34 protein-coding genes and 1 pseudogene are annotated in these 43,682 nt (G+C 68.7%); 18 read left to right on the plus strand and 17 right to left on the minus strand.

The window, feature by feature from the left end; genetic code table 11:
- Window positions 1–1,069: sensor histidine kinase (locus tag B1400_RS05610; protein WP_235607345.1), on the minus strand; the 1,069-nt coding region annotated here is incomplete at its 3' end.
- A gap of 234 nt (window positions 1,070–1,303) precedes the next feature.
- Here B1400_RS05610 and B1400_RS05615 point away from each other — a divergent pair.
- From B1400_RS05615 to ychF, 3 genes are all read left to right on the plus strand, one after another.
- Entirely contained in the window at window positions 1,304–2,641 is a 1,338-nt protein-coding gene (locus B1400_RS05615; RefSeq protein ID WP_095613453.1) for an alpha/beta fold hydrolase, read from the plus strand.
- Between the two features lie 118 nt (window positions 2,642–2,759).
- On the plus strand, window positions 2,760–3,566 hold the full coding sequence (proC, locus tag B1400_RS05620; RefSeq protein ID WP_095613454.1) for a pyrroline-5-carboxylate reductase: 807 nt from the start codon (window positions 2,760–2,762) through the stop codon (window positions 3,564–3,566).
- Window positions 3,567–3,621: 55 nt separating this feature from the next.
- Window positions 3,622–4,710, plus strand: coding sequence for a redox-regulated ATPase YchF (gene ychF, locus B1400_RS05625; protein WP_095613455.1), 1,089 nt, complete (start codon window positions 3,622–3,624; stop codon window positions 4,708–4,710).
- A gap of 92 nt (window positions 4,711–4,802) precedes the next feature.
- Here the strand turns inward: ychF and B1400_RS05630 are convergent, their stop codons facing one another.
- From B1400_RS05630 to B1400_RS05640, 3 genes are all read right to left on the minus strand, one after another.
- A complete protein-coding gene (locus tag B1400_RS05630) occupies window positions 4,803–5,159 on the minus strand; it encodes a cupin domain-containing protein (protein WP_095613475.1) in 357 nt (118 codons plus the stop codon).
- Between the two features lie 217 nt (window positions 5,160–5,376).
- The gene (locus B1400_RS05635; protein WP_235607346.1) at window positions 5,377–5,691 is read right to left on the minus strand and encodes a hypothetical protein; all 315 of its coding nucleotides are present in this window, start codon (window positions 5,689–5,691) and stop codon (window positions 5,377–5,379) included.
- Between the two features lie 171 nt (window positions 5,692–5,862).
- Window positions 5,863–6,939, minus strand: coding sequence for an alpha/beta hydrolase (locus B1400_RS05640; RefSeq protein ID WP_407641073.1), 1,077 nt, complete (start codon window positions 6,937–6,939; stop codon window positions 5,863–5,865).
- 169 nt (window positions 6,940–7,108) lie between these two features.
- On the opposite strand from B1400_RS05640, the gene B1400_RS05645 reads away from it, so the two are divergent.
- The 3 genes from B1400_RS05645 to B1400_RS05655 all read left to right on the plus strand — a co-directional run bounded on the left by B1400_RS05645 (window position 7,109) and on the right by B1400_RS05655 (window position 11,869).
- Entirely contained in the window at window positions 7,109–8,233 is a 1,125-nt protein-coding gene (locus B1400_RS05645) for a YeiH family protein (RefSeq protein WP_162288188.1), read from the plus strand.
- Window positions 8,234–8,478: 245 nt separating this feature from the next.
- Window positions 8,479–9,861, plus strand: a complete 1,383-nt coding sequence (locus tag B1400_RS05650; protein WP_095613478.1) for a uracil-xanthine permease family protein — start codon at window positions 8,479–8,481, stop codon at window positions 9,859–9,861.
- Window positions 9,862–10,147: 286 nt separating this feature from the next.
- Window positions 10,148–11,869, plus strand: coding sequence for a DEAD/DEAH box helicase (locus B1400_RS05655; protein WP_095613457.1), 1,722 nt, complete (start codon window positions 10,148–10,150; stop codon window positions 11,867–11,869).
- Between the two features lie 67 nt (window positions 11,870–11,936).
- On the opposite strand, the gene B1400_RS05660 is transcribed toward B1400_RS05655, so the two are convergent.
- Window positions 11,937–12,749 (minus strand): SDR family NAD(P)-dependent oxidoreductase, encoded by an 813-nt coding sequence (locus B1400_RS05660; RefSeq protein WP_095613458.1) that lies wholly within the window; start codon window positions 12,747–12,749, stop codon window positions 11,937–11,939.
- 284 nt (window positions 12,750–13,033) lie between these two features.
- On the opposite strand from B1400_RS05660, the gene B1400_RS05665 reads away from it, so the two are divergent.
- The gene (locus tag B1400_RS05665) at window positions 13,034–15,886 is read left to right on the plus strand and encodes a heavy metal translocating P-type ATPase (protein WP_095613459.1); all 2,853 of its coding nucleotides are present in this window, start codon (window positions 13,034–13,036) and stop codon (window positions 15,884–15,886) included.
- Between the two features lie 18 nt (window positions 15,887–15,904).
- Here B1400_RS05665 and brnQ read toward each other — a convergent pair whose 3' ends face one another.
- Window positions 15,905–17,362 carry a branched-chain amino acid transport system II carrier protein gene (gene brnQ, locus B1400_RS05670; protein WP_095613460.1) on the minus strand — a complete coding sequence of 486 codons (1,458 nt, stop codon included), beginning with the start codon at window positions 17,360–17,362 and terminating at the stop codon, window positions 15,905–15,907.
- A gap of 292 nt (window positions 17,363–17,654) precedes the next feature.
- Between brnQ and B1400_RS09945 the strand changes: the two genes are divergently transcribed.
- The 3 genes from B1400_RS09945 (at window position 17,655) to gndA (ending at window position 20,036) form a co-directional block, all read left to right on the plus strand.
- Window positions 17,655–17,930, plus strand: a complete 276-nt coding sequence (locus B1400_RS09945) for a hypothetical protein (protein WP_235607350.1) — start codon at window positions 17,655–17,657, stop codon at window positions 17,928–17,930.
- Window positions 17,873–18,448, plus strand: a complete 576-nt coding sequence (locus B1400_RS05675) for a Type 1 glutamine amidotransferase-like domain-containing protein (RefSeq protein WP_235607349.1) — start codon at window positions 17,873–17,875, stop codon at window positions 18,446–18,448. Before B1400_RS09945 ends, B1400_RS05675 begins: the two co-directional genes overlap by 58 nt.
- A 130-nt stretch (window positions 18,449–18,578) precedes the next feature.
- Window positions 18,579–20,036, plus strand: coding sequence for an NADP-dependent phosphogluconate dehydrogenase (gene gndA / locus B1400_RS05680; protein WP_095613462.1), 1,458 nt, complete (start codon window positions 18,579–18,581; stop codon window positions 20,034–20,036).
- Window positions 20,037–20,102: 66 nt separating this feature from the next.
- Here the strand turns inward: gndA and pgl are convergent, their stop codons facing one another.
- From pgl to B1400_RS05715, 7 genes are all read right to left on the minus strand, one after another.
- A complete protein-coding gene (gene pgl, locus B1400_RS05685; protein ID WP_095613463.1) occupies window positions 20,103–20,903 on the minus strand; it encodes a 6-phosphogluconolactonase in 801 nt (266 codons plus the stop codon).
- Between the two features lie 13 nt (window positions 20,904–20,916).
- Window positions 20,917–21,882: a glucose-6-phosphate dehydrogenase assembly protein OpcA gene (locus B1400_RS05690; protein WP_095613464.1), complete on the minus strand. Its 966-nt coding sequence runs from the start codon at window positions 21,880–21,882 to the stop codon at window positions 20,917–20,919.
- Window positions 21,879–23,438 (minus strand): glucose-6-phosphate dehydrogenase, encoded by a 1,560-nt coding sequence (gene zwf, locus B1400_RS05695; RefSeq protein ID WP_095613465.1) that lies wholly within the window; start codon window positions 23,436–23,438, stop codon window positions 21,879–21,881. The genes B1400_RS05690 and zwf overlap by 4 nt, the downstream gene beginning before the upstream one ends.
- A 76-nt stretch (window positions 23,439–23,514) precedes the next feature.
- Window positions 23,515–23,850: a hypothetical protein gene (locus B1400_RS05700; protein ID WP_095613466.1), complete on the minus strand. Its 336-nt coding sequence runs from the start codon at window positions 23,848–23,850 to the stop codon at window positions 23,515–23,517.
- Complete coding sequence (gene feoB, locus B1400_RS05705) at window positions 23,847–25,928, minus strand: ferrous iron transport protein B (RefSeq protein WP_407641074.1); 2,082 nt, start codon at window positions 25,926–25,928, stop codon at window positions 23,847–23,849. The genes B1400_RS05700 and feoB overlap by 4 nt, the downstream gene beginning before the upstream one ends.
- Before the next feature lie 70 nt (window positions 25,929–25,998).
- The gene (locus tag B1400_RS05710) at window positions 25,999–26,244 is read right to left on the minus strand and encodes a FeoA family protein (RefSeq protein ID WP_095613467.1); all 246 of its coding nucleotides are present in this window, start codon (window positions 26,242–26,244) and stop codon (window positions 25,999–26,001) included.
- Window positions 26,245–26,339: 95 nt separating this feature from the next.
- Entirely contained in the window at window positions 26,340–27,785 is a 1,446-nt protein-coding gene (locus B1400_RS05715) for an aspartate ammonia-lyase (RefSeq protein WP_095613480.1), read from the minus strand.
- Window positions 27,786–27,960: 175 nt separating this feature from the next.
- Between B1400_RS05715 and B1400_RS05720 the strand changes: the two genes are divergently transcribed.
- The 4 genes and pseudogenes from B1400_RS05720 to B1400_RS05735 all read left to right on the plus strand — a co-directional run bounded on the left by B1400_RS05720 (window position 27,961) and on the right by B1400_RS05735 (window position 31,531).
- Window positions 27,961–28,425: a nucleoside 2-deoxyribosyltransferase gene (locus B1400_RS05720; protein WP_095613468.1), complete on the plus strand. Its 465-nt coding sequence runs from the start codon at window positions 27,961–27,963 to the stop codon at window positions 28,423–28,425.
- 94 nt (window positions 28,426–28,519) lie between these two features.
- Window positions 28,520–28,723 (plus strand): annotated as a pseudogene (locus B1400_RS05725) (ABC transporter ATP-binding protein); the annotation flags it as partial.
- A 169-nt stretch (window positions 28,724–28,892) separates the two neighbouring features.
- A complete protein-coding gene (locus B1400_RS05730) occupies window positions 28,893–31,325 on the plus strand; it encodes a carbon starvation CstA family protein (RefSeq protein ID WP_095613469.1) in 2,433 nt (810 codons plus the stop codon).
- On the plus strand, window positions 31,322–31,531 hold the full coding sequence (locus B1400_RS05735) for a CstA-like transporter-associated (seleno)protein (RefSeq protein ID WP_026645027.1): 210 nt from the start codon (window positions 31,322–31,324) through the stop codon (window positions 31,529–31,531). Before B1400_RS05730 ends, B1400_RS05735 begins: the two co-directional genes overlap by 4 nt.
- 136 nt (window positions 31,532–31,667) lie before the next feature.
- Here B1400_RS05735 and B1400_RS05740 read toward each other — a convergent pair whose 3' ends face one another.
- On the minus strand, window positions 31,668–33,029 hold the full coding sequence (locus B1400_RS05740; RefSeq protein ID WP_095613481.1) for a glycoside hydrolase family 3 N-terminal domain-containing protein: 1,362 nt from the start codon (window positions 33,027–33,029) through the stop codon (window positions 31,668–31,670).
- A 262-nt stretch (window positions 33,030–33,291) separates the two neighbouring features.
- Here B1400_RS05740 and B1400_RS05745 point away from each other — a divergent pair, with 262 nt between their 5' ends.
- The 4 genes from B1400_RS05745 (at window position 33,292) to mfd (ending at window position 41,317) form a co-directional block, all read left to right on the plus strand.
- Window positions 33,292–36,459, plus strand: coding sequence for a UPF0182 family membrane protein (locus B1400_RS05745; protein ID WP_095613470.1), 3,168 nt, complete (start codon window positions 33,292–33,294; stop codon window positions 36,457–36,459).
- A gap of 121 nt (window positions 36,460–36,580) precedes the next feature.
- On the plus strand, window positions 36,581–37,096 hold the full coding sequence (locus tag B1400_RS05750) for a GNAT family N-acetyltransferase (RefSeq protein WP_095613471.1): 516 nt from the start codon (window positions 36,581–36,583) through the stop codon (window positions 37,094–37,096).
- A 62-nt stretch (window positions 37,097–37,158) separates the two neighbouring features.
- Window positions 37,159–37,758 (plus strand): aminoacyl-tRNA hydrolase, encoded by a 600-nt coding sequence (gene pth / locus B1400_RS05755; protein ID WP_095613472.1) that lies wholly within the window; start codon window positions 37,159–37,161, stop codon window positions 37,756–37,758.
- Window positions 37,748–41,317, plus strand: a complete 3,570-nt coding sequence (gene mfd, locus B1400_RS05760) for a transcription-repair coupling factor (RefSeq protein ID WP_095613473.1) — start codon at window positions 37,748–37,750, stop codon at window positions 41,315–41,317. The genes pth and mfd overlap by 11 nt, the downstream gene beginning before the upstream one ends.
- 128 nt (window positions 41,318–41,445) lie before the next feature.
- Here the strand turns inward: mfd and B1400_RS05765 are convergent, their stop codons facing one another.
- The 3 genes from B1400_RS05765 to B1400_RS05775 form a co-directional block, all read right to left on the minus strand.
- On the minus strand, window positions 41,446–42,171 hold the full coding sequence (locus B1400_RS05765; RefSeq protein WP_235607347.1) for an ABC transporter ATP-binding protein: 726 nt from the start codon (window positions 42,169–42,171) through the stop codon (window positions 41,446–41,448).
- Entirely contained in the window at window positions 42,168–43,148 is a 981-nt protein-coding gene (locus B1400_RS05770; protein WP_095613474.1) for an ABC transporter substrate-binding protein, read from the minus strand. The genes B1400_RS05765 and B1400_RS05770 overlap by 4 nt, the downstream gene beginning before the upstream one ends.
- A 125-nt stretch (window positions 43,149–43,273) precedes the next feature.
- On the minus strand, window positions 43,274–43,682 hold a 409-nt coding region (locus B1400_RS05775; RefSeq protein WP_133064629.1), incomplete at its 5' end, for an ABC transporter permease.

Below are 43,682 nucleotides of genomic sequence, written 5' to 3' on the forward strand. Positions count from 1 at the left end.
CATGCGTCTTCGCGCCCGCGTATTTGCGGATGTTCGTCAACGCCTCCTGCACGACGTGGTACATCGCGACGCTCGACCGTTCGTCGAGATCGTCCATATGCGGCCGACCGAGCGTGCGCATCGTGATCGTCATGTCCGTGCAGACGGCGCGCGCCTGCTCGACGAGCGCGTCGACGTCGGCCAGGCGTGCGTGTTCGGAGCCGCCGAAGACGCCGAGCAGTCGTTTCATGTCGTGCAGCGCGTGCTCGGATTCGCGCCGGATCGTCTCCATCGTCTCGCGCGCCAGCTTCGGGTCGTCGCGCGCCGCGTAGCGGCCGCCGTCCGACTGGATGATGATGATCGACAACGTGTGCGCGACGATGTCGTGCATGTCCCTGGCGATGCGCGCGCGCTCCGCCGATGCGGCGATCTGCCGCTCCTCGCGTTCGCGCGCGACGATCGCCTCGTTGCATTCGTTGAGCAGACGGACCGTCTGATGGCGCGCCCGCTGCCAGAACGCGACGACGACCGCCATGGCGAGCGGCAGCGACACCGTGAACAGCACGATCACGAAGGCCTGCGTGAACTGCGCTCCGCAATGGTCTCCCCCCGCGCCGATCCGGCACGGGAACACGATGGCGCCGAAGCGCTCGTCGCGCGGCCGTCGCAGCAGCGGGCCGAAGAGCTGCACCGCCGCGTTGACGAGCGCGGTGAGCACGTCGAAGACGGCCGCCGTCGCCAGATAGCGGCGCAGATGGCCCCGTTCGCCGTAGACGATCGCCGCGCACAGCATCGGCACGGCCATGAAGTCGGCGAGGATGAGCGAAGGGCCGCACACGAGCTGCGCGGCGACGACGGCGACGAACAGGCGCACGGCCAGCTCCGGGCGCGTGCGGTGCAGCATGTACGGGGCGGTCAGCAGCGCGCTCCACACCGTGCACGCCGCGACGGCGCCCGCGGACGAGGGCGGATAGTCGAAGACCAGACCGGCGCCGTCGTTCCATGCGAAGCCGCCCGTCTGCAGTATCCACAGCAGCATCAGGCACATCGTCTCGAGCGCGTCGACGACGATGACGCGATGGGCATGCATCCACCCGCGCGCACGGATGCGCGGGGACGCGCGCCGCGGGCCGGGACGTGGGGCATCGAAAGGCATGACGCCCAGCGTAGCGTGCGCGCGCGCCACGGGCAATCATCCGCGGGGACGAAGCGGCGCCGCCTTGCCCGCACGCATGTCCGCACAGGGGATTGTGATGGAGACGACGTCGCCGGGCGCGCACGCCGCGGCCGCGACGACGGGACGGCGCAACGAAAGGGACATCATATGGGACTGCTCGCCGAATACTACCTGCCGGGACTGCACGTTTCGGAGCACGCGATCGACGTGCCGCTCGACTGGGACGGCCACGAGCCCGGCCGCGGCTTCGACGGCCCGCACATCAAGCTCTTCTACCGCGTGCTCACCGCGCCCGACCACATCCACGACGACCTGCCGCTGCTGCTGTTCCTGCAGGGGGGACCCGGCGGCGCGGGCCCGCGGCCGCTCGACCCGGAGTCGGACGGATGGATCGGCGAGGCCGTCCGGCACTTCCGCGTCGTGCTGCCCGACCAGCGCGGCACCGGACGCTCCTCGCACATCGACTCCAACGTCATCGGCGCGATGGACGGCGAGGCGGGCGCCGACCACCTCATGCACTTCCTCGCCGACTCGATCGTGCGCGACTTCGAGCATCTGCGCCGCACCGAGTTCGCCGGCAGCCTGTGGACGACGCTCGGCCAGAGCTACGGCGGCTTCCTGACGCTCACCTACCTGTCGCTGTTCCCGACGGCGCTCGCGGCCGCGTTCACGACCGGCGGCATCCCGCATGTGCCGGCCGACGCGACCGAGGTCTATCTGCACACCTTCCCGCGCATGCGGCGCAAGACCGAACAGTTCACCGACCGCTACCCGCTCGACCGCGCGCGTCTCGACGCGCTCGCCGACATCCTCGCCTCGCGCCGCGTCGAGCTGCCCAACGGCGACCCCTTCACCGTCGAGCGGTTGCAGACGCTCGGCTCGTCCTTCGGCATGAAGCCGAGCTTCGAACGCGTGCATTGGCTGCTCGACGAGGCCTTCGCCGCCGGCGACGGCAGCGCGTCGGAGACGTCGCCGCTGACCGACGAGTTCCTCGCCGACGTCGTGACGGCCACGTCGTCGAACGCGCTCTATTGGCCGCTGCAGGAGTTCATCTACGCGAACGGCGAACTCGAGGCCCCGATCGACTGGGCGGCGCAGCGCGTGCGCGACACGATGCCCGGGTTCTCGGCCGACGCGCGCCCGCTGCTGCTGACCGGCGAGGCCGTCTTCCCGTGGATGTTCGAGCAGGAGCGCGCGCTCAGGCCGTTCCGCGCGGCCGTCGAGACGCTGATGCGGCGCACGCGTTTCGGCACGATCTACGACGAGGGGCAGCTGGCGCGCAACACGGTGCCTTTGCAGGCTGCTGTCTACTTCGACGACATGTACGTCGACTCGTCGTTGAGCCTCGACACGCTCTCGCGCATCGGCAACGCGCACTGGTGGGTGACGAACGAGTTCGAGCACGACGGGGTGCACGGCGCGAAGGTCTTCCGCCACCTGTTCCAGGAGGCGCTCGACCGCGGCGACTTGCGCAAGCTGTTCTGAGCGCGCACGCGCATGTCCGCGCCGCGGCTCGCGCGCACGGCCGCAACACGGATGCGCTACCGTTGAGGGCGAACGACAACGACGGCGCGCCAGACGCGCACGGCAAGGAAGGAAGCACATGACGGACGCGTGCACGGTCGGATTCATCGGATTCGGCAACATGGGACAGGCGATCGCGCGGGGGCTCGTCGAGGCGGGCACCCTCGACGGCTCGCAGATCGTGGCCTGCGCGGCCCACTGGGACAAGCTCGTGGAGTCCACCGGCGCGATCGGCGCGACGGCGCTGCGCGACGCGAAGGAGGTCGTGGACGCCGCCGACATCGTCGTCGTGGCGATCAAGCCGCACCAGATCGAGACGGTCATCAAGCCGGTCGTCGCCGATCTCGCGGGCGCCGACAAGTTCGTCGTGTCGATCGCCGCCGGATGGACGCTCGACCGCTTCGACACGATGATGGGGGAGATGAGCGAGCTCATCCATCTGCAGTGCACGATCCCGAACACGCCGATGGCCGTCGGCAAGGGCGTGCTCGTCACCGAGACCGACAACACGCTCACCGACGCGCAGCGCGCCGAGTTCGAGCGGATCTTCGGGTCGATCGCACTCGTCGAACGCGTCGACGGCGCGCATATGGACATCGCGATGTGCATCGCCGGCTGCGCGCCGGCCTTCACCGACATGTACCTCGAGGCGCTCGGCGACGCCGGCGTCAAGTACGGGCTGCAGCGCGCGACCGCCTATCGGCTCGCCGCGAAGATGATCGAGGGCGTCGGCGCGCTGTATCTGGCCACCGGCACGCATCCGGGCGCGATGAAGGACGCCGTGTGCTCGCCCGGCGGCACGACGATCAGGGGCGTCGCCTCGCTCGAGGAGAGCGCGTTCCGCGGCTCGGTCATCCGCGCCGTCGACGCGATCCAACGGGGCTGATCGCGGGGTGCGGCCCGCTGCGGCGTTGACGAGCCGCAACGCTACAGTGGGCGGTATGTCTCTTACCATCGGAATCGTCGGACTGCCGAACGTCGGCAAGTCCACCATGTTCAATGCCCTCACCCGCAACAACGTGCTCGCCGAGAACTACCCCTTCGCGACGATCGAGCCGAACACCGGCATCGTGCCGCTGCCCGACGATCGGCTGCCGGTGCTCGCCGGGCTCGTGCACACCGAGAAGATCGTGCCGGCGACCGTCACCTTCGTCGACATCGCCGGCATCGTCAAGGGCGCCTCGGAAGGCGAGGGCCTCGGCAACAAGTTCCTCGCCAACATCCGCGAGGCCGACGCGATCTGTGAGGTCGTGCGCGCCTTCGAGGACGACGACATCGTCCACGTCAACGGCCATGTGGACCCGGCGGACGACATCGACACGATCAATACCGAGCTCATCCTCGCCGACCTGCAGACGATCGACAACGCGCTGCCGAAGCTCGAGAAGGACCTGCGCGGCAGGAAGATCGAGCCGTCGTACATGGAGGCCGTCAAGCGGGCGAAGACGATCCTCGAGTCGGGACGCACGATCGACGCCGCCGCGCAGGCCGGCGAGATCGACAAGGACGACCTCTACGACCTCCACCTGCTCACCGCGAAGCCGTTCATCTACGTGTTCAACGTCGACGACGCCGAACTGACTAACGACGAGTTCAAGAGGAAGCTCGCCGACTCGGTCGCTCCGGCGCCGGCGATCTTCCTCAACGCGCAGTTCGAGGCCGAGCTCACCGAGCTCGACGAGGCGGACGCCCGCGAGATGCTCGAGGACGCCGGGCTCAAGGAATCGGGCCTCGACCAGCTCGCGCGCGTCGGCTTCGACATCCTCGGCCTGCAGACCTTCCTGACGGCGGGCGAGAAGGAGGTGCGCGCCTGGCAGATCCACAAGGGCTGGACCGCGCCGCAGGCCGCAGGCGTCATCCACACCGACTTCGAGAAGGGCTTCATCAAGGCCGAGGTCGTTTCCTACGACGACTTCGTGGCCGCCGACGGCTCGATGCCGAAGATCAAGGAGGAGGGCAAGCTGCGCCTCGAGGGCAAGGACTATGTGATGCAGGACGGCGACATCGTCGAATTCAAGTTCAACGTCTGAGCGACCGTAGCGTCACGATACGAAAACGGCGGAATCCCAACGGTTCACGGGTTGCGAACCATACGGAATCCGCCGTTTTCGCGTCTTTCGGCTCAGCCGTCGATGGCGTCGTGGGCGCGCGCGGCCGTGATCATCGTCAGCATCATGACCGACGGTTCGAGCGCCCTGATCGCATGCGGCAGGCGCGTCGGGAAGTAGATGAGGTCGCCGGGTACGGCCTCGCGCTCCTCGTCGCCGCCCCTGACGAGCAGGCGGCCGCTGAGCGTCTGCACGAAGACCGGCATCGCCGCCGTGTGCTCGCTGAGCTCCTGGCCGGCGTCGAAGGAGAACAGCACGACGTTGCCGCCTTCGGTGCGCATGACGGTGCGCGACACCGTCGCCTCCGGCTGGACGCTCACCATCTGCGCGACGTCGTCGAGCGCCCGCATCCGTGTCTCATCGTCGGTCATCATCCACGCTCCTTTTTGTTTATTGATTTGATTCATCCGAACATCCGCGTCATCCTCCGGCGTGCATGCCGGCTTGCGGTACGCACGCCCACAGTGTAGCGTCGCGGCCGTGGCATCGGAAGACCCCGCGCATCGCTCAATGCGAAACCGCGGGGTCGTGATGTGCGATTGTGGCGTCGGTGGCGCAGCGGGTGCAGCGCCTCCGACGCGCGGGCCGTCATTCGGCCTGTTCGCCGCCGGCCTTGACGCCGGTGCCGTCGCCGCTGGGCGCCTGCTGCGGCGGGAAGGGATTGACCGGCTCCGCGGGCTGCGGCGTCTCGTTCGACTTCGTCCCCTCGCGCCTGTCGGCCTGCTTGGCCGCGTCGTCCTTCGTGCATCCGCATCCGCAGCGCGAGCCCTCGCCGGCCGCGTTCGCCGTGCCCTGGAAGTCGAGGTCGCCATCCGAGGAAGCGCCCTTGGTCGCTCCGCCGTTCGTGGCGCCGGTGTTCATGTTGTCCGAATCGATGTTGGTGTTGGTTGTTGCAGTAGTCATGTCGGCTGCCTTTCTGTTCGTTGTCTCCCACTGTACGGGGCGTACATGTGAGGGATATGTGCGAATGCTGCCAACACTATAGGGATATGTTCAGGTAATCATCAGTTTTCGCAATATGTAATAATTCGAACAATGGCAGGGAAAACGTAATATCATCGTCGTTCGTCGCCCTCAGCGGGCGAGCCTGTAGACGAACCGCCGCATGCGCGCAAGCACCTGCTCGCTGTCCTCGAGCCACGTCATGCATACCGGGAACACATGGCCGAGCGTGCGCGTGGAGGGCACCTTCTCGTCATGCAGTTCGAAATCGCCGCGGCATGCGGACAGCGACGTCGCCAATGCGAGCGTCTCGGCCTCGATGAAATCGTCGCTGCTCGTCTGCAGGTAGAGCGGGGGCAGCGGGCAGCGGGGGACGAGGGTGGCGGGGGACAGGAAGGGTTGCGCCGCCTCCAGGCCGGCGAAGAAGCGGGGGCCCAGCGTATCGGTGAGGCGTTCGCGCGTCGGAGAGGACTCCGTGATGTCGTAGACGCCGCTGATGAGTGCGCCGCCTGTGATCGGCAGTCCCGACGGCCGGGGGACGCCGAAGGCCGCCGCGGCCCCGGCGTCGAGTTCGATCGCCATCGTCAGCAGCGCGAGGCATGCACCTGCCGAATCGCCCGTGAGGAACACGGCGTCGGGGTTGACCGGGAACCGGCCGAGATTCGCCCGGATCCAGCGCAGCGCGTCCTGGATGTCCGTCAGCTGGCCGCGCAGGTCGGTCTGCGGGGCCGGACGGTAGTTGAGGGAGAAGACGGCGAAACCGAGCGCGGCCAGATGCGTGCAGAAGTTGCGGTTGAGCTCCTTGTACCCGTAGCAGAAGCCGCCGCCGTGGACGTCGATGTACACCGGCAGCGTCGCGCCGCCGCTAACGATTGCAGCGTGGGGGAGGTAGAGGTCGAGCAGATGGCCCCGGACCTGTCCGTGGGCGCGGTCGTAGCCGCCGTCGGCGCGGTAGGGCGCGTCGGCGATCACGTCGACCGATTCGGGGTCGTGCCAATAGGCCGCGCGCGGATAGTCGAACTCGGCCGTGTCGAGTCGCATGCGGCGGATTTTCGCGGCCTGCTCACCCCCCAGCGCGCGCAGGTCGTCGTCGATCTCGGTCCAGTAGCGCGCGATCGGCGCGATCGCGCAGTCGAGGTCGTCGCGTTCCATCGTCAGGGTGTCCAGGTCGGGGCATGTGAGCGAATAGGGCGTTGACATCGTATTCATCCTGTTTGTCCTTTCCCTGCGTTCGGGCATACGTCTTTCATTATCGCACAGTTTCGGCGATTTTCCAACGTTTTGCGGATGAAGAGCCCATCCGCGCCGACATGGGGCGCCATTCGCTGATGACGCAATCGGCGGATGCGGTTGCGGGTACGGAGTACTACTGGAGAACATGAAAGAATTCTGTGAGAAATGGGGCAAGCGCATTGCCACCAAGGAGATGTTGCTCATAGTCGTCATCACGCTCGCGGCCACGGTCGTCGGCATGTGGGCGGCGCAGTTCCCGGGGCTGAAGATCCTCGGCGCGCTCATCATCGCGCTGCTGATCGGCATGGTCGTCCAGTTCCCGATCCGCGCATGGTATACGAAGGACGATCCGCAGCGCCAGGCTGGCGTCAAGGACGCCGCCGGGCTCATCGCGAACAAGTTCCTGCGTCTGGGCATCATCCTGCTCGGCTTCAAGCTCAACCTGCAGCTGCTGTTCACGACGGGCGCGAAGTGCCTGCCGCTCGCAGTCGTCATCGTCGCCGTCACCGTGCTGATCACCTACGGCATCTGCCGCTGGATGGGCGTCGATCCGCTGATGGCCATCCTCGTGGCCTGCGGCACCGGCATCTGCGGCGCGGCAGCCGTCATGGGCGTCTCCGGTTCGATCAAGGTCTCGCCCAAGCGCGAGGAGGAAAAGGAGAACGACGAGGTCACCGCGATCGCGATCGTCGCGATCATGGGCACGATCTTCGCGCTGCTCGAGATCGCCGTCCTGCCGCTGTTCGGCCTCACGCAGGCGCAGGAGGGCTTCGTCGCCGGCGGCTCGCTGCATGAGATCGCGCACGCCGTCGCCGCGGGCGACGGCCTCAACAACGAGCAGCTCGCCGCGCAGCAGGGCGTCGTCGACGCCGCGACGATGGCGAACATCATGAAGCTCTCGCGCGTCCTCATGCTCGTCTTCGTCGCGATCATCGTCGCGATCTGGTGGGACAAGCGCCACAGCGAGGTCCCGTCGGACGGCGGCAAGCGCAAGGTCGCCTTCCCGTGGTTCATGCTCGGCTTCATCGCGACGGCCGCGATCGGCACGCTCATGCTCAAGGCATGGCCCGCCACGACCGGGTTCGTGAACGCGCTCGGCAACGACGTCGCGAAGATCTTCCTCGGCATGGCGATGGCCGCGCTCGGCATCAACGTCAACTTCAAGGCGCTCAAGAAGGGCGTCAAGCCCTTCGTCGCCTCGCTCATCGCTTCGGTCATCCTCGTCGCGCTGTGCATCGGCCTGGCGCTGCTGTTCTTCCCCGCGAAGTGACGGCCCCCTGACCGGCAGTCGCCGCCACCCGTCGCCCGCGCCCCGCATCCCCGGGGCGCGGGCGACGCCGTTTTCCGCCCGCCGCGAAGGTGCGTCGCATGGACCGGACGATTATGACGCCATATCGCCCGTTCGTGACATGGGCGCATTACAATGACGATGGCGTCCGCGCGGGCCCTGCGCCGTCCGCGCGCCGCCGAGAGCAGTCCAGAGAAGTCAAGGAGACCTTTATGACCAACCTTTCGATGGCGGGCATGTTCCATTGGAAACTGCACGGCGACGGCAAGACGCTCGGCCCCGGCGAGGTCGTCGAGCCGAACGAGCGCCTCACCTGGCCGCGTACGATCGAGATCGGCGCGCAGCACGTCGTGGCGATGTTCGGCGCCACGTTCCTCGTGCCGATCCTGACCCATTTCGACCCCTCCACGACGCTGTTCTTCACGGCGTTCTCGACGGCCCTGTTCCTGCTCATCAACAAGAACATCCTGCCGTCCTACCTCGGTTCCTCCTTCGGCTTCATCGCCCCGATCACGGCCGTCTACAGCGCCGGCAAGGGCATCGCCGTCGCCAGCTTCGGCATCCTGTGCACGGGCCTGCTGCTCGCGCTCATCGGCGTCGCCGTGCAGGTGGCCGGCGCCGCGTGGATCGACCGCATCATGCCGCCGGTCGTCAACGGCGCGATCGTCGCGATCATCGGCTTCAACCTCGCGCCGACCGTGTGGACGAACTTCCAGACCGCGCCGGACACGGCCCTCGTCACATTGTTCGCCGTCGTCCTCGTCGCCGTGCTGTTCAAGGGGCTGCTCGGCCGTCTCAACATCCTCATCGGAGTGCTCATCGGCTACGCGTACGCGTGCGTGCGCGGCCAGGTCGACTTCGCGGCGATCGGCGACGCCGCATGGATCGGCTTCCCGCGCTTCCACCTGCCGCATGTCGACTTCTCGGTGCTGCCGATGTTCCTGCCGGTCGTCCTCGTGCTCATCGCCGAGAACGTCGGCCACGTCAAGTCGGTCGCCGCGATGACCGGTCACGACTACGACGACCAGATCGGCACCGCGCTCATCGCCGACGGTCTGGGCACGACGGTCGCCGGCTTCGGCGGCGGTTCCGGCACGACGACCTACGGCGAGAACATCGGCGTCATGGCCGCGACGAAGGTGTATTCGACGGCTGCCTACTGGTGCGCCGCGGGCTTCGCGTTCATCCTGTCGCTGTGCCCGAAGTTCGGCGAGGTCATCAACTCGATCCCGGCCGGCGTCCTCGGCGGCGTCACGACGCTGCTGTACGGCATGATCGGCATGATCGGCGTGCAGATCTGGGTCGACAACAAGGTCGATTTCAGCAAGCCGCTCAACATCATGACCGCCTCGATCGTCATGATCATCGGCATCGCCAACTTCCAGTTCGCGATCTCCGACGTGCAGTTCAACGGCATCGCGATCGGCTCGATCGCCGTGCTCGTGCTCTACCACGGCCTCAAGGCGATCGGCCGGGCGACCGGCGCGATCCCGAAGTCGCCGTCCGCCGACGACGCCGCGCCGTCCGCGGCGCCGGCGGGCGACGACGAGGCGGCGCAGTGGACGTCCCCGCAGCCCGCGCAGCCGAACTCCGTGAAGATCGTCAAGTAATGACGGCTCGCGCGATCGTTCATGGACTTCGCGCGAGCCGGAAACAGACATGGGGCGCACGCCGTCGATCAGGACGGTGCGCGGCCCCATGTCTGTCTTGCGCATGTTTCGCGGATGCGCCGTCGCGCCTCGGCGCCGACGCGGGACGTGTAGCGGGGTGCCGCTAGAATGTTCGAGTTTGCGCACCCTGCGCCGACATCTGACTAGGAAGGCCACCGTGCCCGCTTCACCTGTTACATCCGCTCCATCCGACATCACCCCCGCATCCGCCGCCGACGATTCCGCGATGCAGGACGCCATGACCTTCGCCGAGCTCGGCGTCGACGGCCCGATCGTGCATCTGCTGGCCGACGAAGGCAAACGCGCCGCGTTCCCGATCCAGCAGGACACGCTGCCCGATTCGCTCGCCGGCCGCGACGTGCTCGGCCGCGGACGCACCGGCTCCGGCAAGACGCTCGCGTTCGCGATCCCGCTCGTGACCCGCGTCGCGGCCTCCTTCGACGACGACCGCGAGCACGGCCGTCGTGAGCCCCGCGGCGCGAAGCCGCATCCGCGCGGCCTCGTCCTCGCGCCGACGCGCGAGCTCGCCAACCAGATCAACGACGTCGTCGCGCCGCTCGCCGCGCTGTACGGGATGACGACGACGACCGTCTACGGCGGCGTGCGCTACGCGCGGCAGTTCAGGGACCTCAACGACGGCGCGCAGATCGTCGTCGCATGCCCGGGACGTCTCGAGGACCTCATCGAGCAGGGCGCGCTCACGCTCGACGACGTGCGTGTCGTCGTGCTCGACGAGGCCGACGAAATGGCCGACATGGGCTTCCTGCCGCCGATCAAGCGGCTGCTCGCGCAGATCCCGCGCGGCGCGCAGCACATGCTGTTCTCGGCCACGCTCGACCACGGCGTCGACGCCGTCGTCGACGAGTTCCTCGACGATCCGAAGGTGCACAGCGTCGACGAGGCGACCGACCGCGCCGATCTGATGACGCACCATGTGTTCCTGACGACGAAGGCCGACAAGAACGAACTCGTGCGCGCGCTCGCGAGCGGCAAGGGCAGGCGCATCCTGTTCACGCGCACGAAGTTCCAGGCGAAGAAGCTCGCGAAGGCGCTCACGCAGCGGGGAATCCCGGCGGCCGAGCTGCACGGCAACCTCAGCCAGAACCAGCGCGACCGCAACCTGCAGGCCTTCGAATCGGGCGCGACGAACGTGCTCGTGGCGACCGACGTCGCTGCGCGCGGCATCGACGTCAGCGGCGTCGAGCTCGTCATCCAGGTCGATCCGCCGGACGACCCCAAATCGTTCCTGCACCGTTCCGGACGCACGGCGCGCGCCGGCAGGGCCGGCGACGTCGTCACGATCGTCACGCCGGACCAGAAACGCTACGCGCGCGGTCTGCTGCGGCGTGCGGGACTGGCGGTCAAGCCGCTCGAGGTCCGTCCCGACTCGCCGCAGGTCGCCGAACTCGTCGGCGAGGCGGCCCCCCTCGTCGAAGGATGGGAGCTGCCCGAACTCGAACGTCGGCGCGCGGCGCGTCCGCGCGGCAGAAGGCCGGAGCGCCGTGAGGCGCGCCAGTCACGCAGTGCGAAGGCGCGGCGCAACCAGACGCGCACCCGCGAACGCAACCGCGAGCTGCAGCGGCAGATCGACGACGAACGCCGTGAATTCGCGCAGCGCTTCCTCGGCGACGTCCACAGCGTGCGCGGCGAGGAGACGGACGCCGCCGCCCCCGCGAAGCGCGACGCCCAGACGCGCGGCGATCGCCGCCATGACGAGGGGCGTCGCGGCGGCAAGCGCATCCACCGGCGCGAACAGCGCATCGTGCGCGACGAGCGCGGCGAGGACGCCAAGCGTCAGGAACGCCGGGAGGAGGCGCGGCGCAGGCATCGTCAGGAGAACGCCGACCACGCCAAATCAGCCAGGCGCGGCGGCTCGAAGCGGCGCAACGGCGGCATGAGGAAGCGCGCCAACGGCAAGCGTCGTTCGACGCCGTTCCGCATGCGCTGAGCGCCGCCCGTATCGACGGGGCGCCCGTCCGGAACCATCGGCCCCGGACGGGCGCCCCGTCATGGTCTCAGCGGCCTTCGCCGTCGTCGGCCCGGGCGCCCGGGTCCCCGCCATTGAGCTTCGCGGCGACCCTCGCGGCGAGCGCGCGCGGGGCGAGTCGCACGCCGAAGGACGCCATCTTCGCGAGCGCGCCCTGATAGGCGAGCGCGCTGCCGGCCTGCATCCTCGCATAGGCGAAGGCGGCCGTGGCCTCGGGCGTCGACGGCTTGAACAGCGGCAGCGTGTAGAAGTTCTTCCCGTGCATATGCGCGGCGTGTTCGAAGCCGGTGGACACGGGTCCGGGACACACCGTCGTCACCATCACGCCGCTGCCGCGCAGCTCGTAGGCGACCGCCTCGCCGAGCGAGCGCACGAAGGCCTTCGTCGCGTAGTACATCGCCATGTAGGGGCCGGGCGCGACCGCCGCGACGGATGCGATATTGAGGATCCGGCCGTGTCCGCGGGCCTGCATGTCGGCGCCGAAGAGGCGCATGAGTTCGGCGAGCGTGACCATGTTCACCTGCATCATCGCTCGCATCCGCTCCTCGTCCATGTCGAGGAAGGCGCCCCAGTCGCCGAAGCCGGCGTCGTTGACGAGCGTGTCGACGACGATGCCGCGGCCGTGCGCGAAGCGGTGCAGGCGTTGGGCGGCGTCGGGATGCGCCAGATCGATCGTTACGGCGACGACGCGCGCGCCGAGGTCGTGCTCGAGCGTCGCCTTGAGCACGGCGAGCCTGCCGGCGTCGCGCCCGGTGATGATGAGGTCGGCGTCGTGCCGTGCGCAGCGCAATGCGAGCTCCCGGCCGATGCCGCCGGTGGCTCCGGTGATCAATGTCGTCATGATGGGTCCTTCCCGCGGGGCTGCCTATACCGCGCGGACCGTCCCCGACGGCCCTCGCGAATCGTCGCCGCCCACTGTAGTCCGCCGCCGCATCGTCCGAAGCGCGTTCAGCTCGCCGCCGACGGCCACTGCGACGCGCCCGCGGCGACGTCCGCATGGAATAGCCGGCGCGCCGGGGACGTTGACCTTGGTGGCGCCGGCGTCCCGCCGCGGGCATCGTCCATGATCGGGGCGCCGGCTTCCCCCCCCATGCATTGTCGGTGTCCAGGGCAAGGAGTGAAACGATGGCGACTGCAGGCATCATCGTCGCGGCGGCGCTGCTCAGCGCGCTGCTGCTGTGGTATTTCCTCGCGCCGCGCCGCGCCGCGCGCGCGGACGCGGTCGACGGCGTGCAGCGGGTGCGCATCGCCGTCAAGGGCGGCTACGACCCGGGTGACGTCGTCGTGCGCGCCGGCGTGCCGACGCTCATCGACTTCGACCGTCGCGAGGGCGGCGAATGCTCGTCGCATGTCGTCTTCGCCGACCTCGGCGTCGACGTCGCGCTGCCGGCCTTCGCGCACACCGAGCTCAGGCTGCCGGCGCTTCCCGCAGGCGAGTACCCATTCGCCTGCGGCATGAACATGCTCCACGGCATGCTGCGCGTCGAAGGCGACGGCGTTGCCGGCGCCACGACCGTGGCGGCCGCGCCGGCCGCCGTGGCGGAGAGCGACGACGTGCTGCGCGCGCGCCAACGCGCCGAGGACCTCGACCGGGTCCATGAGATCCATGCGCTGACCCGTCGCCTCGTCGTCGCCGTCGTGTTCACGGTGCCGCTGCTGCTCGTCGCGATGCTGCCGATGATCCCGTCCGTCGGCGCCTGGATGCGCGACGCGCTGCCGGCGTGGGCGCTGGGCCCGTGGCTGCAGCTCGCGCTGACGATACCGGTCATGGCCTACTGCGGATGGCCGGTGCACCGCACCGGCTGGCTCGCGATCGCGCACCGCGCGCCGGAGATGAACTCGCTCGTCACGCTCGGCACGATCGCCGCCTTCGGCTACAGCCTCGTCGTCACCGTATGGCCGGACCTGCTGCCGGCCGCGGCGCGCGCCCCGTACTACGAGGCCGTCGGCACGATCATCACGCTGATGATCCTCGGCCAGCTGCTCGAGGCGAAGGCGCGCGCCGGCACCGGCGACGCGATCCGCGAACTCATCGGGCTGCGCCCCGACACGGCGCTCGTCATCCGCGACGGACGGCCGACGAGCGTGCCGACCGCGGACATCGTCGTCGGCGACGTCGTCGAGGTGCGCCTTGGCGAGCGCCTGCCGGTCGACGGCGTCGTCGTGTCCGGATCGAGCGCCGTCGACGAGTCGATGATCACCGGCGAGTCGTTGCCGGTCGCCAAGACGGTCGGCGACCCGGTCACCGGCGCGACGACGAACACGACCGGCGCGTTGCGCTACCGCGCGACGCGTGTCGGCGCCGACACGACGCTCTCCGGCATCATCCGCCTTGTGCGCGCCGCGCAGACCTCGAAGGCGCCGATCCAGCGCATGGCGGACAAGGTCGCCGGCGTGTTCGTGCCGGCCGTCGTCCTCGTCGCGATCTGGACCTTCGTCGTCTGGTGGTGCGTCGGAGTGCCGCCGCGCGGCCTGTACGGCCTGATCTGCGCGATCTGCGTGCTCGTCATCGCCTGCCCGTGCGCCCTCGGCCTCGCCACGCCGCTGTCGATCACGACGGCCACCGGACGCGGAGCGCGCCACGGCGTGCTCTACCGCAACGCCGAGGCGCTCGAGACGGCCGCGAAGATCGACGTCGTCGTCTTCGACAAGACCGGCACGATCACACGCGGCGAGCCGCATGTCGTGCGCATCGCCGCGCTCGGCGCCGACGGGGCCTTCGACGCGGCGATCGACGACATGACGCTCGCCGCGATCGCCGCCGCCGAGGCGAAGTCGGAGCATCCGCTCGCGCGCGCCGTCGTCGAGGCCGCACGCGCACGTCATCTCGACATCCCCGAATGCCTGACCTTCGTCGCCGTGCCCGGCGGCGGCGTGCGTGCCGACGTCGACGGGCACGAGGTCGTCGTCGGCTCCGACCGTTTCGTCGAGGACGGCGTGACGGACGGCGGTCTGCGTCAGGCGCGCGAGACGATGCGCCTCGCCGCGCAGGACGGCGCGACGCCGGTCATCGCTGCCGTCGACGGCCGGGTCGTCGCCGTGTTCGCGATCCGCGACACGATCAAGGACGACGCGCGGGCGGCCGTCGACGCGTTGCGCTCGCGCGGCATCGGCGTCGTCATGCTCACCGGCGACAACCATGTGACGGCCGACGCGATCGCCCGCGAGGCTGGCATCGGGCATGTCGTCGCCGACGTGCGCCCCGAGGACAAGGAGTCGGTCATCCTCGCGCTGCAGCGGCAGGGACGGCATGTGGCGATGGTCGGCGACGGCATCAACGACGCGCCCGCGCTCGCCCGCGCCGATCTCGGCATGGCGATGGGCACCGGTACCGACGTCGCGATCGAATCGGCCGACGTCACGCTGATGAACGGCTCGCTCACGTCGGTCGTCACCGCGCTCGACCTCGCGCATGCGACGATGCGCAACATCCGCCAGAACCTCGGGTTCGCGCTCGGCTACAACGGCTTGGGCATCCCGGTGGCCGCGGGCGTGCTCTACCCGCTTTGGCACGTGCTGCTCAACCCGATGATCGCCGGCGCGGCGATGGCGTTCTCGTCGCTGTCGGTCGTGCTCAACGCGAACAGGCTGCGCCGTTTCGTCCCGGGCGGCGCGCACCGCTACGCGATGCACGCTGCGCCCATCGAGGAATCGACGCTCGAGGCGTCGCTCGGCGGCGCCTGCCGTGTGCACAATGGTGACGGCACCCGCAATGGTGACGGCATCAGGGACACTGCAACGAAAGGACATGCGATGGCAGACGACACCGCCGAGGAGATCCTCGAGGACGCGATCAACGAACAGCTCAGGCAGGAGGAGGCCGACGCCGAGGACGTCATCGACCCGGTATGCGGCATGACGGTCGACCCGAAGACGGCGGCCGCCAAGCGCGTGTGGCGCGGACGCACGATCTACTTCTGCAACCCGCACTGCGCCGAGGTCTTCGACTCGAACCCGTCGAACTACGTGGACGACTGAGCCGCCCGTCTCGGCGGCTCAGGCGCGGCGACGTCGGCGCGCCAGCGAGACGACGACGCCGATGACGACGCCGAGGCCGGCCGGCACGAGCCAGCCGAACGCCAGATCGTTGAGCGGCATCCACCCGCACACCGTCTCGAGCCATGTCCAACGGCCGCCGAAGGCGGCGACGAGGCCGACGACGCCGTTGGCGACGCTGTCGATCGCCGTGAGCAGCACCGTCCAGAAGTAGACGGCCGGGAAACGGCTCGTGAAGACGGCGTCGAAAAGCGACAGGACGACGAGGACGATCGCGATCGGATAGAGCGCCTCGAGCACCGGCACCGACAGGTTGATGATCGCGCTCAGCCCGATGTTCGCGATGAGCAGCGCGACGAGCGCGAACACGAGCGTCCAGGCACGGTAGGAGAGCGTGCGGGGGAACTGCTTGTGGAAGTACGACGAGCAGGTGGAGATGAGTCCCGCGCACACATTGAAGCAGGCGACGACGAAGATGACGCCGACGAACACGGTGCCGCCGTGGCCGAAGACCTGCTCGGTGAGGTTCGTGAGCACCGTCGCGCCGGTGTCCCTCGCGCCGTCGATGCCTCGCCAGGAGCCGGAGACGGCGCCGACGAAGCCGAGCATCGCGTAGATGACGACGAGCATGACGCCGGTGAACAGGCCGCCGAGTCCGGTCTCGCGTCGGTTGCCGCGCTCGTCGCGCACGCCCATCGCCCCGATGTTCGCCGAGATGACGATGCCGAAGTACAGGCCGGCGAGCAGGTCCATCGTCTGGTAGCCGTCGAGGAGGCCGCGCATGAACTGGTCGTGCGCATAGGTTCCGTTCGGCGCGGCGAAGGGCGGATGGCGCACGCACAGGCATGTGATGAACAGGACGGCGATCATGGCGAGCAGCAGCGGCCCCATGATCCTGCCGAGTACCTGCGACAGCCGTTCGGGGCGCTGCGCGACGAGCCACGCGAGCGCGAAGAACACGATCGAATAGATCAGCTGCGCGGCTCCGAGCCGGTCGCCGGCGAAGGGCGCGACCGCCATCTCGAAGGACGTCGACGCGGTGCGCGGGATCGCGAACAGCGGGCCGATCGTGAGCATGATCGCCACGCCGAGCACGAGCGCGAAGCGTCTGGACACGCGCGCGCTGAGATCGGAGAATCCGCCGGCGCGCGCGACGACGATGACGCCGAGGATCGGCAGCCCGACGGCGGAGACGACGAAGCCGAGCATGCCGAGCGCCGTGCGGTCGCCGGCGAGCGCGCCCAGATACGGCGGGAAGATGAGGTTGCCCGCGCCGAAGAACATCGAGAAGAACGTGACGCCGACGATGACGCGCTGGCGCGGCGTCAGCCGTGTCTCGCCCGCGCCGGGCAGCCGTGCGCCGTCGGCCCGTTCGACGTGTTCGGCGATGCCCTGCGCGACCTCGACCGCGTCCTCGGCCGATGGATCGTCGCCGACGGCCGCATCGGCGTCGGACATCGTGGGTTGGGAATGGGGGTCGGGTGCGCGCATGACGTCGGATCGCCTCCGGAACAATAGGGAAGGATGGATGGTGGCCGTCCGCCGCCTCCGGCCGTTCGTCCGGATCGCCGGCGGCTGACGTTCACTGACAGTATAGGGGGTGCCGATGCAACCCGTCGGGCGTGCGCCGCCATGACGCGCTCACGGCGAACAGACCCGCCGCCGCGCGCCGCGCCTACACTAGGTGCGCAGGAGCGGATCCGGCTTGGCGAAGGCCTGACGGAGGCGGATGCGCCGGAAAGGCGGATGCATGGGACGGATGGCGCACGAGGGGCCAAGCGGTTTCGGCGGCGGCGACGCCGCGGCGCCCCATGCACGGCGCCGGCTGCTGCTCGCATCGTCGTCGATGGGGCTTCTGCCGCTCATGCGCCGTTTCCTCGGCGTGCGCCGCGGCGCCGTCATCGGCTTCGTCCCGAACGCGAGCCTCGTCGAGCCATACGGCTTCGCGAACCGGATGACGGCGCCGTCATCGGCTTCGTCCCGAACGCGAGCCTCGTCGAGCCATACGGCTTCGCGAACCGGATGACGGCGCCGTGGTGGCGTGCGCACGGCCTCGACGTGCGCATCATCGATCTGACCGGTCCGCGGGCGCGGGTGGCGCGTCTGCTGCGCGGTTGCGACCTGGTCTACGTGTGCGGCGGCAACAGCTTCCATCTGATGCGCTGCCTGCGCGACGCCGGCGCGGTGCCGCTCATCCGCGGGCTCGTCTCCTCGGGCGTGCCGTATGTGGGCGAATCGGCCGGCGCGGTCGTCGCGGCGCCGGACATCGACTACATCGCGCCGATGGACGTCCGGCACGAGCCGGCGACGACGCTGCGCGCACCGCTCATGCGCGAGACGCCGACGCCGGGGCTCGCCCTGACCCGGCTGCATGTCGTCCCGCACGTCGGCGGCCGTCTGCTCGGCGCGGCCGCCGACGACATCCTGCGCATGCACGCCGGCGAGTCCGGGTATGCGCCGCTGCGCAACGACGAGGCGCTCCTGATCGAGGACGGCCGCATGCGGCGCCTCACGACCGGTTCGTTGGCCGCGCGGCTGCTGTAGCGCGTTGCGGCGTCGCGGCTGCGCCGGTGGCGAGACATGGACGGCGATGAGGGTGCGCGGCGGCGCGGTGCGTTAGACTTGAGGGCGGCATCGTCACACCACTATCGTCACCAGCAATGGAGGAACGCATATGAGCGCAGAAGCAAACGTCGGCGTCGTCGGACTCGCCGCGATGGGCGCGAGCCTGGCGCGCAACCTCGCGCGCCACGGCAACCGGGTCGCCGTCTACAACCGGCATTATTCGCGCACCGAGCATCTGATCGACGCCTACGGCGACGAGGGCGAGTTCTATCCGGCGAAGACCGTCGAGGAGTTCGTCGGGCTGCTCGAGAAGCCCCGTACCGCGATCATCATGGTCAAGGCGGGCGCCGCGACCGACGCCGTCATTGACGAGCTCGCCGAATACATGGAGCCGGGCGACATCATCGTCGACGGCGGCAACTCGTACTTCAAGGACACGATCCGCCGCGAGAAGGAGCTGCGCGCCAAGGGGCTGCACTTCGTCGGCATGGGCGTCTCCGGCGGCGAGGAGGGCGCGCTGCTCGGCCCGTCGATGATGCCCGGCGGCTCCGACGCGTCGTGGGAGCGCCTCAAGCCGATCCTCGAATCGATCGCCGCGAAGGCGGACGACGGCGAGCCCTGCGTCATGCACGTCGGCGAGAACGGCGCCGGCCACTTCGTCAAGATGGTGCACAACGGCATCGAATACGCGGACATGCAGCTCATCGCCGAAAGCTACGACATCATGCGCCGCGGGCTGGGGATGACCCCCGATGAGATCGGCGACGTCTTCGAGCGGTGGAACGGCACCGACCTCGACTCCTACCTCATCGAGATCACGGCCGAGGTGCTGCACAAGAAGGACCCGCAGACCGGCAAGCCGCTCGTCGACGTCATCCTCGACCACGCCGGCATGAAGGGCACCGGCACATGGACCGTGCAGACGGCGCTCGAGCTCGGCGTGCCGGTCACCGGCATCGCCGAGGCCGTGTTCGCCCGCGGCCTGTCCGACCAGACGGTGCTGCGCGACAAGGCGCAGGCCGACCCGTTCGAGGGCCCCGACGGCCACATCGAGCTCGGCGCCGAGACGCGCGAGGCCTTCATCGAGCGCATCCGCCGGGCGCTGTACGCATCGAAGATCGTCGCGTACGCGCAGGGCTTCAACGAGATCTCGCGCGCCGCCGAGACCTACGGCTGGGACATCGACATGGCGCATCTGGCGCGCATCTGGCGCGCCGGCTGCATCATCCGCGCGAAGTTCCTCGACCGCATCTCCGAGGCCTTCAAGGACGGCGCCGCCGACGTCTCGCTGCTGTTCGCCCCTTACTTCAAGCAGGGCATCGAGGCCAGCGAGCCCGACTGGCGCCACGTCGTGGCCACGGCGGCCGAGGTCGGCCTGCCGGCGCCGGTCTTCTCCTCGTCGCTCGCATACTTCGACGGCCTGCGCGCCAAGCGCCTGCCGGCCGCGCTCATCCAGGGCCAGCGCGACCTGTTCGGCGCCCACACCTACCGTCGCGTGGACCAGCCGGGCGCGTGGCACATCCTGTGGGCCGAGCCCGACCAGCGGGAAGTGAGGATGGCCGACTGACGGTGCCATGCATATGCGAAGGCCGCCGACCCCATCGTGGGGTCGGCGGCCTTCGTCTTCCGTGTGTCAGGCGCGCAGACGCGACGTCGACGCCTCGTCGCCGATCCACAGCAGCTGGCGCCTCGCATCGGCGAAGGACGCCGGCCAGTGCGGGTCGCGTTCGTGCGTGAAGGTCCCGAGCATCGCGTCGGCCTTTGCCGCACGCGAGCCGCAGATCCACAGATACTCCGTTCTGGTGATCATCGGCACGGTGAAGGTCAGGCGCGTCGGCGGCGGCTTGGGGGAGTCGTCGAGACCGGCGACGAGGATGTCCGGGTCGTCGATGAGCAACTCCTTGTGGTCGGGGAACAGCGAGGCGAAATGGCCGTCGGGGCCGACGCCGAACATCATGACGTCCATCGCCGCGGCCTGGCCGAGCTCGCCGACCAGTTCCGACTGGTAGACGGCGGCCGCGTGCCGCAGCGCGTCGCGCGTCTCCTCCTTCGTCGCATGGGCGCGTTCCTGTTCGGTGCGCGTGTCGGCCGGCATCGCGTGGATCTGGGCGTCGTCCATGCGGCCCCCGGCGACGAGGCGGTCGAACAATGCGTCGCGCGCCTGCCTCTCGTTGCGTTCGTCGCTGTCGGCCGGCACGAAGCGTTCGTCGCCCCACCAGATGTGCACGCGCCGCCAGTCGACGACGTCGAGCAGCGGCGAGGCGCCGATCGCCTCGAGGATCGCCGTTCCGTCGGAGCCGCCGGTCACGGCGACGTCGACGCGTTCGCGGTCGGGGCTCCCGAGCACCTCGTTCATCGTCAGCAGCGTGCGCGCGGCGACCGCCTCGGCGAACAGCCTCTGGTCGGGGTAGGTGATGAGTTCGCGTCCGATCATCGTCGGCTCCTTCCTACGCCTGCGCCCGTGCGGCGTCCGGATGGATGCGCCGCCAGCCGTCGGTGATGACCTTCGCGTAGATCTCGTCGGGGTAGAGGCGGCCGAGCTCCTCGCTCAGGCAGTCGCCGAGCGATCGCATCGGCAGCGGGATCGTCTGCGGCGACTGCCCGGGCACGCTGATCGTGACGATGTCGTCATGGTCGTGGCAGCGCACGAGACTGAGCACGCCGCCGTCCTCGCGCGTCAGGCTCACCGCGCAGATCGCCGTCGCGTCCGCGTCGGTCTCGATCGAGACCGGGATGTCGAGGCTGACGGCGAGCCATGCGGCGAGCAGGTCCTTGGGCAGGTAGTCGGCCTCGCCGACGACGTTCGCGGCCATGATGCGCATGTGCGGCGGCTGGTCGAGCATCGCCGCGAGCAGCGCGCGCCAGCGTGTGAGCCTCGTCCATGACATGTCGACGTTCTTCGGCGACCGGTTGCGTCGCAGGTCCTCGATCGTGCGCATCGGATTGGCCGAACGCATCGCGTCGGTGATGCGCGACTGCGCCATCGCGCCCACGAGGTCCTTCGACGGGTTGGCCGGCGCCTCGGTCGGCCACCAGGCCACGATCGGCGCGTCCGGCACGAGCAGCGGGGTGACGAGCGTGTCGAGATGGTGGATGAGGCCGCCGCGCGGCCGCAGCACGATGATCTCGCCCGCGCCGGCGTCGGCGCCGATGCGCACCTCGGCGTCGAGGTAGGTGCGGTCCTCCTCGGATTCGGTCATCCGCCGCGAGCTCGGCGCGATCGCGATGACGCGGCACGGATGGTCGCGGCTCGCGTCGTTCGCCAAGGCGAGCGTGTTCTCGAGATGGTCCTCGTCGGTGACGATGAGCAGCGTCAGCACGCGGCCGAGCGCGACCTCGCCGCGCTCCTCGTGCAGTTCGTCGATCTTGTTCGAGATCTCATTGGTCTCAGTGTCCCGCATCGTAATGATCATGGCATCCTCCAACGGTGTCCGTCGCGTGCAAGCATCTCCACGGCCTCCTGCGGGCCCCACGTACCGGCGCGGTACGGCTGCGGCTGCCCAAGCGTCGACCAGAAGTCCTCGATCGGATCGAGGATGCGCCAGGACAGGTCCACCTCCTTCGTCGTCGGGAACAGCGGCGGGTCGCCCAGCAGCACGTCGAGGATCAGGCGCTCGTAGGCCTCGGGGGAGGCCTCGGTGAACGAACGGCCGTAGCTGAAGTCCATCGACACGTCGCGCACCTCCATCGACGTGACACCCGGCACCTTCGAACCGAAGCGGATCGTGACGCCCTCGTAGGGCTGGACGCGGATGACGAGCGCGTTCTTGCCGAGCTCCTGCGTCGCCGTCGACTCGAACGGCAGATGCGGCGCGCGCTTGAAGACGAGCGCGATCTCGGTGACGCGTCGGCCCAGACGTTTGCCGGTGCGCAGATAGAAGGGGACGCCGGCCCATCGGCGCGTGTCGATGTCGAGACGGATCGCCGCGTAGGTCTCGGTCGTCGAATCCGGGTTGATGCCCTTCTCCTCGAGGTAGCCGCACACCGGCTCCGATCCCTGCCAGCCGGCCGAGTACTGGCCGCGCGCGGTGTGGGCGGCCAGGTCGCGCGGCAGCCGCACCGCGGAGAGCACCTTCGTCTTCTCGGCCATCAGGTCGCGGGCCGAGAACGAGACCGGCTCCTCCATCGCCGTGAGCGCCATCAGCTGCAGCAGGTGGTTCTGGATGACGTCCCTGGCCGCGCCGATGCCGTCGTAGTAGCCGGCGCGCCCCGCCACGCCGATGTCCTCGGCCATCGTGATCTGCACGTGGTCGACGTAGTTCGCGTTCCAGATCGGCTCGTACATCGTGTTCGCGAAGCGCAGCGCGAGCAGGTTCTGCACGGTCTCCTTGCCCAGATAGTGGTCGATGCGGAACACCGAGTCGGGGTCGAAGACCTCGGAGATGACCTCGTCGAGCTGCTGCGCGCTCGCCAGGTCGTGGCCGAAGGGCTTCTCGATGATGACGCGACGCCATGCGTCCTCGGTGGACTTCGCCAATCCGCAGTTCGCCAGCTGTCGCGCCACGATCGGGAAGTCGCGCGGGGGCACCGACATGTAGAACGCGTGGTTGCCGCGCGTGCCGCGGTCGCGGTCGAGCTCGGCGACGGTGTCGCTCAGGCGCGCGAAGGCGTCCGGGTCCTCGAAGGTGCCGCGCACGAAGCGGATGCCGCGGGCGAGCTGCTCCCAGGTCGCGTCGTTGAACTGCGTGCGGCAGTGCGACTGCACGTTCTCCTTGACGAAGTCCCTGAAATGGTCCTCGGTCCAGTCGCGGCGCGCGAAGCCCGTCAGGCCGAAGCTCGGCGGCAGCAGGCCGCGGTTCGCCAGGTCATAGATGGCCGGCAGCAGTTTCTTGCGCGACAGGTCTCCCGTCACGCCGAAGATCACGATGCTGCATGGTCCTGCGATGCGGGGAAGGCGCAGGTCCATGGGATCCCTCAACGGGTTGACCCATTCGAGCGGCGCCGCCCCCTGTTCTGTTGTCTGTGTCATGTTGCCATCCTAGCGCCGTCCGCGTCCGCATCGGGGACCGTCCGGGGTTTTCCACGCTCGGGGCAATGGATGCGGCTTATGCATGCGATCGCATGCGCGCCCCGATGCGCGCGGCGATCGAACGGGCCGGCTTCGCCGAGACCGGACGCAGCGGGCAGCTCGCGCACACGATCGAATCGGGGGACGGCTCGCATGCGCCGAGGGAGCATCCAGCCGTCAGCTCGACGACGTCGATCATGCCGCGTGCGCGCGCATGTTCGACGATCTGCTCGACGAAGTCGCGCGGCAGCCCGCGCTCGTCGGCGCACCGCGCGACGCTCTTGCCGGCCTCCAGATCGGCGACGACGCCGGCGACGACATGCGTGCGCGGCGTCGCGCCGGCGCCCGCGCCGGTGCGACGGAAGCCGCTCACAGCACCCACCTCAAGGTCTGGAACGCGACGACGGCGAGGATGTAGGCGACGACGAGCCCGAGGCCGACCGACTGCATCGCGATGCGCGTCGAATACTGCCGTCTGAGTTCGGCGACCGTCGCCAAGCATGGCGTGTACGCGAGCGTGAACAGCATGAACGCGATCGCGGCGGCGCGCCCGTGGTCGCCCGAGCTTTCGTCGAAGGAGGCGCGCATCGCGGCGCCGAGCGAGCCCTCGCCCTGCTGCTGCTCGTCCTCGTCGCCGGTGTCGATGCTGTAGGACTGCGCCATCGACGCGACGACGACCTCCTTGGCCACGAAGCCGGTCATCAGCGCGGCCGAGGCATGCCAGTCGTCGAAGCCGGCGGGTGCGAAAACCGGCGCGACGCGGTCGGCGACGACGCCGTAGACGGAATCGTGGACGTCGTCGACCTTCGCGAAGGAGCCGGCGGCGGCGCCCGCCGGGATCGCCTGCAGCAGCCACATGACGACGAGCATCGAGATGATGATCGTGCTCGCGCCGCGCACGAATCCCCACAGCCGCATGAGGACGGAGCGCACGAGCGCCACGATGCGCGGCACCTGATAGGGCGGCAGGCTCATCGCGAAGGGTTCGGGGCGCACGTCGGTGAAGCGCACGCGGCGCAGCAGGATGCCGACGAGCAGGATGAGCACGATCGAGCACATGTACATCATGAAGACGACGAGGCCGGCCTGCTCGCGGAAGAACGCATAGGCGAGCACGAGGTAGACGCTCAGGCGCGCCGTGCAGCTCGAGAACGGCACGAGCATGCCGACGAGGACGCGCTGGCGTGAATCGGGCAGCGTGCGCGTGGCGGCGAGCGCCGGCAGGTTGCAGCCGAAGCCGATGACGATCGGCAGGAACGCGCGGCCGTCGAGGCCCATGCAGCGCATCGCGCGGTCCATGACGAAGGCGGCGCGCGCGAGGTATCCGGAATCCTCGAGCAGGCTCAGCAGGATGAACATGATGCCCATCGGCGGGATGAAGGTGCCGATCGTCACGACGCCGTCGACAAGGCCGTCGACGACGAGCGAATGGAACCACGAATCGGCGGCGCCGGGGCCGGCGATCGCGAAGAGCCGATCGACGCCGGCGACGAGCCAGCCGCGCACGGTGCCGTCGATCCAGTCCTGGGCGGGGCCGGCGAGCGTCGTCGTCGCCTCGAACACGCCGAGCATGAGCAGCAGGAAGGCGATGACGCCGAACACCGGGTTGAGCAGCACGCGGTCGATGCGGTCGGAGACGGTGACGCGGTCGCGCGCGTGCATGTCGAGCCGTGCGAGCACGCCGGCGGCCCAGTCGAAGCGCGCGTCGGCGCCCCCCTCGACCCATGCGCGCAGGTCGACGTCGTCGACATCCACCCGCGTCAGGCCGTGCGGCAGCGGCGTGCCGGACAGATGCGCCCCGACGGCGTCCATCAGCGCGCCCGCGCCGGCGCCGGTGCGCCCGTCGACCTCGACGACCGGCACGCCGTCGAGTGCGCGAGACAGCTGGGCCGGTTCGATGCGCGCGCCCTGCCGGGCGGCGAGGTCGTTCATCGTCAGCGCGACGACGGTCGGGCGCCCCAGCTCGAGCACCGTGGCGAGGAAGTAGAGCGCGCGCGAGATGTTCGTCGCGTCGACGACGGTCACGATCAGGTCCGGGGCGCCGTCGCCGTCCATCCCCGTCACCGCCTTCGCGGCGACCTCCTCGTCCGGCGAGAGCGGCAGCAGCGAATACGTGCCCGGCGTGTCGATGAGGTCCCAGCGCACGCCGTCGTGCACGTAGACGCCTTCCTCGAGCAGCACCGTCGTGCCGGGGGCGTTCATGACGCGCGCCCTCGCGCCGAGGATCGCGTTGAACAGCGACGACTTGCCGACGTTCGGGTTGCCGATGAAGACGATGCGCGGCATGCCGCCGTCGTGCACGCGCCGGCCGCCGACGTCGCAGCAGGGGCGGGCGGCATGGTGGTTTGCCGCGCCGGCGTCGTGGCCGTCGTGGTCGTCGTGGTCGTCGTGGCGGCGGGCGGGCAGCAATGCGGCGAGGCCGCGCCGGTGGTCGTAGTGGTCTGAGGTCATGGTCGGTCCTTGGGCGTGACGGAGTGGGGGCGGGAAGACGGCGGTGGGCGGTGCGGGCGTCGTGCGCCGGTCAGCCGGCGGCCGGCGCGACGGTGATGCGCGAGGCGGTGCGCCCGTCCAACGCGATGCGCTCGGTGCCCCTGGCGACGACGCGGCCGCCGAAGTTCGCGCGCTGCACGACGCGGATGACGGTGCCGGCGCGCAGTCCGAGCTCGAGCATGCGGAAGCGGTGGCGTTCGTCGACGTCGATGGCCGTGATCGCCATGTCCTCGTCCAGCGGGCAGTTCTCGACGGTCAGTGGGTAAGAGGTGTCCATAAGCGCACATTGTTATGGTGATCGTGGGGAAAGTCAATAGTTTTGCGGTGCTTTCGCGGCAAAAGACGACGAGGCCGGCGTCGCGCCGGGCGGCGTCAGCGCTCGCCGGGCGTGCGGCAGGTCTGCCCCAGGCCGCGGCTGAGCGCGACGACGTCGAGCAGCCGGTCGATCTCGGCGTCCGGCAGATCGACGTGCCCCTTGGCGGCCTCGCGCACCGTGACGCCCTCGGCCATCGCGTCCTTCGCGAGCCCCATCGCGCGCTCGTAGCCGACCGCGTCGTTGAGCGCCGCCGCGATCGACGGCGACTGCTCGGCATGGAGACGCCCGCGTTCGACGTTGACGCGGATGCCCTCGACGCATTTCGTGCGGAACATGTCCATCGCGTTGATCGCGAGCGTCATGCCGGTGAGGATCTCATGGATGATGACCGGGTCGAAGGCGTTGAGCTGCAGCTGGCCCTCGGCGGCCGCCCAGTTGACGGTCACATCCATGCCGAAGATGACGAAGCAGCACTGGTCGACACATTCGGGGATGACCGGGTTCACCTTGCCCGGCATGATCGACGAACCCGCCTGACGCGCCGGCACCTTGAGGTCCTCGAAGCCGCAGCGCGGGCCCGAATTGAGCAGCCGCAGGTCGTCGGCGGCCTTCTTCAGATGAATCGCGAGGTTCTTCAGACAGGCGCTCGCGGCGATGTAGGCGCTCATGTCGGTGACCGAGGCGACCGGATCGGTCGCGGCGTGCACCGGCAGTCCGGTCAGCCGTGCGAGCGTGCGCGTCGCCCGTTCGCGGAAACGCAGGTCCGCGCACACGCCGGTGCCGATCGCCGTCGCGCCGAGGTTGAGGTCGCACAGCTGGTCGACGAGCGCATCCATCGCCTGCAGATCGAGCTTGAGGAACGACGCCCAGGCGTGGAACTCCTGGCCGAAGGTCATCGGGACGGCGTCCTGAAGCTGCGTGCGTCCAATCGTCACATCGTCGGCGTGGCGGTCGGCCAGCGCGTGGAACGCGTCGCGCAGGCGCCGCGCGGCGGCGGCGAGCGGCGTCAGTCCGCCGCAGATCGCGAGCTTGCAGGCGGCCGGGTAGGTGTCGTTCGTCGACTGCGAACGGTTGACGTCGTCGTTGGGATGGATGTACGCGTAGTCGCCGCGCGGATGCCCGCAGATCTCGAGCGCGCGGTTGGCGATGACCTCGTTCATGTTCATGTTCAGGCTCGTGCCGGCGCCGCCCTGCAGCACGTCGACGGGGAACTGGTCGGCGAGCGCACCGCCCTCGATCTCCTCGCAGGCCTGTTCGATCGCCTTCGCCTTGTCCGGCGCGAGCAGACCGAGCTCGGCGTTCGCGACCGCGCAGGCGCGCTTGACGACGGCGTAGGCGCGGATGAGCGCCTCGTGCGAGGAGTCGGGGATGCCGCTGACCGTGAAGTTCTCGATCGCGCGCTGCGTATGGATGCCCCAGTACACGCCCTCGGGCACCTTGAGTTCGCCGATGCAGTCGTGCTCGATGCGCATCGGCGCCTCCCGCGCGGCCGTCGCGCCCATGTCCTTGCCGGCTCCGTCGTTGGCTTCGTCCCGTCGTCCGTCCATCGTCCGCGCTCCTTACGCCGTCTTTTTACGGCCATCCATTTTAGATTCGCGCATGTGGACACGCCAAGGACGATATTGCTTACAGCCGATTGCCCGCGCGTTGCAACATGCGCGCGGTTCAATGGGGGCTATGGACAACTTCGAGACCAACCAGAACGTGCATTTCACCTCATCCAAGCCGATCTACGACTTCTATGTGGCCGGACCCTACGAGACGGCCGAGCAGGTCGAGAGCATGGAGCGCCTCGAGCGCGTGCTCAAGAGCCGCGGCAAGAACCTGTATCTGCCGCGCTTCGCGATGGATGTTAACGTCGACGGCCCGCAGGCCGTCTTCGAGGATCGCATCCGCGCGATCGGCAACTGCGCCGCGCTCATCGCGAACTTCGACGACAAGGACCCGGGCACCATCTTCGCGATGGGCTACGCCTACGCGCTCGGCAAGCCGGTGTACGCGTACTGCGAGGGTATCCTGCCGAACGCCCGCATCAGCCTGATGATCGACCAGGCGGCCACCGCCGTGCTCGACGGCCCCGCCGATCTCGAGAGCCTGCTCGATTCGGGCCGCATCAAGCCGCTCAAGCTCGACCAGTGCTGAGAGGCCGCTGAGATATCCCGGGCCGGTCCGCGCCGTCCCGGGGTATCATCGTGTGCGATGACGAACAAGGACGACATTCCGCGCTACGAGCCGCCGCACGCTGCCCGACGGCTATGAGGCCGTGCTCGACAACGAGGCGACGAGCTCGGTCGGCACACGCACCGAGCAGACGATCGCCCGGGCGATGGACACGCTGATGGGGGGACGCACGAGCTTCGTCATCGAGCACGGCACGCACGACGAGCTGCTCGCCAAGGGCGGCGCCTACGCGCGCCTTTACGAGTCGCAGTTCGCGTAAGTGCGGCGACGTCGATATGGTCGGTGAGTTCATCCATGAGCGAAATTTGACCATATACTGAAACGCCGAAGATGCCGTAATCCACGGTCCCTACTGTGTTGCCCGCGCCGGCCGTCCCACGGACGCGCCGGCGCACATCACGAGAGAGGCATCCCAAGAAGGAGACACGATGGACACCGCGGCTTCGGCGGCATCGCAACCCGCGCCACAGACGGCGTACACACCCGAGGAGGAGCGGCGCGTCATCCGCAATACGCGCGGGCTCCCGATCGGCATCAAGCCGAAGATGGTCTGGACATGGCCCAAGGCGATCATCTGGGCGCTCGTCGCGATCACCTGCGCGATCGGCTGGTCGGTGCTCGCGCTCGCGCGCGGCGAGAGGATCAGCGCCGTCTGGTTCCTCGTCGTCGCGCTGTGCTCGTACGCGATCGCCTACCGCTTCTACGCGTACTACATCCAGATCAAGATCATGCGCACAAACGACGCGAACGCGACGCCGGCCGAACGCGTCCACGACGGCGCGAACTTCGAACGCGCCGACCGCCGCGTCCTGTTCGGCCAGCATTTCGCCGCGATCTCCGGCGCCGGCCCGCTCGTCGGCCCGATCCTTGCCGCGCAGATGGGCTACCTGCCGAGCGTGCTGTGGATCATCCTCGGCGTCATCTTCGCCGGCGCCGTCCAGGACATGCTGATGCTGTGGATCTCGGCGAAACGCCGCGGCCGCTCGTTCGGACAGATGGCGACCGACGAGATGGGCAAGATCGGCGGCGTCATCATCTCCGTCTTCCTCGTCGTCGTCACCGCGATCGCGATGGCATTCCTCGCGCTCGTCGCGATCAAGGCGATGGCGAGCTCGCCGTGGGCCGTGTTCTCCCTCGGCATGACGATCCCGATCGCGTTGGTCATGGGCTGCTACGAGCGCTTCCTGCGCCCGGGCCGCGTCATCGAGACGACGGCGCTCGGCTTCGTGCTGCTCGTCGCCGCGATCGTCGGCGGCGGCATGATCGCCTCCAACCCGACGCTCGCGCCGATCTTCACGCTCGACGCCAAGCAGCTCGTCGTCGCGCTCGTCGTCTACTCCTTCGCCGCCGCCGCGCTGCCGCACTGGCTGCTCGTCACGCCGCGCGACTACCTGTCGACGCTGATGAAGATCGGCACGCTCGCGCTGCTCGTCGTCGGCATCGTCATCGCGAACCCGCAGGTGGACATGCCGGGCATCAGTACGCTCGCGGCCCGCTCGGACGGCCCCACGTTCTCCGGCAACCTGTTCCCGTTCCTGTTCATCACGATCGCATGCGGCGCGCTCTCCGGCTTCCACGGCGCCGTATCCTCCGGCCTGACGCCGAAGGCCGTCGAAAAGGAGAACCAGATCCGCATGATCGGCTACGGTTCGATGCTCGTCGAATCGTTCACCGCGATCATCGCGCTCATCGCCGCGATCACGATCAGCCAAGGCGTCTACTTCTCGCTCAACATGAGCGCGCCGCAGATCGAAGCCGCCGCCGGCTCCGCGTATTCGGCCTCCGCGTCGCCCGAGCAGAACGCGGTCGCCGCCGTGGGCAACATGGACGTCAAGGACATCGAAGGCAACCAGATGCAGGTGACATGGCAGTCGCACGGCACCACCTACAAAGGCGCCGAGGCGCTGACCCAGGCCGCGCATGACGTGGGCGAGGAAAGCATCGTCTCGCGCACCGGCGGCGCGACGACCTTCGCGATCGGCATGGCGAACTTCCTCAAGTCGTATCTGGGCGGCGAGGGGACGATGGCGTTCTGGTACCACTTCGCGATCATGTTCGAGGCGCTGTTCATCCTGACGACCGTCGACAACGGCACGCGCGTCGCGCGCTACCAGATCGGCGACCTGCTCGGCAACGTGCGCAGGCTGCGCCGCTTCGCCGACCCCACATGGCGCCCCGGCAACCTCGTCACGACCTTCATCGCCACCGCCGCATGGGGCACGATGCTCTACATGGGTGTCGCCGACGCCAACGGCGGCATCAACGCGATGGTGCCGATCTTCGGCATCTCCAACCAGCTGCTCGCCGCCGGCTGCCTGATGCTCGTCACCGTCTGCGTCGTCAAGGCCGGCCTGACGAAGTACGCGTGGATACCGGCCGTCCCGCTCGCTTGGGATGTCGCCGTCACCTTCACCGCCGACTTCCAGAAGATCTTCGACCCGCAGCTCGGTTACTTCGCGGCCGCCTCCGCATGGCGCGCGAAGATCGACTCCGGCGCGCTCGACCCGGCTGCGCTCGCCGCCGCGCACGCCTCGCTGTCGAACGCGTACCTCGACGGCGCACTGTCGGTGTTCTTCCTCGTCATGATGACGGCGTTCCTCGCCGTCGGCCTCAAGGTGTGCGTCGCCACCGTGCGCTCGCGCCGCTACGGCGTCGAGTTCACGAGCGAGGACCCCTTCGTCGAATCGTCGTGGTTCGCTCCCTCCGGACTGCTCGCCACGAAGCTCGAACGCAAGGCGCGCGCCGAATACGAGCTGATGACCGGCGCGGCCGCGCGCGTCGACGAACGCCGCGACGAGGATCTCGACGACGACGCCGAGGCGCGTCCGCTGGCCGGTGTGGCTGTCGGGGTACCGGCATGACGGGCGCCCCGGCCGCGTGGGCCGCACGGTTGTGGCGCGGCGTCGTCTGGTATCTGCGTGAGCTGAGCGGCGAGGCGCGCTACGACCACTATGTCGAACGGATGCGCCGCGAGCACCCCGACCGTACGCCGCTGGGCGAACGCGAGTTCCTGCGCGAGCGCGAACGCCACGAGCGCGAGCATCCGAACACGAGCTGCTGCTGCTAGCGCGGTCGCCGTACACACCGAGAATGTGCAAGGGCGCGGGAGACCTGATTGGTCTTCCGCGCCCTTGCACATATTCGTAATCTATCCATCAAGCCGGCGGCGTTCGTGGCCGTATCTTCCGCCCGTTCTGCGGCCGTCAGCGGATGAGGCCCAGACGGATCTTCATCGCGACGACGCGCGTCGCCGACGCGGCGACCTTGTCGGCGAAGGCCGCGTCCGAGGACGCCCGCGCGCGCAGGCCGGAAAGGATCGGCGCCGTGTACGACGGGTCGTTGATGCAGGCGATGTCGCCGCCGGCCTCGACGAGCCGTACGCCCAGCTGCGTCGGATCGACGTCGCCGACGGCGCTCGCCGACAGCGAATCGGAGATGACGACGCCGTCGTAGCCGCCGCGCCCGCGCAGCAGATCGGTGACGATCGGCCGCGAGAAGGCCGCCGGCACGCCCGGGTCGAGCTTCGTGTACGAGGCGAGTGACATCATGACCATCGCCGGCCGGCCACTCCTGATCGCCTGCGTGAACGCGGCCACCTCGGGGCCGTCGGCGTCGGTCGTCGTGTCGACGATGCCGTCGGCCGTGAAATCGGTGTTGCCGGTGACTGAGCCGAGGCCGGGGTAGTGCTTGACGGCCGTTGCGACGCCGGCGCCGCGCATGCCTTCGATGAACGCGGTCGCATGGCGCGCGTCACCGTCCGCGTCGAGGCCGAAGTCGCGGTCGAGCGCGCCGATCGGCGCGTTCGAGGCACGGTCGATCGTCACCGTGTCGACCGACGGGGCGAGGTCGACGTCGACGCCGGCGGCGTGCAGCTGGCCGCCCCAGCGCCGGCTGTCCTCCCTGAGCGCGTCCGTCGAGAGGCGCCCCTGCTCGAAGGCGCTCGGCATCGTCTCGAAGCCGGGACCCTGCAGATGCTGCACGAGGCCGCCCTCCTGATCAGTGGCGACGAGGATCGGCGTGCCGTCGCCGGCGTAGCCGCGCAGCGCGTCAGTCGCCTGACGCACACCGTCAACGCCGTTCGACCAGTTGCCCATGAGGATGACCGAGCCGACATGGTCGTCGCCGATGAGCGAGGCGAGCGCCGACGGGTCGGTGCCGGCTGCGAGCGGCGCCATGACGAGCTGCGCGGCGCGCTCGTCGGGGCTCATCGCGTCGACGATCCGCTGCGCACGCACGACGGCGTCGTCCTTGCCATCCTTGTTCGCGTCGCCGTCCTTCGTTGCATCGTCTTTGTTCACGGCGTTGTCCTTTGTTGCATCATCCTTGGCTGGCGTGCCGTCCTTGCCCGCGGCTGCCGTCTGATGCTGCGTGGGCGTGGTGGAGGAGGGGCTCGTCGCACTCGCCGACGCGGAGGCCTCGACGCGGGCGCGGTGACGTGCGCCGGCGACGGCGGCGACCGACAACGCGAGCGCGAGCGCGACGACCGCCGTGACGACGATTGTCACGATGCGTCCGGCGCGTCCCCGGACCTCATCCCTGCCGTGCCTGCCGTTGCGCTGTGCCATGTGCATGCCCCTTCCGCCCGCAAGTGTCGCGCGCCGTGTGCCTGTAACGAAACGATGTATGTCCTGAACGCCGTATGTCCCTTGACGATGTCGCGCGCCGGCGCCCGAAGCGTCCGGCGCGTTCCGTGAGCTCAGTCTAGCAAGCGGCCCGGCACGGCCGCGGCGCCCCGGTCGCCGCGCGGGCGGGGCATGTCGCACACCTTTCACGCATCCTTCACGCATTGGCCTGTGATTCTTCGTCCTGATTCTGTAGACTGGTCGAATGTCTTTCTTCGATTTCGGCCCCATGTTCGGACAGGGGCCGCATAAGCGCCCCCATCGTTCCGACGCCGCCAACGACGATCCGATCGTGATCAACATCGAGACCGACGGCGAGGACGCCCACGCCGCCTCCGGCACGCCGCCGACCGCGCCGCCGCGCATCACGCGCCGCGCGCCGTCAGGAGGCTCGAACCGCGGCTATAAGATCCTCATCGGCGTCGTGCTCGCGCTCGCCGTCGTCGTCGGCCTGTTCTTCGCGATCGCGTCCTTCGCGACCGACGTCATGTGGTACGACCAGCTCGGCTTCTCGAGCGTCGTCTGGACGCTGCTCGGCACGCGCGTCGGCGTGTGGATCGCCTACGCGCTGCTCATGGTGCTCGTCACTTACATCGCCGCGACGCTCGCGATCCGCGCACGTCCCGACTTCGCCGACGGATCGACGATCCGCGTCAACGGCGACACGATCGAGATCGGCCGCGGCGTCTCCTCGAAGAACGCCCGGCGCGTCGCCGTCGGCGTCTCGCTCATCGCGGGGCTGCTCTTCGGTTCGCGGTTCAACTCGAACTGGTCGCAGATCCTGCTCATGTTCCACGCCAAGCGCTTCGGCGTCGCCGATCCGCAGTTCGGCATCGACAACGGTTTCTACGTCTTCGTGCTGCCGGGCCTGTCGCTGCTGCTGTCCGCGCTGTCGGTGCTGCTGTTCGTCGCGCTCGTCTTCTCGATCGTCACGCATGTGGCGATGGGCGGCATCCGCTTCACGATGCCGAAGCGCGGACGCAGCATCTTCTCGATGACGCGTCGCGCGCGCCGCCAGATCGCGATCTGGCTGATGGCGTGGATGTGCTCGTGGGCCGTCAATCAGGCGCTGTCCGTCTTCTCGACGCTCACCGCCGAAGGCGACCGCATCACCGGCGCGACCTACACGGCGGTCAACGCGTCGATCCCGATCACCTTCATCCTCGCTGCCGTCACCGCGATCGCCGGCGTCGTGCTCGGCGTGTGGCTCATGTGTTCGCCGGCGCTCACCGACGCCGCCTCGGCGAAGACGGCGCCGCTGACGAGCGCGTGGAAGGAGTGGCGCGTCCCGGCGATCACCATCGCGTCCTGCCTCGTGCTGTCGCTGCTGCTGTCGTCGCTGTGGCCGGCGCTGCTGCAGCGCTTCCGCGTCAACCCGAACGCCCAGGAGATGGAATCGACGTACATCCAGCGCAACATCGACGCGACGCGCGCCGCCTACGGGCTCGGCAACGTCAAGACCGAGGAATACAAGGCCACGACGAAGGCCGAGGCCGGTGCGCTGCAGCAGGACACCGAGACGACGGCGCAGATCCGTCTGCTCGACCCGCAGATCGTCTCGCCGACCTTCAAGCAGCTGCAGCAGATGAAGCAGTACTACACCTTCGCGGACACGCTGGCGGTCGACAAGTACGACATCGACGGCGTCAACCAGGACACCGTCATCGCCGCGCGCGAGATGGACCTGTCCGGCAACGACAACCGCAACTGGGTCAACGACCACACCGTGTACACGCACGGCTACGGCATCGTCGCCGCCTACGGCAACCGCGTGACGCGCGACGGCCAGCCGGAGTTCTTCGAATACGGCATCCCCACGCAGGGATACCTGACCGACACGCAGCACTACGAGCCGCGCATCTACTTCTCGCCGAACGCGCCCGAATACTCGATCGTCGGCGCGCCGGAGGGCACGAAGTCGTGGGAGTTCGACTATCCGACCTCCGGCGCCGAGGGCGCGACGACGACCTTCGACGGTGACGGCGGCCCCAGGCTCGGCAACATCATGGCGCGCCTGCTGTACTCGATCCGCTTCGGTTCCGACCAGATCCTGTTCTCCGACCGCGTCAACGCCGATTCGCAGATCCTCTACGACCGTTCTCCCAAGGAGCGCGTCGCGAAGGTCGCGCCGTACCTCACGCTCGACGGACGCGTCTATCCGGCCGTCGTCGACGGGCGCGTCAAGTGGATCATCGACGGCTACACGACCTCCGACCGCTACCCGTATTCGCAGATGACCGATCTGGCCTCGGCGACCGAGGATTCGACGACGGTCTCGTCGTCGTCGGTGGCCGGGTTGAGCTCGAAGCGCGCGAACTACATCCGCAACTCCGTCAAGGCGACCGTCGACGCCTACGACGGTTCGGTGGACCTGTACACGTGGGACGAGTCCGACCCGGTGCTCAAGGCGTGGCAGTCGATCTTCTCGGCGAACTACCATCCGATGTCCGAGATCTCGGGTGACCTGATGGCGCATATGCGCTATCCGGAAGGCATCTTCAAGGTACAGCGCCAGCTGCTCGCGAAGTACCATGTGACGCAGGCGAGCCAGTTCTTCTCCGGCGAGGACTTCTGGCAGACGCCGGTCGACCCGACCGAGTCGAAGGCGCAGCAGGCGCACGACGTGCTGCAGCCGCCGTACTATCTGACGCTCAAGACCGGCGGCTCGAAGGAGCCGGTGTTCTCGCTGACGAGCACCTACATCCCGGCGGGCGCGAGCACGCGCGAGATCCTCACCGGCTTCCTGTCGGTCGATTCGGACGCGGGGCGCACGAAGGGCGTCAAGGGACCCGACTACGGCACGATCAGGCTGCAGGAGCTGCCGAAGGATTCGAACGTACCGGGCCCGGGTCAGGCGCAGAACAACTTCAACGCCGACGCGGACGTCTCCAAGGAGCTCAACCTGCTCGAATCGGGTTCGACGCAGATCGAACGCGGCAATCTGCTCACGCTGCCGCTCGGCGGCGGCCTCGTCTACGTCGAGCCGGTGTACGTGAAGTCCTCCGGCCAGACGAGCTACCCGCTGCTCAAGAAGGTCCTCGTCGCCTTCGGCGACAAGGTCGGTTTCGCCGACACGCTCGACGCGGCGCTCGATCAGGTCTTCGGCGGCGATTCGGGAGCATCGGCCGGCGACGCGGACAACGCGGGCGGATCCGCCGCCGAGCCCGGCGACGACGGATCCGGCGGCGGCGAAACGCCGTCCGCGCCGTCCGGATCGGGCAAGGACCCGGCCCTCAAGGAGGCGCTCGACGATGCCTCGAAGGCGCTCAAGGATTCGGACAAGGCGATGAAGTCCGGCGACTGGGGCGCCTACGGCGAGGCGCAGCGGCGCCTCGAGGAGGCGGTCAACAAGGCGCTCGAGCTCGAGGGCTGACGCCGGCACCGTCCGGGGCGTCCCCGCGCGGATCGGACCGATCCGCGCGGGGACGCCCTTTTTGCGTCGCACGGCGTAGCGGCGTCGGCCGAGTTCCGCGACGCGGTTATGCTAGGACGTTATGATTACATACAGCTACAGGCGTGCCGGGGACGACGACGTGGACGTCATCACCGACGTCTACAACGAGGCCGTCATCGAGGGAGGCTCGACGACCGACCTGACGCCGGTGGGCTACGGCGAGCGCAAGGCATGGCTCGACAGGCACCGCGACCCTTACGCGGTGTTCGTCATCACGGCCGAGGAGGACGGCGCGCGCCGCGACATCGGCTTCGCGTCGATCTCGGTGTTCTACGACCGTCCCGGCTATGACGGCGTGTGCAGCCTCGCCTACTACATCGCGGGGGACGCGCGCGGACGGGGCGCGGGCGCGTTCACGATGCGCGCGCTGCTCGACGAGGCGGCCGCGCGCGGCATGCGGCGCGCCTGCACGACGATCTTCGCCGACAACGCGGCCTCCACCGGCCTGTGCGAGCGCTTCGGCTTCACCCGCTACGGTCTCATGCCCGCCGCGGCCTACGATTCGCGCGGCGCGCTGCACGCCATGAGCTACTGGTACGCCGACATCGGCCGCTGACGGCGCGCGAACGAAAAACGACACCAACGAAGAACCAAGGAAGAACAGGAAAAGAGCGACACATGGCATCGGACTACTGGCTCATCGCAGGACTGGGCAACCCGGGCGCGAAATACCGCAACACGCGGCACAACATCGGATTCATGACCGTCAACCTCCTCGCCGAACGCTGGAGTGTGCGCTTCGCCAACCACAAAGGGCTCGCCGACCTCGGCAAGGGGCTGATGACGATGGGGGACCGGCGCCAGAAGGTCTTCCTGTGCAAGCCGCTGACCTACATGAACGACTCGGGGCAGGCCGTCCAGTCGGTGCGCGAGTACTACCACATCGACGTCGACCACATCGTCGTCATCCACGACGACATGGACCTCGAATTCGGCCGCATCAAGCTCAAGTCGGGCGGCTCGGCCGGCGGACACAACGGCATCAAATCCATCGACCGATGCCTGCACACGCCCGACTACGCGCGCGTGCGCATGGGCGTCGGCCACGCGAGCCGCTCCGGCGACGCGCACGACAACACGATCAACTGGGTGCTCGGCGAATTCAACGCCGCGCAGAGGAAGCAGCTGCCCGAATTCCTCGCCGACGGTGCCGACGCGGCCGAGACGATCGTCTTCGACGGGCTGACGAAAGCGCAGGACCGCTTCAATGGCCGCTGACGACACCGCAACCACCACCGTCGGCGCACACGGCACGATCGACGGCGCGCTGACGGAACTGCGTGCACGCCTCGAGGCCGACCCCGCCTTCCACGACCTGACGCACGGCCTGATCGAAGCGGACGCCGAGGCGGGCGAGCCGATCCTGTCCATCGGCGCGCCCGACGGCATCCGTCCGGCGCTCGCCGCCGCACGCGCCACGCTGTCGCCGATCGTCGTCGTCGTGCCGTCGGGACGCGAGGCCGAGGAACTCGTCGACGACATCCGCTCGTGGTACGACGGCGACCCGGCCGCCGTCGCCCAGCTCGAAGCATGGGAGACGCTGCCGCACGAACGTCTCTCGCCGCGCGCCGACACCGTCGCCAACCGTATGGAGGTCTTCCGCAGGCTGTGCCATCCCGAGGCGGGCAGCGCAATGTTCGGCCCCATCCGCATCCTCGTCATGCCGGTGCGTTCGCTGATCCAGCCGGTCGTCGCCGGCATCGGCGACGTCAAGCCGCTCGTCTTCGCGCTCGGCGAGCGGATCGCGCTCGACGAGGCCGCGGCCGCGCTCGTGCGCAACGCCTACACGCGCGTTGACCTCGTCATGGACCGCGGCGAATTCGCCGTGCGCGGCGGCCTCATCGACGTCTTTCCGCCGACGATGCCGCATCCGGTGCGCATCGAGTTCTTCGGCGACGACATCGACTCGATCCGCGAATTCCACGCCTCCGACCAGCGCACCTATGGCCCGCAGATCGAGTCCGTCTGGGCGACGCCGTGCCGTGAGGTGCAGCTCACCGAGCAGATCCGCGGGCGCGCGCGTTCGCTCGTCGGCCGCATCCCGAACGCCGACGACATGCTCGAATCGATTGCGCAGGCGATTCCCGTCGAGGGCATGGAATCGCTGCTGCCGGCCCTCGTGGACGACATGAGGCCCGTCTCGTCGATGCTGCCGAAGGACGCCGTCGTCATGCTGTGCGACCCGGAGAAGCTGCGCCGTTCGGTCGACGACCTAGCGAAGACCGCCAATGAGTTTCTCGCGACGAGCTGGCACGTCGCCGCCGCCGGGCACGGCGCCGGTGCGCCGATTGACTTCGAGGGCGCGAACTTCCTCGACTACGACGAGGTCGTCTCCTCGCTCGCGTACAGCGAACGCGAACTGTGGAGGATCAGCGGGTTCACCGTCGACTCGTCGTTGCCCGGGCATGTGCAGATCGATGCGCAGACGCCCAAGGCGTTCCGCGGTGACGAGCGGCGCACCGAGCAGGGCGTACGCGCGCTGCTCGACGACGGCTACGACGTGACGGTGACGGCCGCCGCCCAAGGCACGCTGCACCGTCTTGCGCGCATGCTCAACGCCGTCGGTGTCGCCAATTTCACGGCCGTGCGCTCGCAGGCGCGCAACGGCTTCGTCGACGCGGCCGCGAAGACCGCGCTGCTCACCGAACGCGACCTGACCGGCCGCGAAAGCGTCGCCGGCGGCCCCAAGACGCCGCGCAAGCGCCGCAAGTCGATCGATCTGATGGAACTCAAGCCGGGCGACTTCGTCGTGCACGAACAGCACGGCATCGGCCGTTTCGTCGGCATGCGCCAGCGCACGACCGGATCGGGACGCAACCGCACGACGCGCGAGTACCTCGTCATCGAATACGCGCCGAGCAAACGCAACGCGCCGCCGGACAAGCTGTTCATCCCGACCGACCAGCTCGACCTCGTCAGCAAGTACATCGGCGCCGAGATCCCCAAGCTCAACAAGCTTGGCGGCTCGGATTGGGCGGCGACGAAGGCGAAGGCGAAGAAGCACGTCCACGAGATCGCGCAGAACCTCATCAAGCTGTATGCGGCGCGCCAGCGCACGAAGGGCTTCGCGTTCAGCAAGGACACGCCGTGGCAGAAGGAGCTCGAGGACGCCTTCCCGTACCAGGAGACCGCCGACCAGCTCACGACGATCGACGACGTCAAGGCGGACATGGAGAAGCTGGTGCCGATGGACCGCCTCATCTGCGGCGACGTCGGCTTCGGCAAGACCGAGATCGCCGTGCGCGCCGCTTTCAAGGCCGTGCAGGACTCCAAGCAGGTGGCCGTGCTCGTGCCGACGACACTGCTCGTCCAGCAGCACTACGAGACCTTCACCGAACGCTTCGAGGGATTCCCGGTCACCGTCGCGGCGATGAGCCGCTTCCAGAGCACGAAGCAGATCAACGAGACGATCAAAGGACTCGCCGACGGCAGCGTCGACGTCGTCATCGGCACGCACAAGCTGCTCAACCCGAAGATCAAGTTCAAGGACCTCGGCCTCGTCATCATCGACGAGGAGCAGCGCTTCGGCGTCGAGGCGAAGGAGGCGCTCAAGGCGATCCGCACGAACGTCGACGTGCTGAGCCTGTCGGCGACGCCGATCCCGCGCACGCTTGAGATGGCCGTCACCGGCATCCGCGAGATGTCGACGCTCGCGACGCCGCCGGAGGACCGCCTGCCGGTGCTCACCTACGTCGGCGCCTACGAGGACGCGCAGGTCACGGCGGCGATCCGGCGCGAGCTGCTGCGCGGCGGTCAGGTCTTCTACATCCACAATCGCGTCGAGGACATCGACAAGAAGGCCGCGAAGCTGCACGAGCTTGTTCCCGAGGCGAGGATCGGCATCGCGCATGGCAAGATGGGACGCAAGCAACTCGACCAGATCATCCGCGACTTCTGGCATCGCGACATCGACGTGCTGTTGTGCACGACGATCGTCGAGACCGGTCTCGACATCTCGAACGCGAACACATTGATCGTCGACCACGCCGACCGCTTCGGCCTCAGCCAGCTGCACCAGCTGCGCGGCCGCGTCGGCCGCGGCCGCGACCGCGCCTACGCGTACTTCCTGTACGACCCGGGAAGGCCGATGACCGAGCAGTCGCACGAGCGTCTCGTGACGATCGCGCAGAACACGGCGCTCGGAAGCGGCTTCGACGTGGCGATGAAGGACCTCGAGCTGCGCGGTACCGGCAACCTGCTGGGCGACGAGCAGAGCGGGCACATCGAAGGCGTCGGCTTCGACCTGTACGTGCGCATGGTCTCCGAGGCGATCGAGGACTACAAGGAGCCCGACCGCGTCGAGCCGCCCGTCGTCACGATCGACCTGCCCATCGAGGCGTCGATCCCGGTCGACTACATCGATTCGGACAAGCTGCGCCTCGAAGCGTACCGCAAGCTCGCAGAGGCGAGGAACGACGACGATCTCGAGGAGCTGCGCGAGGAGCTCACCGACCGCTACGGCGAGCCCCCACAGGTTTTCACGTCGCTGTTCGGCATCGCACGGCTGCGCGAGCGCGCCCGGGACCTCGGGATCACCGAGATCGTCGGCCAGGGCGGCAAACTGCGCGTCGGCGGCATCAACGCGCCCGAATCGGTACGCATGCGCATCGAACGCATCTACAAGGGCGCGCAGTACCGGCCGCTCACGCACACCTACACGATTCCGACGCCTTTCGCCGGATCGCTCGGATCGGGGCCGATGGATTCCGACGAGGTCATCCACTGGGTTAGCCAGCTGCTCGACGACCTCGCGTGGACGCCGAAGCCGCGCGCCTGACGCACGGCGCAGCCGACGGGTAGACCAGATATCGCGAAGGCCGCACAGGGCATTCCTGTGCGGCCTTCACGATGTATCGGCGCATCGGGCACTATGACCGGCGCTAACTGTGGTTGTCGACGGTTCCGTCACCCGCGCAATGCGCGGTGCAGCCGTTCCTCGAGCGCCTGATGGTTGTACGGACGTCCCTGGACGTCGAGCCTCGAGCGGTCGGCGCGCACCTCGTCGCGGATGCGGCCGTCGGCGAGCACGAGGATGCGGTCGGCGAGCCGCACCGCCTCGGCGATGTCATGGGTGACGAGCACCGTCGCGAAGCCGAGCCGCGCGCGCAGCCCGGCGAGCAGGTCCTGCATGTCGAGCCGCGTGAGCGCGTCGAGCGCGCCGAAGGGCTCGTCGAGCAGCAGCAGCCGCGGACGGCGCGTCAACGCCCGGGCGAGCGAGACACGCTGCCGCTGGCCGCCGGACAGCTCAGCCGGCAGTTTGTCTGTGGCGTCGGCCAGCTGCACCTGATCGAGCGCGCGCACGGCGAGCGCCTTGCGTTCGCGGCGTGTCATGCGGCCGCGGTCGGCGTCGATGCCGAGCGTCACGTTGTCCCAGATGCGCAGCCACGGGACGAGTCTCGCGTCCTGAAAGCCGAAGGCGACGCGCGGCTCGGTGCGCACGTGGCCGCGGTCCGCGTCGATCAGACCGGCGATGATGCGCAGCAGCGTCGACTTGCCGCAGCCGGAGCGGCCGATGAGTGCGACGGTCTCGCCTGCGTTGACGCGCAGGTCCACGTCGTCGAGCACGATGCGTCCGTCGAAGGCCTTGCATACGTCGTCGATCGCGACGGCGGCCGTCATGTCGCCACTCATGCGCCGCAGTCCATCGTCGCGGCGGCGATGTCGGGCATCGTGTCGATGAAGCCGAAGTCCACGTATTCGCGGGCCTGCGCCTCGAGCATCGCGCGGCCGTCGGCGTCGATCGGCAGGATCGTCGGCACGTCGAAGTGCGCGATCTGGTTGGCGACCTCCTCGGATGCGCCGAAGTGCCGGTAGGCGTCGGTGATGATCGCGGGGCGCTTCGCCGCGGCCTCGGACTCCCTGACGAGCGCCCGGTACATCGCCTTGACGGCTTCGGGGTGCTTCGTCGCGAAGTCGCGCGAGACGATGTGGATCGAGACGTTGTGGTTGTCGTAGTCCTTGCCGTTGGCGAGCAGCTTCGCGCCCGGCGTGGCCATCGCCGCTGCGAGGTTCTGGTCGAAGGAGGAGAGCGCGTCGATCTGCCCGGAGGTGAAGGCCGCCTGGAAGTTGCTCGGGCTCATCTCGACGACGTCGACGTCGTCGACGTCCACGCCGCTGCCCTCGAGCGCCTTGTGCAGCACGTAGTCGCCGGTGCCGCCGCGTTTGATGATCGCGACCTTCCTGCCCTTGAGGTCGTCGAGTGATTCGACGCCGGAACCGGGGGCGGCGACGATGCCCTGTGAGTTGCCGTCGTAGTATTCGATTGCGAAGGCCGTCCACGGCTGGCCCTGCGCGATGAAGTTGATGAACGATCCGGTGCCGGTGCTCGTTGCGTCGGCGTTGCCGGACAGGACGGCGGCGTAGGCGTCGGTCGGATTGTACGGACCGGTGAAGTCGACGTTCGTCGGGCCCATCGTCTCGTCGAGGAAGGGCTCGTCGCGCACCGTCGTCAGGTAGTTCGCCGTGGAGAGGTAGGCGACGCGCATCGTGGCGTCGTCGCCCGCCTGCGACGACGTGCCGCACGCCGCGGCGCCGGCGAGCAGCGCGGCGGCGCAGAAGGCGGCGAGCAGACGGCGTGGACGGCGGTGGGATCGGGATGTGGATGACATGGTGCCTCCTTGGGGCGTGGCCGCATGACCGCATGGTCGTGCCGCGGCCGGTTTCGATGGTCGGATGTGGTGATCCTGAGAAAAGGCGGTGCCTGCGGGAAAACCGGATGAGGGGGAGCGGGACGTCAGCCGTGCGTGCGCAGCAGGCGCTCGAGCGCCCCGACGATCCATTCGCTGAGCAGCCCGAGCGCCGCGTACAGCACGATGCACAGCACCATCTGGTCGGTGCGGAAGAACTGCTGGGAGCGTGCGAGCAGATAGCCGATGCCGGCTGACGAATTCACGGTCTCGCAGGTGACGAGCGCGATCCACGAGACGGTGATCGCGAAGCGCAGCCCGGTCATGAACTGCGGCAGCACGCCGCGCAGCAGGATCTTCGTGAAGACGACATGCCGCGGCATCCGGTAGGCGCGTGCGAGTTCGATCAGCCCCGGGTCGATCGCGCGCACGCCGTCGCGCACGTTGACGTAGACGAGCGCGAACGCGCCGACCGCGATCAGCGCGACCTTCATCGCCTCGCCGATGCCGAGCATG

It is taken from the genome of Bifidobacterium italicum (genome assembly GCF_002286915.1).
In the GTDB taxonomy this organism is placed as follows: Bacteria; Actinomycetota; Actinomycetes; order Actinomycetales; family Bifidobacteriaceae; genus Bifidobacterium; species Bifidobacterium italicum.

Bases quoted from the DNA above. Each gene is read 5' to 3' on its own strand.
- feoB (WP_407641074.1), bottom strand. From the start codon at position 25,928: ATGACCTCAGACCACTACGACCACCGGCGCGGCCTCGCCGCATTGCTG.
- B1400_RS05630 (WP_095613475.1), bottom strand. From the start codon at position 5,159: ATGACCGACGATGAGACACGGATGCGGGCGCTCGACGACGTCGCGCAG.
- B1400_RS05615 (WP_095613453.1), top strand. From the start codon at position 1,304: ATGGGACTGCTCGCCGAATACTACCTGCCGGGACTGCACGTTTCGGAG.
- pgl (WP_095613463.1), bottom strand. From the start codon at position 20,903: ATGATCGGACGCGAACTCATCACCTACCCCGACCAGAGGCTGTTCGCC.
- B1400_RS05765 (WP_235607347.1), bottom strand. From the start codon at position 42,171: ATGAGTGGCGACATGACGGCCGCCGTCGCGATCGACGACGTATGCAAG.
- B1400_RS05745 (WP_095613470.1), top strand. From the start codon at position 33,292: ATGTCTTTCTTCGATTTCGGCCCCATGTTCGGACAGGGGCCGCATAAG.
- zwf (WP_095613465.1), bottom strand. From the start codon at position 23,438: ATGACACAGACAACAGAACAGGGGGCGGCGCCGCTCGAATGGGTCAAC.
- B1400_RS05635 (WP_235607346.1), bottom strand. From the start codon at position 5,691: ATGACTACTGCAACAACCAACACCAACATCGATTCGGACAACATGAAC.
- B1400_RS09945 (WP_235607350.1), top strand. From the start codon at position 17,655: ATGGGACGGATGGCGCACGAGGGGCCAAGCGGTTTCGGCGGCGGCGAC.
- B1400_RS05665 (WP_095613459.1), top strand. From the start codon at position 13,034: ATGGCGACTGCAGGCATCATCGTCGCGGCGGCGCTGCTCAGCGCGCTG.
- B1400_RS05655 (WP_095613457.1), top strand. From the start codon at position 10,148: ATGCAGGACGCCATGACCTTCGCCGAGCTCGGCGTCGACGGCCCGATC.
- B1400_RS05645 (WP_162288188.1), top strand. From the start codon at position 7,109: ATGAAAGAATTCTGTGAGAAATGGGGCAAGCGCATTGCCACCAAGGAG.
- proC (WP_095613454.1), top strand. From the start codon at position 2,760: ATGACGGACGCGTGCACGGTCGGATTCATCGGATTCGGCAACATGGGA.
- gndA (WP_095613462.1), top strand. From the start codon at position 18,579: ATGAGCGCAGAAGCAAACGTCGGCGTCGTCGGACTCGCCGCGATGGGC.
- B1400_RS05750 (WP_095613471.1), top strand. From the start codon at position 36,581: ATGATTACATACAGCTACAGGCGTGCCGGGGACGACGACGTGGACGTC.
- B1400_RS05715 (WP_095613480.1), bottom strand. From the start codon at position 27,785: ATGGGCGCGACGGCCGCGCGGGAGGCGCCGATGCGCATCGAGCACGAC.
- B1400_RS05770 (WP_095613474.1), bottom strand. From the start codon at position 43,148: ATGTCATCCACATCCCGATCCCACCGCCGTCCACGCCGTCTGCTCGCC.
- B1400_RS05660 (WP_095613458.1), bottom strand. From the start codon at position 12,749: ATGACGACATTGATCACCGGAGCCACCGGCGGCATCGGCCGGGAGCTC.
- B1400_RS05720 (WP_095613468.1), top strand. From the start codon at position 27,961: ATGGACAACTTCGAGACCAACCAGAACGTGCATTTCACCTCATCCAAG.
- ychF (WP_095613455.1), top strand. From the start codon at position 3,622: ATGTCTCTTACCATCGGAATCGTCGGACTGCCGAACGTCGGCAAGTCC.
- B1400_RS05690 (WP_095613464.1), bottom strand. From the start codon at position 21,882: ATGATCATTACGATGCGGGACACTGAGACCAATGAGATCTCGAACAAG.
- B1400_RS05650 (WP_095613478.1), top strand. From the start codon at position 8,479: ATGGCGGGCATGTTCCATTGGAAACTGCACGGCGACGGCAAGACGCTC.
- B1400_RS05640 (WP_407641073.1), bottom strand. From the start codon at position 6,939: ATGAATACGATGTCAACGCCCTATTCGCTCACATGCCCCGACCTGGAC.
- B1400_RS05710 (WP_095613467.1), bottom strand. From the start codon at position 26,244: ATGGACACCTCTTACCCACTGACCGTCGAGAACTGCCCGCTGGACGAG.
- brnQ (WP_095613460.1), bottom strand. From the start codon at position 17,362: ATGTCCGACGCCGATGCGGCCGTCGGCGACGATCCATCGGCCGAGGAC.
- B1400_RS05740 (WP_095613481.1), bottom strand. From the start codon at position 33,029: ATGGCACAGCGCAACGGCAGGCACGGCAGGGATGAGGTCCGGGGACGC.
- mfd (WP_095613473.1), top strand. From the start codon at position 37,748: ATGGCCGCTGACGACACCGCAACCACCACCGTCGGCGCACACGGCACG.
- pth (WP_095613472.1), top strand. From the start codon at position 37,159: ATGGCATCGGACTACTGGCTCATCGCAGGACTGGGCAACCCGGGCGCG.
- B1400_RS05730 (WP_095613469.1), top strand. From the start codon at position 28,893: ATGGACACCGCGGCTTCGGCGGCATCGCAACCCGCGCCACAGACGGCG.
- B1400_RS05735 (WP_026645027.1), top strand. From the start codon at position 31,322: ATGACGGGCGCCCCGGCCGCGTGGGCCGCACGGTTGTGGCGCGGCGTC.